General features: G+C 45.2%; 47 protein-coding genes and 1 pseudogene (2 of these 48 cut by a window edge). 16 read left to right on the forward strand and 32 right to left on the reverse strand.

Going from position 1 to position 57,671, the window contains the following annotated elements; translation table 11 throughout:
• The 7 genes from CA598_RS03770 to CA598_RS03800 all read right to left on the reverse strand — a co-directional run.
• Positions 1–387 carry the beginning of a GAP1-N2 domain-containing protein gene (locus CA598_RS03770; protein WP_094875450.1) on the reverse strand. 2,574 nt of this gene lie to the left of the window's left edge, so 387 of the gene's 2,961 nt are visible here — the first part of the coding sequence; it begins with the start codon at positions 385–387; the stop codon falls past the left edge of the window.
• Positions 384–1,646, reverse strand: coding sequence for a TRAFAC clade GTPase domain-containing protein (locus CA598_RS03775; RefSeq protein ID WP_094875451.1), 1,263 nt, complete (start codon positions 1,644–1,646; stop codon positions 384–386). The genes CA598_RS03770 and CA598_RS03775 overlap by 4 nt, the downstream gene beginning before the upstream one ends.
• Before the next feature lie 84 nt (positions 1,647–1,730).
• Entirely contained in the window at positions 1,731–2,372 is a 642-nt protein-coding gene (locus CA598_RS03780; protein WP_094871508.1) for a beta-mannanase, read from the reverse strand.
• Positions 2,373–2,394: 22 nt separating this feature from the next.
• The gene (locus tag CA598_RS03785) at positions 2,395–3,669 is read right to left on the reverse strand and encodes a vWA domain-containing protein (protein ID WP_256989881.1); all 1,275 of its coding nucleotides are present in this window, start codon (positions 3,667–3,669) and stop codon (positions 2,395–2,397) included.
• Between the two features lie 329 nt (positions 3,670–3,998).
• Positions 3,999–6,401: a transcription initiation factor TFIID gene (locus tag CA598_RS03790; RefSeq protein ID WP_094875453.1), complete on the reverse strand. Its 2,403-nt coding sequence runs from the start codon at positions 6,399–6,401 to the stop codon at positions 3,999–4,001.
• A 4-nt stretch (positions 6,402–6,405) separates the two neighbouring features.
• Positions 6,406–9,795: a tubulin-like doman-containing protein gene (locus CA598_RS03795; RefSeq protein ID WP_094871503.1), complete on the reverse strand. Its 3,390-nt coding sequence runs from the start codon at positions 9,793–9,795 to the stop codon at positions 6,406–6,408.
• Positions 9,796–9,856: 61 nt separating this feature from the next.
• The gene (locus CA598_RS03800; protein WP_094875454.1) at positions 9,857–11,674 is read right to left on the reverse strand and encodes a vWA domain-containing protein; all 1,818 of its coding nucleotides are present in this window, start codon (positions 11,672–11,674) and stop codon (positions 9,857–9,859) included.
• A gap of 205 nt (positions 11,675–11,879) precedes the next feature.
• Here CA598_RS03800 and CA598_RS32115 point away from each other — a divergent pair, with 205 nt between their 5' ends.
• From CA598_RS32115 to CA598_RS03810, 3 genes are all read left to right on the forward strand, one after another.
• Complete coding sequence (locus CA598_RS32115; protein ID WP_179086680.1) at positions 11,880–12,032, forward strand: hypothetical protein; 153 nt, start codon at positions 11,880–11,882, stop codon at positions 12,030–12,032.
• Positions 12,025–12,951, forward strand: a complete 927-nt coding sequence (locus tag CA598_RS03805) for a hypothetical protein (protein WP_082651207.1) — start codon at positions 12,025–12,027, stop codon at positions 12,949–12,951. The genes CA598_RS32115 and CA598_RS03805 overlap by 8 nt, the downstream gene beginning before the upstream one ends.
• 228 nt (positions 12,952–13,179) lie before the next feature.
• Entirely contained in the window at positions 13,180–14,958 is a 1,779-nt protein-coding gene (locus tag CA598_RS03810) for a hypothetical protein (RefSeq protein ID WP_094875456.1), read from the forward strand.
• Between the two features lie 96 nt (positions 14,959–15,054).
• On the opposite strand, the gene CA598_RS03815 is transcribed toward CA598_RS03810, so the two are convergent.
• Both CA598_RS03815 and CA598_RS03820 read right to left on the reverse strand, forming a co-directional pair.
• The gene (locus tag CA598_RS03815; protein WP_094870798.1) at positions 15,055–15,609 is read right to left on the reverse strand and encodes a pyridoxamine 5'-phosphate oxidase family protein; all 555 of its coding nucleotides are present in this window, start codon (positions 15,607–15,609) and stop codon (positions 15,055–15,057) included.
• A 300-nt stretch (positions 15,610–15,909) separates the two neighbouring features.
• Positions 15,910–16,392, reverse strand: a complete 483-nt coding sequence (locus CA598_RS03820; protein ID WP_042185091.1) for a GyrI-like domain-containing protein — start codon at positions 16,390–16,392, stop codon at positions 15,910–15,912.
• 152 nt (positions 16,393–16,544) lie between these two features.
• Between CA598_RS03820 and wrbA the strand changes: the two genes are divergently transcribed.
• Complete coding sequence (gene wrbA / locus CA598_RS03825) at positions 16,545–17,186, forward strand: NAD(P)H:quinone oxidoreductase type IV (RefSeq protein WP_094875457.1); 642 nt, start codon at positions 16,545–16,547, stop codon at positions 17,184–17,186.
• Positions 17,187–17,263: 77 nt separating this feature from the next.
• Here the strand turns inward: wrbA and CA598_RS03830 are convergent, their stop codons facing one another.
• The 5 genes from CA598_RS03830 to CA598_RS03850 all read right to left on the reverse strand — a co-directional run bounded on the left by CA598_RS03830 (position 17,264) and on the right by CA598_RS03850 (position 20,303).
• Complete coding sequence (locus CA598_RS03830) at positions 17,264–18,262, reverse strand: Gfo/Idh/MocA family protein (protein ID WP_373455807.1); 999 nt, start codon at positions 18,260–18,262, stop codon at positions 17,264–17,266.
• A gap of 44 nt (positions 18,263–18,306) precedes the next feature.
• Entirely contained in the window at positions 18,307–18,657 is a 351-nt protein-coding gene (locus CA598_RS03835; RefSeq protein WP_094870792.1) for a DUF1648 domain-containing protein, read from the reverse strand.
• Positions 18,658–18,694: 37 nt separating this feature from the next.
• Entirely contained in the window at positions 18,695–18,988 is a 294-nt protein-coding gene (locus tag CA598_RS03840; protein WP_094875458.1) for a nucleoside triphosphate pyrophosphohydrolase, read from the reverse strand.
• A 37-nt stretch (positions 18,989–19,025) separates the two neighbouring features.
• The gene (gene mutT, locus CA598_RS03845) at positions 19,026–19,421 is read right to left on the reverse strand and encodes an 8-oxo-dGTP diphosphatase MutT (protein WP_094870789.1); all 396 of its coding nucleotides are present in this window, start codon (positions 19,419–19,421) and stop codon (positions 19,026–19,028) included.
• A 168-nt stretch (positions 19,422–19,589) separates the two neighbouring features.
• The gene (locus tag CA598_RS03850) at positions 19,590–20,303 is read right to left on the reverse strand and encodes a YceI family protein (RefSeq protein ID WP_094875459.1); all 714 of its coding nucleotides are present in this window, start codon (positions 20,301–20,303) and stop codon (positions 19,590–19,592) included.
• 149 nt (positions 20,304–20,452) lie between these two features.
• Here CA598_RS03850 and CA598_RS03855 point away from each other — a divergent pair, with 149 nt between their 5' ends.
• From CA598_RS03855 to CA598_RS03870, 4 genes are all read left to right on the forward strand, one after another.
• Positions 20,453–21,133 (forward strand): response regulator transcription factor, encoded by a 681-nt coding sequence (locus tag CA598_RS03855; RefSeq protein WP_094870787.1) that lies wholly within the window; start codon positions 20,453–20,455, stop codon positions 21,131–21,133.
• Positions 21,121–22,536 carry a HAMP domain-containing sensor histidine kinase gene (locus tag CA598_RS03860; RefSeq protein ID WP_094875460.1) on the forward strand — a complete coding sequence of 472 codons (1,416 nt, stop codon included), beginning with the start codon at positions 21,121–21,123 and terminating at the stop codon, positions 22,534–22,536. The genes CA598_RS03855 and CA598_RS03860 overlap by 13 nt, the downstream gene beginning before the upstream one ends.
• A gap of 69 nt (positions 22,537–22,605) precedes the next feature.
• Positions 22,606–23,097 carry a hypothetical protein gene (locus CA598_RS03865; protein ID WP_094870784.1) on the forward strand — a complete coding sequence of 164 codons (492 nt, stop codon included), beginning with the start codon at positions 22,606–22,608 and terminating at the stop codon, positions 23,095–23,097.
• Positions 23,098–23,303: 206 nt separating this feature from the next.
• Positions 23,304–24,761, forward strand: coding sequence for an amidase family protein (locus tag CA598_RS03870; protein ID WP_094875461.1), 1,458 nt, complete (start codon positions 23,304–23,306; stop codon positions 24,759–24,761).
• Positions 24,762–24,845: 84 nt separating this feature from the next.
• Here CA598_RS03870 and CA598_RS03875 read toward each other — a convergent pair whose 3' ends face one another.
• Positions 24,846–25,403, reverse strand: a complete 558-nt coding sequence (locus tag CA598_RS03875; RefSeq protein WP_042185074.1) for an SLOG family protein — start codon at positions 25,401–25,403, stop codon at positions 24,846–24,848.
• A gap of 361 nt (positions 25,404–25,764) precedes the next feature.
• Between CA598_RS03875 and CA598_RS03880 the strand changes: the two genes are divergently transcribed.
• Complete coding sequence (locus CA598_RS03880; RefSeq protein ID WP_094875462.1) at positions 25,765–26,430, forward strand: hypothetical protein; 666 nt, start codon at positions 25,765–25,767, stop codon at positions 26,428–26,430.
• A 74-nt stretch (positions 26,431–26,504) separates the two neighbouring features.
• On the opposite strand, the gene CA598_RS03885 is transcribed toward CA598_RS03880, so the two are convergent.
• Positions 26,505–28,535 carry a beta-galactosidase gene (locus tag CA598_RS03885; RefSeq protein ID WP_094875463.1) on the reverse strand — a complete coding sequence of 677 codons (2,031 nt, stop codon included), beginning with the start codon at positions 28,533–28,535 and terminating at the stop codon, positions 26,505–26,507.
• Positions 28,536–28,654: 119 nt separating this feature from the next.
• Here CA598_RS03885 and CA598_RS03890 point away from each other — a divergent pair, with 119 nt between their 5' ends.
• Positions 28,655–29,488, forward strand: coding sequence for an AraC family transcriptional regulator (locus tag CA598_RS03890; RefSeq protein WP_256990341.1), 834 nt, complete (start codon positions 28,655–28,657; stop codon positions 29,486–29,488).
• Between the two features lie 271 nt (positions 29,489–29,759).
• On the opposite strand, the gene CA598_RS03895 is transcribed toward CA598_RS03890, so the two are convergent.
• The 5 genes from CA598_RS03895 to CA598_RS03915 form a co-directional block, all read right to left on the reverse strand.
• Positions 29,760–30,062, reverse strand: a complete 303-nt coding sequence (locus CA598_RS03895) for a hypothetical protein (protein WP_143812381.1) — start codon at positions 30,060–30,062, stop codon at positions 29,760–29,762.
• A gap of 124 nt (positions 30,063–30,186) precedes the next feature.
• Positions 30,187–32,178, reverse strand: a complete 1,992-nt coding sequence (locus tag CA598_RS03900) for a beta-galactosidase (RefSeq protein ID WP_094875467.1) — start codon at positions 32,176–32,178, stop codon at positions 30,187–30,189.
• Positions 32,179–32,297: 119 nt separating this feature from the next.
• Positions 32,298–33,599 carry an ABC transporter substrate-binding protein gene (locus CA598_RS03905; RefSeq protein WP_094875468.1) on the reverse strand — a complete coding sequence of 434 codons (1,302 nt, stop codon included), beginning with the start codon at positions 33,597–33,599 and terminating at the stop codon, positions 32,298–32,300.
• A 61-nt stretch (positions 33,600–33,660) separates the two neighbouring features.
• On the reverse strand, positions 33,661–34,494 hold the full coding sequence (locus CA598_RS03910) for a carbohydrate ABC transporter permease (RefSeq protein ID WP_094870770.1): 834 nt from the start codon (positions 34,492–34,494) through the stop codon (positions 33,661–33,663).
• A complete protein-coding gene (locus tag CA598_RS03915; protein ID WP_094870769.1) occupies positions 34,494–35,375 on the reverse strand; it encodes a carbohydrate ABC transporter permease in 882 nt (293 codons plus the stop codon). The genes CA598_RS03910 and CA598_RS03915 overlap by 1 nt, the downstream gene beginning before the upstream one ends.
• A 136-nt stretch (positions 35,376–35,511) precedes the next feature.
• Here CA598_RS03915 and CA598_RS03920 point away from each other — a divergent pair, with 136 nt between their 5' ends.
• On the forward strand, positions 35,512–37,332 hold the full coding sequence (locus tag CA598_RS03920) for a cache domain-containing sensor histidine kinase (RefSeq protein ID WP_094875470.1): 1,821 nt from the start codon (positions 35,512–35,514) through the stop codon (positions 37,330–37,332).
• Positions 37,329–38,990, forward strand: coding sequence for a helix-turn-helix domain-containing protein (locus CA598_RS03925; RefSeq protein ID WP_094875471.1), 1,662 nt, complete (start codon positions 37,329–37,331; stop codon positions 38,988–38,990). The genes CA598_RS03920 and CA598_RS03925 overlap by 4 nt, the downstream gene beginning before the upstream one ends.
• A gap of 98 nt (positions 38,991–39,088) precedes the next feature.
• Here CA598_RS03925 and CA598_RS03930 read toward each other — a convergent pair whose 3' ends face one another.
• Complete coding sequence (locus CA598_RS03930) at positions 39,089–40,255, reverse strand: SGNH/GDSL hydrolase family protein (protein WP_094875472.1); 1,167 nt, start codon at positions 40,253–40,255, stop codon at positions 39,089–39,091.
• Between the two features lie 125 nt (positions 40,256–40,380).
• The gene (gene yicI, locus CA598_RS03935; protein ID WP_094875473.1) at positions 40,381–42,702 is read right to left on the reverse strand and encodes an alpha-xylosidase; all 2,322 of its coding nucleotides are present in this window, start codon (positions 42,700–42,702) and stop codon (positions 40,381–40,383) included.
• A 127-nt stretch (positions 42,703–42,829) separates the two neighbouring features.
• Here yicI and CA598_RS03940 point away from each other — a divergent pair, with 127 nt between their 5' ends.
• Positions 42,830–43,720 carry an AraC family transcriptional regulator gene (locus CA598_RS03940; RefSeq protein WP_094875474.1) on the forward strand — a complete coding sequence of 297 codons (891 nt, stop codon included), beginning with the start codon at positions 42,830–42,832 and terminating at the stop codon, positions 43,718–43,720.
• A 104-nt stretch (positions 43,721–43,824) separates the two neighbouring features.
• The gene (locus tag CA598_RS03945; protein ID WP_094875475.1) at positions 43,825–44,583 is read left to right on the forward strand and encodes a hypothetical protein; all 759 of its coding nucleotides are present in this window, start codon (positions 43,825–43,827) and stop codon (positions 44,581–44,583) included.
• Positions 44,584–44,684: 101 nt separating this feature from the next.
• On the opposite strand, the gene CA598_RS03950 is transcribed toward CA598_RS03945, so the two are convergent.
• From CA598_RS03950 to CA598_RS03970, 5 genes are all read right to left on the reverse strand, one after another.
• Positions 44,685–46,754, reverse strand: a complete 2,070-nt coding sequence (locus tag CA598_RS03950; RefSeq protein WP_094875476.1) for a class I SAM-dependent methyltransferase — start codon at positions 46,752–46,754, stop codon at positions 44,685–44,687.
• Positions 46,755–46,880: 126 nt separating this feature from the next.
• A complete protein-coding gene (locus CA598_RS03955; RefSeq protein ID WP_094875477.1) occupies positions 46,881–47,756 on the reverse strand; it encodes a radical SAM/SPASM domain-containing protein in 876 nt (291 codons plus the stop codon).
• Between the two features lie 19 nt (positions 47,757–47,775).
• The gene (locus CA598_RS03960) at positions 47,776–48,762 is read right to left on the reverse strand and encodes a Gfo/Idh/MocA family protein (RefSeq protein WP_094870760.1); all 987 of its coding nucleotides are present in this window, start codon (positions 48,760–48,762) and stop codon (positions 47,776–47,778) included.
• A 261-nt stretch (positions 48,763–49,023) separates the two neighbouring features.
• Positions 49,024–50,412, reverse strand: coding sequence for a threonine synthase (gene thrC, locus CA598_RS03965; RefSeq protein ID WP_094870759.1), 1,389 nt, complete (start codon positions 50,410–50,412; stop codon positions 49,024–49,026).
• A 103-nt stretch (positions 50,413–50,515) separates the two neighbouring features.
• Positions 50,516–51,019, reverse strand: a complete 504-nt coding sequence (locus tag CA598_RS03970) for a CYTH domain-containing protein (protein ID WP_094875478.1) — start codon at positions 51,017–51,019, stop codon at positions 50,516–50,518.
• A gap of 299 nt (positions 51,020–51,318) precedes the next feature.
• Here CA598_RS03970 and CA598_RS03975 point away from each other — a divergent pair, with 299 nt between their 5' ends.
• Entirely contained in the window at positions 51,319–52,533 is a 1,215-nt protein-coding gene (locus tag CA598_RS03975) for a chromate transporter (RefSeq protein WP_094875479.1), read from the forward strand.
• Between the two features lie 134 nt (positions 52,534–52,667).
• On the opposite strand, the gene CA598_RS03980 is transcribed toward CA598_RS03975, so the two are convergent.
• From CA598_RS03980 to CA598_RS03990, 3 genes and pseudogenes are all read right to left on the reverse strand, one after another.
• Positions 52,668–53,654, reverse strand: a complete 987-nt coding sequence (locus tag CA598_RS03980; RefSeq protein WP_094875481.1) for a phosphotransferase — start codon at positions 53,652–53,654, stop codon at positions 52,668–52,670.
• Between the two features lie 103 nt (positions 53,655–53,757).
• Positions 53,758–54,166, reverse strand: a pseudogene (locus tag CA598_RS03985) (GNAT family N-acetyltransferase).
• A 142-nt stretch (positions 54,167–54,308) separates the two neighbouring features.
• Complete coding sequence (locus CA598_RS03990; protein ID WP_094875482.1) at positions 54,309–56,360, reverse strand: beta-galactosidase; 2,052 nt, start codon at positions 56,358–56,360, stop codon at positions 54,309–54,311.
• 170 nt (positions 56,361–56,530) lie between these two features.
• On the opposite strand from CA598_RS03990, the gene CA598_RS03995 reads away from it, so the two are divergent.
• The gene (locus CA598_RS03995; RefSeq protein ID WP_094875483.1) at positions 56,531–57,364 is read left to right on the forward strand and encodes a helix-turn-helix transcriptional regulator; all 834 of its coding nucleotides are present in this window, start codon (positions 56,531–56,533) and stop codon (positions 57,362–57,364) included.
• A 153-nt stretch (positions 57,365–57,517) separates the two neighbouring features.
• Here the strand turns inward: CA598_RS03995 and CA598_RS04000 are convergent, their stop codons facing one another.
• Positions 57,518–57,671 carry the end of an alpha-galactosidase gene (locus CA598_RS04000; protein WP_094875484.1) on the reverse strand. Its footprint extends 2,000 nt past the window's final position, so only the last 154 of its 2,154 coding nucleotides appear in the window; the start codon falls outside the window, past its right edge; the stop codon is at positions 57,518–57,520.

Genomic DNA, 57,671 nt, shown 5'->3' on the forward strand with positions numbered 1-57,671 from the left:
GAAATCCGCATGCAGAAAGTCTCCGTAGCTCTGAACAATCTCCTCTGAACGTGAGGCCGGAACTACAAAGTTATGTGCAAAAAAGGCGCTCCGCTGGCCCGTAAAATCCGTCGCTTGATAATGACTTTTTCCAATAACCGTGTCGCCATTTTCCGCATGGAACAAATGCAGCGCACTAGGATATGCAGATTCATCCTTCTCTCCACGTGCGGTAAGCTCTGCTGGTGCATCGTAGAGGCAGAAGGGATGTAATGTTTTTTTGATAAAATTATTGTCCAGGCTGTCCGATTTCGCTACTGTATCAAAACCTTCAGTGGAACGAAACAATCCGCGTCGTTCGCGGGTATACATTTGTTGGGCGATCTTAGACCCTGAGAAAACATTCACGGGCCGTCGCTCCCCTCAATATACTTCAGCTTATGCAGCAGCCAAATAAACGGCTCGTCTACGCGAATCGGGCTTACTACACCCTCAATCTTCTGATTCACAGGATTACTGCCCAACGCAGAAACCGCAAAATAGCCCGTATTCGAGAAGTACACATCCATCGTATCTTTAAAAGGTCTGTCCACCTTACCAATAAATCTGCGAATTTCTCCGTCGATGTTATGGAATTCATCCATATTCAATGTTTTGCGATGGACATAGTTATTGAACACATTACTGTTGGACTTGATGTAATCACCATCCTCATCCTTTAGCGAATGCAGCATATCACTTTTCGCAAGAACGACTGCTGTTGGAATGTCAGTTTTGCTCTTTTCCTGATAAGCGATAAAATCACCGAACATCGTCAGCACAACATCACGCGGCTCGTCATATTGCGAGACCCATTCGCCCGGACGATCACCGATGTTAATATGAATCTTCTCACGGATTGAACGGATTTGCAGCGGATCGACCATAAACAGAATACCGGCAGAGTTCTTAATATGCTGACCGTGTAGTCCGAGATAATCCTGATCCACCATGCCCTCACCCGCTACATCAAAGAACACAAGTGTCAGCGGCGGCTTTTCTTCATCCTTAAAAACAAATTGAAAGATAAACGGCTCCTGCATTTTCTCCTTCTGTGTGGAAGCTAGCAGATCCCCGCGTTCAAACAGCGGTTCTTCATAGAGCGTACGGAACTTACGGCTAATCTCCGCGTTGAGCGGCATACAAGCGGCATCGAAATGACCAGCTGTCGTATGCTGCAAGGTATGAATCAGCGCGGTCATGTATACCGACTTCCCGACTTGGGAAGCTCCGATAATCGAGATAATGTTACTCGGAACCTTACCTGCAGTCACAGGCAGCTCGTTATGACAGGTTGGACATAGCCGTCTGCGTGTGAGCACGCCATAACGATCCGTAAGCCCTGTTAACACATGATCGGTATAATGATGGTATTCTTCCGGAATATCCGCCGGATTAATGATTGCTTCTATGTCATCCACCGTATCAAGCCCAAAGCGCTCACGGTATTTATTCAAGGCATCATCTTCGCCCAGCGCGTAATTCTCATCGTCCTCTCGGCTATGCATAGCCCGGAAGACTACATCCTCCGGAGAGAACTTAGTGAAGCAATACGGACACACAATATCATAAAAAAGCGGCCTTGGCTCCGGCTGATTCTTTTTCATAAAACGGCTAAAAAAAGACATCTACTCATCCTCCCAAAAGTTGTATCTGCGTATCTTGCTATGGACAGGCAATGTCCAACTCTCGCTTGAACGCATAGACTGGTTTTACTCCGGCACCAAATCGTAATAAAGCCCATACTTAGGACCGTCGGTGAAAAAGATGCGTACAAAATCATCCTTACCGATCTCAATCGGCGGGAGTACATTGCGTCCAGGGGCGAAATCCTGTACAAAGGGAAAGAGAATACCATCCTCTTTCCCTGCCGGATGTCCTCCCCGTTTCTTAACATAACAGAGGACATCTCGAGCCACTGGAACTTCTGCCGTAATCGCCATATGTACGGTCTTTTGTTTGCCGAATAATCCTCTTTTTTGTTGAATGGAATAATAGATTCTGGCTTTGCCTGCACTGACCACCATACGGTTCGCACCATCACTTTGCCTCACCAGCAGCGTCTCTCCGTTATCAGCAAGGCGAGCGTATATGGTATAGGAGATTAGGCCGATCTCATCCAATCGATCACGATATCCATTATTTGATTTGTATTCCTCACGAGTATAGAGCTTCATTCCGGCCGGAGGAATATCCCCGGTGCCAATAGAAGCCTCTTCTGCGGAGGTCTTATGGATGTACACCGCCTGCACACCGTCCGGCCAGCGCCATCTCAGCGTACAGAACCGGTCATCCACTTGAGAGGTCACATCCGTTATAACCAGAGCGGAAGTATTATCCTCGGCGTACCTCATTACTGTAAGCCCCCTTCAACTACTAGAATCCTTTGCTGTTCCGATTTCTCCGTCGATCAGGAAAGCTTTCTGACGGTGGAGTAGGCGCTGCATTGTTTCTTCTATTACGGTAAATACGTCCTTCTCCTACCGGAATGACGCCTGTAAATAACGAGATGATTGCAGCCAATATAAGAACAGCTAGAAGGCGAATAAGTCCGTCCGTGAAATGATGTCCGCTAAGTCCAAATTCCAGAATAAGCCCTGCGAACAACCCTGAAATTACGCCGCCAATCCCGAAGCTTTTTGCTAGATGACGGTTATCAAACATAATACCAAGACCGAGTCCAAGTGCAGCACCGATTAGCATCAGCGACAAAATACGAACTGCAGCATAGTATGGACTATCTGCTGTAGCATCACTGCGCACCGTAAGCAATGTTCGATCTCCCAACCGATCATAGATTTGCTGGAATACATCACCCAAAAGAGCCGTATCTGTCACATCATAATAGTGACCGCCCGTTAGTTTCGCAATATCCTGCAGCAACTGGGTACCGGCAGGATCCTGCATCCCCAGGCCAATGGTATTTACGGCAATGCCACGATCTATATAGGTCTGTAATTCTCGTGAGGTGTCGAAATTACTGACTCCGTCCGACAGCAAAATGACCATAGCCCCTTGATTTTTTCTGCCGTCACTGTCTATCTCCTTAAGTGCTTCCGAGATCGCACCACTAATGTTCGTGCCGCCCTCAGTTGGCTTCAGATTATCAATGGACGTTAGCACCTTCTCACGATTCTGCGAATTCGAGAGTGGTGTTAACGGCTGGACGACTACTGCTTCGTGGTTAAAGGTCACCACCGCTACCTGATTATCATTGTCCATTCTCGCAATTAACGCCTTAGCGGCTGAATAACGGCTGTTATCAGGATCACTCTGCGCCATACTGCCAGAGTCATCAATAGCCATTACAACATTCTTAACCGGTTTAGCACCGCCAAAATTCAGTTCATAAACGAATTCTGTTAATGCTCCAACTCCAAGTGCAAGGACAATCATCAGTGGCAGGAGCTTCCAGGAAAGTCCTAGGTAGCGCTGCTTCCATGAGGCTCCGTTCAGCCGTGGCGAGATCATTTCTGCTAGCAGGCAGCCGATGCCGATACCGAGTGCTACTATGGCAAAATAAATGCCTACGAGTAAGATGGAAGGCAGATCGTTGTACCAGCTTAGCAGCCACTCGCCAAAAAGAAAGGCGACCCCGCCGCCGATCAGACTGAAGAAGAGCAGGAGCAGATTGATTTTTCTCTGCATCATTATACTTCCTTTCCGGGAGAAACCTGAATTGTACTCTTATGGTCTTAACATTGTTCGGGGGTTATGTAGCCCAAATTAACGGGCTGCCCGGATGTGTAATTATCCCCCAGATTGCACTTTGTGCAATAGAATGGAATAAAAGAAACATCTATTTCTATTCTATTGCATAATGTGCATTGGAAATAAGGAGAAATGTCCCTCTTCCAGAAATCCGCTTAAATCTAATGTATCAAATACAACAGAACCCTAGTTTAGGGTTATTTCCGTTGATTCTATTGCACAAAGTGCAATAAAGAGGCTCAAAGTGAGGGTACCCGCCTATTACGCCATCAGCGCATCTCGGGAAGCTGTTCTTCACTCACCCCATGAAGCTGATAGCCATTCTGAGCATAGGTTTCATAATAAACCTTCCCATTACGGTAATAGAGCAAGTCCTCTAAATGGAAACCACCCATCAGATTTAATTTTTCCACTCCGCTCCTGCGCTGTTCATGCACGAAGCCTAAGCGATAAATGCGAGTCGTCTCATCCACACCAAATGCATAGCGCAGGAATTCAGATGCGCTGTCTCCGAAGAAATATTTTTCCTCATGACGATGCTCTTGCGTGTATTCGAACAGACGAACATTGATCGTCGCGCTATCCTCCAGGTTATGGTACAGACGCTTGAACAGCTCTTCCTTGGATAGAACCTGACGGTTCTCATAAGCAGCCGCAACATTTGCACGTCGCAAAAGCTCTTCTTCGAAAGATAGAGCAAACGGATCTGCCGTTAATATTTCCCGCTGACAAATGGCAATCAAACGCTCCGTTACCGCTACTTTGCCTTGCTCTAACAGCTTAGAAATGCTACCCATGTACTTGTCACTAAAGAATATCCCTGGCCCACGCCGGGTCTCGATCTCTTTCATTACTTCTTCTGTGACAACTCGGTAGTATTCCATCACGTTCTGGCCAGTGGTTTCATTCGTTCGCCCAATGCTGTCCATCACAGTAATACGCAGGTCTTCTTGGAGCGTCTCCATAGCTTTCACACGAGCCACACATTCCACGTGAAGCTGCTCAAGCGCAGATTCCAAACGACTGCATAGCGCAAGCTCACTTTCCATACATAATAGCTCATATTTTTTGCCATATACCGCAGAGAATAAGTAAAGAATGAAGTTGCGTACCGTTCGTTTGTCAAAAAGCGGCACACGCTGGAACGGTTGGCGCTCCACACTTTCCGCATAAAGATCCTCAAGCTCATCCTGCGCGGAGACAAGTGCTGAACGCAATCCAGTCATATGCTGACGCAAAGCATGCAGCACACTGCCACCCTCATCGCGATCAGCTGTCCACTCCGCAAGCTGATAGAATGTTACTGCTGGTGTAGCTGTTTCCTGTGCCGCCAATAGGGTGCGCCATCCACGAAGTGGATGAATACCTTCTACTCTCCGGTTAGACTCTGCCACAAAATTATTACGGAAATAAGCTTCGCCCCCATCACCGAACAGCTGCTGTTCAGCTTCACGAAGTGACAGCTGCTTCAGCTCATTGTAGGACGGACGTCCATGGCTCATTAGCCCTGTCATTTCACTAAGGCCGTCTTTCTCCGGGACTAACTGCGCCCTATGCTCCCGTAAACGATCAGGATCCAGCCCTAATAGAGATTGACGCTCGCGCATAGTCCATGGACTACCCTCACGCATATCCGCTGCAAGACGCCGGAAGGCGTGATACAGCACGGCCAAGGCAATTTGGACATTAGGCCTTCTTACGCCAGAAAAGCCTGCAGAGGCGTAGCCTTGTCTTCCTGTGCTGCCTCTAATCCCGCTTTTGAAGGTCATATTGTTATACCCGCCGTGTCCGGTTGCCTGATCAGAAGTCGGGCGAACACGATTCTTGAGTAAACTGATATGGGAAATAATCTCGTAGTTATCATCCATGCCGTGAGCAGACATCATTCCGCGCTCATTCTTATCAGAGAGCAGGTACACAAGGTCAAATAATGCAGAAGGACCATGGCCAACTGGAATTGACAGTCCGTCTTCGGTTACAAGCAGCGGCGCATTAAAGGTATAGTCCGTAGCTTGCATTCTGTCCAATTCACGCAGAAAAGCCAGCCCTACCGAGCTGGAATATCCAAAATTATCCCCTTGCTCCCGCTCATTAATTAGAGCGTAGAGATCCGTCTGTACCGACTTAAAAGACTGACTGAGTATTGCACGAGCCAGCAGTGTAATTTCTGGCAACAACACATTAAGCGGGTCATCGACCCGCGTAATGATAGAGAGATGAATCACGTCAAATGATGAATATAGACGTCCATAATCCGCTATACTGTTGCTCAGCCGCCGGATAACTTTATTCATTTCAGCAAGATAACGTGTATCCTCATGAAACTTGCGGTAAAGCTCATGACGCACCGTGCGCGGATCTGACCCTGCCATATCCGGCAAGGCCATGGCCAGTACCCGGTCTTTTCCTCCTGCATCAGCGCCCCTCTTACTTCTGTCTGTGTCCTCACTCTTCGTGCCTGACACAGCATGTAATGCCATAACACCGCCGGCGTTATCCCATTTCCGTTCGCAGCTATCCAGCACCGGACCGATGGCCGGAGCAACCTTGTCGCCTACGAACAGAAACAGGGCTGGGTAATGGATGCTGCTGCGTCCATCCCCTTTACTGCGCTGTGCCTCTTCCTGTACCGCATATTGTTCACCATAGGATATTGCCAGTGTTTTGATCATAGGCCTATTTCAACTTTCTGCGGATGCTGCCGAGTTTGCTAGTCATACTCTTGTAGAAACTATACATCTCATCGCCGCTCTCATACTCTACCCGTTCATACTCCAAGCTGTCGCGTGCTTCAAGGAAGGATACATAAAGACCTTCCAGCTTATAGAGCAATGGGGTTACGTCTTCAGCGGCAGTCATTTCACTCGCACGGCGAGCTGCCTTACGCAGCAGAACGCTGCGGCTCTTCTCATCCAGCTCCCGGAAATGACGGTACACGGCATATTCCACGTAGCTACGTTCTTTCATCAAGTTGGCAAACGGCTCCCAAGCTTCCTCTTCTTCATCACGGTCATAAACGTAGAGTGCGCCTTTCTTGATAATGCTGTCCGTGTACAACGCTTCGATGAATTGGTCCATCCACTTGTCTTCGTCCAGATATTGATGGAGCAGCCCTTCAAGCTCCGTTGCTTTTGCAGTCAGCTCAGCATATTTAGCTAGCTCAATACGAACACGAGAAATCAGCTGTGGTGAACGAATTAGATTCTCCTGTGCCATTTCTTTATTGATGCTGCCAAAAATATCTTTAATGCCTTCGCGCTCCAAGCCCTTCTCGCGCAGATTCTTTAGTTCATCAGCCGCCTTCTTCACTTCTCCGAGATTCGGACGCGAAGAATTTAACTGCATATCAAATCCACTCAATAGAGCATCCATATCAAATGGTTTCGTAAACACAACAGAGTATCTGTTGCTTGTGTTCTCGTCTACACCTTTTTCGATGATCACTCCGCTTGCCAACGCCTTTGCAAAGTCTGCACGCACACGTGCGTTATAATCACGTACACGAGAATTGACGTAAGTGTCACCCCATGATTTTTCCGGAATCGGAGAAGGGAGATACGTCCAGTTGTTCTTATCCGTCATCACCAGATGGCGGCCGATCCCTTCCTTATCGAGAATGGTCCGCTCATAGTTCTCTTCAAACACCCGCAGCGGCGTGTAGACGAAGAGTGGCACACCGTTACGTGTGTTAAGCCAGAAAATACGGTTTTTCACTTGGCTTTCTTTGATTGTAAATTGTGATTTGCCAAGCGCATTATTCTGATAATTACGAATCCCTTTCAGGATGCCAGGCGCTTTAACAGGTACGGAAACGAAACCCCATGATGGGAAATGCAAGCTGCCCGAGCTGTTGCTAAGGTGGAAGGTAGGCACAGCCTCTTCGTCCAATTTACCGGCAATAATCCGCTCTACGAACTTATCCAGCGGCTCTTCATGGCCGAATTTCATCACTAGGAAATCTTCCATCGAACGGGTGATCAGATCCCCGAACTTATCGCTAAGGAAATCCGAAATCGAGCGAACGATATCAATCTCCTGTTCCTTAACCCAGCGTCCGGAATGTTTCAGCATTTCACGGGTGAAGTCGCGAATCAGGTCGTCGCCGTCCTTCTGATCCATGATTTTGGAGATCGTCGCCGAAATATCCGGCACGTTAACAATGTTCCAATAATAAGTTTTGTTGCCTTTATAATCTGCTTGCTCTTCACCATTGATAAGGATGTCCCCATTCTTGGCAAAAATCGAGCTAAGCGCACTAAGAATCTCCGTAAACACACCGTAAATCCGGCTATTCTCTTCATTTAAGAGTTCATATAAGTCCTCGTAAAATTGAATCATTTGTTCCGTGCGTTCTACATCGGCATGGAGCCAATATTCATTGATTTTAGCCTCAATATAGGCATTTTTCTTCTTCTCTTTGGATACAAAAGCACTGCGAGCATCGCTCAGCTTCTCATCCGCACTGTCCTGTGCCGTCTCAATATCCCGTGGCAGACGCAGCAAGCTTTCACGTAAAGCCTCAATATAAGACTGAATCAGCTTCAAAATACAGAAGCCCTTCTCGGTGTACAGCAGGCGGGAAACGTAGAACGGACCTTGCTCTGGGTGCAGGAAGATGCGCTCCAGCTCTTCACTGAAACGTCCGACAATTTCGCCAGGCAGCTGCTTTTTCGATTTGATATATTCTTCTCGGGCACGAGCCAGGAAGTTCTGCTCCAGCTCTGTATCCATGCTTACCACTTGATTCTTAACTACATTGGCATGATTCAGGCGTTCGCTATTTTCGAAACCTGGTAATGGCTCAGGTACACGGGATTCAAAGGTTTTAATCATGCTGTCGAGATCTATCCCCAGCTTGCGTGCGAATTTCTCAACATCCTCTTGGCCAGGCGCCTGCTGGAACATTTTTTCCATTTTATCAAACAAGCGGAAGGCCAGATAAGTCGTCATTTCCTCAATCGGAAGCACGGCAGACGAGGCACCGATAATGTTGTATTCATAGTTAGCTGGATAAGTCTTGTTCATCTGCGCAATATTAGTGCGGATATTACTGATATAGTCATGGATGGCGAATTCTTCACCCGATTGCTTTTCTTCACTTGCCATAAAGTTCGTGATGTTCTCAGCCGTTACGTTCATACAGTAATCATACGCATTCTCAAGCAGCTTACCTTCGGTATTCGTTGCAGAGATTAAATGGCATAGATTAAACGGAGGCAGCGGTGAATTCACCGTCAAAATATTACCGTATTGCTGCTGGAATCGCTCCCCGCGACTGTCCACATTCATCCAGTAATCCAGCTCTTTTAGCGCCGCATAACCGTTCTTGCGAATATATTCACGCGTATGCTCACTTAGACTTTTATTAGACAGGTTCACGTCCGGTGTAAAGAGATAACCCAGTGTGTTCACACGGTCAATACCGGCTGATCCATAATCACGTTCAATAATACCGCGTACGATATAGGCAATATCAAGGAACGCTCCACTACCTGTACCCCCTGACAAACCTGTCAAAAGGAAGACCATCAGCTTTTTGTTCGTGCCAACAGATAAGGTCTTGATCTTCTTATCAATCGCCCCTACCACCTGATTAATCTTGGTGAACAAGAGCAGGCGTCCAGCCTGCCGCACACCAGCGGCACCGTTCATACCATCTGTGATGCTCAGCTCCGGTGACAGCCAATCCGTGATGTACGAATCAAGGATACTGCGGTTCTGCAGCAATCCGCCGATTTCAGCATTCGCCAGCAATACAAATTCATTCTGTGGATCAAGTCCAATCCCTTTGTATTTCTTCCCGCGATCCTGTTCATTCGTCTCAAAGGCTAGAAACTCCACATTATCCGGCTTGTCCCGCTTCTTCTTGGATATCGGATCTTCCGGCAGCTTAAAGCGGCGGTTAATCTGATATTTAAGTCGCAGCAGGGCATCAATGCCCGTGCCGCCTAGTCCAATAATCAGGATCGGATTATCAATCGTATCCACCCTGATCTTATCACTGACAATCCCGCCGCCTAGTGATACATCCAATTGCTGTATATGCTCTCTTACTACTGGTTTCATATGCTTTATCCTCCTAAAAGTTTTGCGGAAGCTGTACTTCAGATTTCTTGCAAAACCACTTCTATACTAAATATTCGAGATAAATCGTCTTATCTACCGTGTGCAGGGACACTGAAACGCGGTCACCACTCTTCAGCTCAAGACCACGCGAGGCATCCGCAGCACGTCCGGATCTCTCTACAGTAACACCTTCTCCACTGCGTAACAGCAATCGGTCATTCTTAGCTGGTGTGAAAATAATGCTCTCGCTTTCCTTCAGCTCAGGCGCTAATTGCAGCAGCTGATGAAGGGTGAACTTGCCTCTGAAGCCAGCAAGTTTCTTATATTGTGGGTAGGTCTTCTCACCCGTGTTGCCGTCTTTAACCTCAATTACCAGCTGTCCAACAAAACCACGTGCCGATTTCTTATTCAGCACATACCATGCCGCAGCGGCTGCCAACACCAGAAGAATACCACCAATAATGTAATACAAGGTATTAGACGATGCTTCTTTCAGAGGTTCTTCTTTGCCAGTCCCTGTTGATGGACTAGTAGTAGCTGCGCCACCTGACTTCGCGCTGATCTTCACAGGAGCACTTTCACGATAGAAACTACTTTCCTCTGCACGAACCTTCAGCTCATAGTCATGGCTCTCTTTTACCTCAAATGTACCCTTAAAAACATCCCCGGAGTTATCCAGTTCGATTTCCTGTACATCACCTGTATCGATATCTGTAGCAAGCAGTACCGCCTTCATATCTTGATACAAATTACTGAGCGTTACCTGAGTACCATTGCTGAACAGGTGAGAGGTAATATCAATTTTATCACCTTTTTTATAGGTTGCTGATGGCAACGCATCGATCTTAAGCTCCAAATCGTAGTTAAAAACTAGATTAATATCAATTTTATCCTTTGGCACACCTTTGACCTGAAGCTTCCAATCTCCTTCTTGCGGTGACAACAGCTTGATCAAGCTATAAGTAGAAGACTTCGACAGCACAACATCCTTGGACGGGATCGCGACAGCATTTCCTGCAGGATCAGTTAGCTTCGCGGTCACAGGCTGTGACGACATAATTGAGATATTGGCTTCCAAAACACTGCCGTTAGGCACGTTGACGGTCACATCCTGATAATCCCCATTTGCAGTGATCGACTGCACAGGTACTACCTTTAGCTTCAGATGGCTAGCAAAAATTTCACTAAGTATTTGCGGAAGATCATCTGCGGAGTCCGTCGAAAATGCTTTACCACCTGTCTCAGTGGACAGATCAGCGAGTTTCTGTTTATTCAGCTTGCCGTCGGCATTAAGCCCAATCGTATAAATGGGATAGCCATTCTTCTTGGCGACCTCCACAGCGGCGTTCAGTTCTTTATCCGATTCGCTTTGCGTCCGGCCTGTTGTTTTGTTGAAATCATTATTGCCATCAGCTAGCATTACAATGATTGGCTCATGATTCGGATCGCTACCATTCTGGAGCACCTTCACAGCTTCTTCTACACCGACAGCAATGTCGGTATAAGCTCCACGGTCCAGTCCATCAATAAAATCCTTCAAATCCTGTTTATCTGCCTCTGAATTAATTTCCAGCAGGGCCTTCTCCCGCTGCACTTTGTCGGTATAGGCAACAATACCTACTTTATCACCTTTAGTAGATAGCATATCTATGAACATTTTCATCGCTTCGCTCGCGACTTTGTTCTTGTCACTAGTCTTCATGGAGTTACTTACATCGATAAGAAGCACTGCATCAATGTGAGATTGCGCCGATGTTGCCGCATAGGCCTGAACAGCTGCAAATGGTGAGGCAGCAAGACATAGCGCCAGCAGTAATGCCGGGAAGATACGTTGAATAAGTGTCTTAGTTGTTCTGTTACTTTGATATTTACGAAGCATAAATAGGGCTCCTCTTGTGTTATATTAGGCACATATGACAGGTTCAGCACTATCGCTAAAATCTGTAAATAGTATGCCATTATGATATAATTAAACCTTGTAAACTTCAACTTTAGGACCGCCGGACCAAAGTAGCAATGATGCATAGAGTGATCATTCTATGAGCCATCCAGACTGCGAGGCGTCTATGAGAAAGGACTGTTCCATGATTTCATACGTCATTCTTGGGATTACGTTCCTAATTGTCGTAATTCAAATTTCCATCTATGCTGCACGCCAACGTAAACCACTAACTCGAGATGATATTAACGACCGCCTACTGGCCGCATTGAACGGAGGCGATAAAGGCCGTGAATAAGAAAAGACCTGTTACCTTTCGCCCTTTCAAGGCTCCTCGTTACGCTTATGACAAGCTTCGTATTTGTCGCCACTGCGGACAATACACCGCTCTCGGTGAAGATCGATGCACCAAATGCGGTAAAGATTCACTTATTACGGTAGAGAAGCAAGCCGCATCCATTGCAGGAAGAAAAATGCATACGCGCCTCCTATTCATCTTACTGCTTACACTAGCCTCCGTCTATTTTGGAAATAGCATAGAGCAGATGATGTTATGTGGTGCCGGAGGAATTCTCCTCGCTGGACTATTGTACTATACGCAGCGAAAAGTACGGCAGAACGAGAATCTTCGTTCTCTTAACGAGCTGCTCGGCCGAGGAATTGGCATCATCAAAGAGGGACTGGAGATCAACCGCCAGGAGGCTGTCTCCGTACTCCGTGAGGACGATGTTCTTGCCTACGAGAAGCTGCGCGAACTCTCCATCCTGCTTCGTGGTGACCGGATCGCACGGCAACGTATCGCCTTGCTGCATGGTTTTTTGCTTCGCAAGGATATGGATTTAGAACTGGAGCAGCTTCTTCTTAAGGATTTCGAGCCGCTACTAGCCGAATATATCGGCGAGATCGCTAAAGTCCGTCCTGATCTGATCAAAGATCGTACACTACGATACGTAAAGAACTATGAAGTAGAAATTCGTCATATGAATAATGGTATGACCATCCTTACGGGAGTTGCCGGAGCTGCAGTAAGAATGAAGCGTTATGCCCTGCTCTACTCCAGTATGATCGGCCGATACGTGCAAGATCTGCCTAAAGACCGCTTTATGCGGTTATCCAAACTCATCGCTGCGAATCCCCATGAACCGTGGAATGGCTTGGACCAAAGAGTAGCGGACATTCGTGAAGCCAAATACCGCTGGGACCCGGAAGTTCAATAGGGCTTTCTTATATTTCAAGAAGAAACGGGATTGGCATCCGTTATAGTTGGTAATTGTTTCTCGGTGAAATATAAGGATAAAGAATGATGTGAAACTATGCTTTCTTATATTTCAAGAAGAAACGGGATTGGCATCTTATTGATGGCAATCGTTTCTCGTAGAAATATAAGGATAAAGAATAATGTGAAACTATGCTTTCTTATATTTTGAAAAAAGAGGCTACTCTATATGACGTTCAAACCATTAATAACCCTGCGAAACTTTATGATCATTTTGTGTATAAGCATGTTTGTGATGCTTGGACAGAAGGTTTTTCTCATCGCCGACAAAATACAAATAACCAAGGAAGCAGACCGTCTCTATGCTGCTGGCGATCTGATAAGTGCAGAGAATCAGTATCGCCTAGCGGCGGCAAACCATTCCATATTTTATATGGAAGAAAAGGTTGCGAAGCGACTTGATGAGCTGTCACCAATCACGGCCATCCGCCAAGGTTTGAATGCCTTGGTATCATCCGCTAAAGCACAAGCTGCGACGAAAGATTTCACCGGATTTATGAAAAGTTATGATACCCTCCTCAGCTTAAAAGCTACATATATGAAGCCCGGTGGTCCTTATGAATCCTATTATCGCCAGTTATCGACCGATTCAGGCATTTCTGACCAGTTCACAACCTACTTCCGAGAATTTAAGGAGCAGTTTCTTACTGAACTTGCTCAGAGCCAAGATGGAAACAAGAGTGAAGAAGACACTTTTAAATGGAATCTGTTGCAGATTCCCGATGCTTATTACGGAAGCGCTGCTTCCAAGGAGGAGTTGCTAGCCTCCAAGTTCAAAAGTCATGATACAGCTAAACTAAAAGCCTTAGCAGGCACAGGAAACTTTACAGGCATGCTGGAGAGCACCCTCTCCATGAGGAATGCTTACAGCCAGCATAGTTACGAAGCGCCATGGGTACTTGGGCAGGCAGAAAGTAGCGGAAAAATCATCCTGAACAAAGACCTAGAGAGCGATAACATCACCGCTTTTGCTGGGCATGCTGTTGCCTATCGTCATTTTGCAGGATCAGCAGGGATCACCTCATCCAAAGTACTAACCTTAGTAGATACTAGTAAAGCTAAACTACTTAAAAATGCCAAGCGCATGGCCAGCAAAGGCCAATATGCTGAAGCTATTCAGCTATACAGTGATCTTGCTCCGCTAGAGGATACTTCTTCAATCCTTGCCGCTACAAGATTGGCTTGGAATATTGCTGAACCTGTGCGCCTTCTCCCGGGCGGTGAGGAACAAGGCAGATATGGGAACGTCATCTCCAGCAAGGGACTACACGATAAGAAGGTCATTGTGGCTGGAACGGATAGCAATGGTGTCCTCTATTATGCAGCAATGAATAGCGACGAAAGTGTCATTACTTTAACTGGAAATAGTTTACCAAAATTCGAGAGTCTGCGCAGTCTAACTTTTAATGACCAGCTTGCTGCCTCTTCAGGTTCTAGTGCACCCGTGATTCTGGCTGAATCTGAGATCGAAGGTGGACGTACCCTTTTTACAGCATATGAAATGAAAAAAGATGGTATTTCACAGTTGTTTTCTATGTCTGGAGATAGCTACGAACTGCAGTCCGATGATTCCATACTCGTATCTAACGCGGATCTCGGAGACGGTGTCATTGGACAGACAGCGCGTTATCGCAAAGTAGATGCCAGCTATCAATTTGCTGAGATTGTTCAGGAGTATGCGGTAATTTCAGCTTCCGATGTAGCGCTTCATCCTTTTGAAAAGGTCTCTTTTCACTGTGAAATCGTCGCTGATAACTTCGGCAATATGCTTGCATACTCCAATGGAATTTATATTTTTCTTCAAGGAGACTTGGGTTCCGTTACAGGTAACGCGTTAGTTAGTGGTCAATATCAGAACGGTTATCAGCTTGTTGGAACGGACATGGGAGAGCAGTATGTGCCTGTGTTTGTGGTGGAATCCGTGGGTAGTATGAGTTTTGCACAGTAGAATATATGGGTTAACTGCTTAGTTGAATTGTGGGAACGCTCGTCGTGACGAATGAGAAATTTTATATATACATGAATCTAGGATCACCATATCCGCTCAGTTTTTTTGTCCAAGGGGTGTCGGTAGCCCGTCTATACTTGTAGTATTCTTCTCTTGTCTATATTCTTTCAGACCTGCTTCGCCCTTTTGGATAGACCAACGTTGTAACGTGTCCCGCTCACCATCATAACTCATAAATGGGACCGAAAATCCGCAGGAAGTCTGTACTTTATGAACATCAATTAAAATGATCTGTCTAGCTCCAGGCAGAGATGTAAACATAGGGTACAGCGTTTCCCATTCTGATGAACCAGGCAGGATTACTGCCCCTGTTCCATACAGTCTCAGAATGTTCGGCGGTCCTTCAAAGGCACAAAACATAACCGTCACTCTTCCGTTTTCCAGCAGATGAGCGCTTGTCTCATTGCCACTACCGGTCATATCGAGATAAGCCACCTGATTAGGAGACAAAATCCGCAAGCAATCATGACCCTTAGGTGAAAGGTTAACATGCCCCTCTTCAGAAAGTGGCGCTGACCCTACGAAAAAAAGATGCTGCTGCTGAATAAACTCCTGATGTGCAGGTAATATAGCCGTGAATTGTTTTCCCATTTGATGTTCTCCGTTTCTTTTGGTTTGTGTGTGATTCGTTTGATGGGACTGTCACGCTCCATCGAACCTATTAACTCAACCAGCTACTTCGTTCGAAACCAGCCAATGTACGGGATTTTTACCGTTCTTTTTCTCATTCGTTACGCATTCCTTCTATTGATATATATTCGTTTCTACCGTTGAGTAACCCTTCACCCTCACCCAAGGTATTAAACTCATCACCGAAAAAAGGAACTGCCTCTCGGCAGCCCCCAAATCCCCACGAAACATTTCTTTTAGCTAAAGTATCTTTCACCCGATCTACTCAATCGCAATATAAATCTCAACCTGCGTGTTGGCAGGATCAAAATTCCGCGAATCGTAAATTTCAAAATCACCCGTATAGGTTCTTACCTCTGTAGACGCCTTAAAATACGCCCAAATCTCCCCCCATGCTTGCGAGACTACTTCAAATACCGGACCTTTTTTCGTCGTAAAAACCATATACTTGCTCTCCGGAACAGCCGCACTCACGATCCCGCTATCCGCTAAATGTCTCTCCCCAGCGACTTCATGCCCGATCACAACGGTATATGCACCCGACGCATCACTCTCATAATCTGTATACAAGGCATAGATGTACTCAGGCTTAACCGTATCCATCTGCCCCGCAATATTACTCTGAAAATACGTTTCCCAGAGCCGCGATAAGCCCCCGTCGGGACCCATTTCCACTTCATTTGTCGTACGTATGCTAACCCCAGCCAATGTCATTTTCGGTTTTTGTACAAAATAAGTATTCATTATTCTCCCTCATTTCCTGTAATTGAGTTCAGTATACACAAGGGAAGTGGACATCTGTCTGTCCAGTTAGAGCAGAATTATCGATTTGGGTTATAAAAGTATCAATGGGGTAATTAATAGTATGGAACTACACTCGAAGGGAATGACCTAGCATGTCAAAAATTAAATTAGCTGTCATCTATTACAGTGCCACAGGAACTAACTACCAGCTAGCACAATGGGCCGCGGAAAGCGCCGAGAAAGCGGGAGCTGAGGTAAAACTGCTGAAGGTGCAGGAGCTGGTTCCCGAGGATAAAATTGCGGCCAATCCGGCCATGAAGGCCTTGGCTGAGAAGACAAAAGATATCCCCGTTGCAACACCTGATGATATTGTGGAGGCCGATGCGATTATTTTCAGTTCTCCAACCCGTTACGGTAACATCGCTTCTCAAATGAAGCAGTTCATTGATACAACCGGAGGGATTTGGGGCAAAGGACTCACGGTAAACAAAGTCGTCAGCGCCATGAGCTCAGCACAGAATCCGCACGGCGGACAGGAAGCTACGATCTTGGCACTCTACACATCGATGTATCACTGGGGAGCGATTGTCGCTGCACCTGGTTACACAGATCCTGTCACATTCGGTGCAGGAGGCAACCCATACGGAACAAGCGTCAGTGTAGATGGGGACGGTAAAATGATCGAAGAGCAGGATCGGATCCGTGATGCTGTTTTTCATCAAGCCAAGCGCACGGTTGAAGTGGCCGGCTGGGTCCAAGCAGGCAAAAATAAAAACGACAATAGTCAGAATTAGACTTCCACCTATCGTTCGATATAGCAAACCCCCCTCGGAGCTACCTTAGTAGCTCCGAGGGGTGTTGTTTATTTTATTTACTCCCCAGGATACTTAAGACCCCACTGCGCACGTATTTGATCCAGCAGTTTCAGAATCGCTAACGATTCATCCAATGACATGACTGGACTTTCAGTTAGCCCTGCTTGTAAACAACGTCCTACTTCCTCTGCTTCAAAACAATATCCAATAGAAGCTCGATCATCCACAAAGCTCTCTACCTTCTCATCCCCTATATAGAGCGAAGCCGATTTCGGGTTCACTAACGTCCCTTCAACAATTATACGGCCCTCTGTTCCAAACACATGTGCTTCCTCCAGCGTATTAAGACGAATACCACCGTTCAACGAAGCGGTTTTTCCATTGCCATAATTCAGTAGCATGGAGAAATGCTCGTCCACTCCAGTCTCGCCAATATGCACCGTACTGGACATAGATTCAGGATGAGGTCCAAACACCATCGAGGCAAAAGAAACCGGATAAATCCCAACATCCAGCAGCGCGCCTCCCCCCAGCTTCGGATTCAGCAATCTGCTTTCCGGATTCCAGTCGGTGCGAAATCCTAAGTCTGCCTTCACCAAACGAACATCACCGATTCTGCCCTCGGCGATCCATTCTCTAACCTTCACCATCGCCGGGATGTAACGACTCCACATGGCCTCCATCAGGAACAGCTTATGATCTCTAGCATAGGCCACCACTTCTTCCAATTCTCCGCTATTCACGGTAAAAGGCTTCTCACATAGAACAGCTTTACCTGCACGTAGCGCCAATAATGCATTTTCTTTATGAAAAGGATGTGGCGTTCCAATATATACAGCGTCTACATTCGGGTCATTTACCAATTCCTCATAGGTAGCATAAGCATGTGGTACTCCATGATCCCTCGCGAATTTATCTGCACTTTCCTGTGAACGCGAACCCACGGCATATGCCACGCCATTGCTGGCATGAGATAAATCAGTAACAAACTGATGGGCAATCCAGCCTGTACTGAGAATTCCCCATCTTATCTTGTAAGCGTTATCCATTTTCATTTGCATGTTCCTCCTAATCCTTCTGCTAAGTCTCTTTAATTCTATCAGACCATTCTAATAAATGTATAGGAACTGATGCCGGCGAACACCACCGTCACTACCAAAATAGCAATATTCCAGCTCCTGCTCAGAGCCGCTGAATGCTCGTTAGAGCTCTGAATAAACGCTTTTTGCAAAAGGAACTGCAGGAGTTTCATGATTATAAACCCCAAACATCCAAGCCCGCTTTGCAAAATAACCTCCAGACTAGACTTGCTTACAAATCTATCAGCCATATTCCCATCGTAATGGATCGGAACCCTATCAGGCATTTTGGAATATAGGAATAAATAAATAGCAATAGGAATCAAGGCTACCACACCGCTTAAGATCATCATCAGTTTGGTTTTGGACAACTTTAATAACCTCCTTATACGGAACAATAATCTCTAGTTATTCTCTTTCCACATCAATCAAAAATATCTGCTCCTTAAATCCGCCACGACGTTCAGCTTTCTCAGCACGAAGCTCCGCCAGCGCTTGAATTACTTCCAGCATGTCAGCAAGCTCCTCTAGCGCTTCTTCATTACTCACTGCCCGAAAATACTCCTCCGACTCTTCTTTCAATTTCTTACGTAGTTCAGTTATGTATTCTTTGGAATCTAATATCCTTGTTTTAAAGTCTTTACCTTGAGAAGCTATCAGGTTGGGGATTCCGTCACGCACTAGCTTTTCATATACGGGCACTTATGTTCTTCCTTTCTACTTGATGTTCAGACTGACTTCACACTTGATCTGACCCCACCATTAGCCGTTCTACAAAAGGAATATCTGCAGGAGCAAACGTGAACGGACCGAGTGCAGTTGGAAACACCCACCTATATTCATCGTGATCGACAAGTTCAATTACACCTCCCAGATATCGGGCTTTCCAAGCAAACAGTCTGATCTCGACACTTCCATAGTTGTGCTCGTTCACGCCAAAGCTTTCATAGGGAAGGATTATTATCCCCATCTCCTCCTGAAGCTCTCTTTGCAGACAATCTGCGATGCTTTCATCCTGCTCTATTTTGCCGCCAGGAAATTCCCAAAGACCTGCCTGAGATTTACCTTGCCTGCGCCGAGCAATAAGAATCTGTCCTTCTTCATTATGTATAATCGCTGCCGCCACCTGGATCACAAGGAACACCTCCTTTATTGCTATTTATTAGACAGATACTTCTATTAAAACATACATTTCATTCCAAACCAAAGAGACTCTCCCAAAAGCTATTAGGCCCGGGAAAGTCTCTTCCGTACAGTTGCTCTATAAATTCACTGCAACATCTTCCTTAAGGAAAGACTGCTGCTATTTCTTCAGCACAAGCTCTAGTCGAACCTCAAGATTGTTCTCCGTATCCAGCACAACGGTGTGCGGATTGCTTAAGCCAAAATCAGAAAAGGCCACTGTCGCTGTACCCGACAGCATCAGCTGTCCACCACTGTACGCTGCTTGAGACTGGAAAGTAACGTCCTTATCCACACCCTTCACTGTAAGCGTTCCTTGCATTTCAACCGGTACAGTTGCTCCTTCGGTCCATTCCGTTGGCAGCTCCGAGAATGATTTCACGACAAACGTAGATTGTGGAAATTCCGTAACGGCTAGAAAGTCTTCCCCTTTTACATGCTCATCTCTTTGACCATTGCCAGAGTCCAGAGCGCTCATATCTACTGTCCCTTCTCCAACCATCGAAGTAGTATCTTCTATATTAACTTTCCAGGTACCTTGAACTTTGTTATCCACGAAGTTTACTGTTTCTTTAGAGGTGGTTACTGACCAATATACCTTAGAAGCATCCGTAACCGTCCAATCACCGTTTAATTGATCGGCTGTGACTGCCATACCTACTGGTGCTCCAGTGTTAGCCGTGCTTTCTCCATTACCGGCTGTTGTGGCTTGCCCTGGAATCACGGACTCGATCTGTACATTATTGCCCAGCGATTTATCCAGCAATGTATAGCCTGTGACTACTCCTACGATGATGACTCCGGCCGCGATCAAGGCTATTCTTTTTCTCTTCATCCTGTTCCCTCCAATATTCAAAATATTCTGTATATTTTCAAGCTCGTCCCTCATTCTAACAAAGCAATATGTCGGGAAGAAGTCAGAGCAGAGCGAGCAATGATGTGTTAAACTTGTCGTAATTTTATAGATTGGAGGACCACCACAGGATGAGATCCATTCTAATTGTTGAAGATGAGGAAGCTATCTCCAGGGTCCTCAGTGCCTATCTGAAAAAAGCAGGCTTCCATGTCACCCGTGTAGCCGACGGACACGCTGCACTGGAGTCTTTTGCTATAACACCTCCCTCATTAGTATTACTCGACATCATGCTGCCAAACATGGACGGCTTTGAACTGCTAAAGCTGATTCGTGAAAAAAGCAGCTGTCCCGTAATCATGCTCACCGCAAGGGACGGGATCCATGACCGACTAGCCGGACTCGACGGTGGTGCGGATGATTATATGTCTAAGCCCTTTATTCCTGAGGAAGTGGTGGCACGCGTGAATGCTGTGTTACGCCGTCCTTCGCAGTGGTCCGATGGCAGCCGCAAACGGCATTATGGCAGTTTGTTTATCGACTTTACTGCACGAGCTGTATTTTTAAACGGAGTTGAGCTGAGTCTTAGTCCACGTGATATGTCGGTCATGTTATTTCTGGCTGAAAGACCTAATCAAATCTGTACCCGCGAGCAATTAATAGAACATGTCTGGGAGATGGATTACGAAGGAAGTGACAGAGCCGTGGACTTGTCTATCAAAAGACTTCGCCAAGCGCTGTCGCATTGGCCAGTAGATGAGGGGGAAATCCGTACCCTGAGAGGGACAGGATATCAATTATGGACAACCTAAAGAAGAGCAGCCCCAAACGTACTTCGATTCTCTCCTATTGGACGATTCGTTACCTGCTCATCATTAGTGTTGGTCTCCTGCTAACTGCACTAACGACGTTCTGGTGGATCCAACAAGAAGCTATGAGTAACCGGATGCAGACTACTGGATTATTAGCACAGGAGATTGCCGACCGGAGCGTAAATCGTGAGGGTTCAATAGAGATCAGCCAAAATCTTGGAAGGCTCATTGAAGACCGAAAACGATTCTTCAAGTTAACCGTAGAAATGTGTGTAATCATTACAGATCAGCAAGATCAGATGCTGTTCTCAATGCCGCCTCTAACTGAAGATGAGATGAGGCATAAACTTAATGATAGCCTTGACGACTCTCGCAGTCCGGAGTTCAAAGCTGCAGTAGCGCCCATAAAATCGGATGGGGAAACGCTGGGACAGGTGATTGTGCTTCAATCCAAGAAATCGCTGAGGCATATTCCGCAGGAGGAGATCATTTTTTTCTCCATTCTGTTGCTATTTCTAATTATATTAAGTTGGCTAACCATTTACCTCTTGTCTCGTAAACTGGCAAAACCGATCCAGAAGGTAGCCAAAGCAGCCGCTCAAATCAGCCATGGCCGTTATGATATCGTTCTGGATAAGGACGCCAAAGAACGGGAAATCCATGAACTGATGTTGTCTTTTGAAGAGATGGCAGGCAAGTTACAACAATTTGAGCAGTCCCGTGCGGTTATGTTAGCCGGTGTATCCCATGAACTAAAGACACCAGTAACCTCTATTAAAGGCCTAATCCATGCCGTTCGTGAAGGGGTTGTCGAAGACGATGAAGCTGTGGAATTTCTAGATATTGCTTTGCAGGAAGCTGGACGATTGCAACGGATGGTTGCCGATCTTCTGGATTACAACGCACTGACTGCAGGAATCGTTTCAGTCCGTCACGATCGACTGGATGCCGTACCACTGTTATCCGAAATCGTGTATCAATGGAAGCTGACACAAGCGTATGAAGTTGCGGAGCCTGTGCTCCATATGCCAAGAACTCCCTTATTTTTGTGTGGGGACCCGCTACGTATCCAACAAATCATCGTCAATTTACTTAATAACAGTGTACAAGCCAAGGCCCCAGACCGAATGGTACAGCTTACAGTAGAGGTGCTTGAACAGCAAGGTCATGACATGGCGGAGATTCGTATTCAGGATAACGGGCTGGGCATCTCATCAAATCATAGTGAGTATGTCTTCGAGGCTTTTTTCCGAGGTAGCGACAAACAAAGCACACTACGTGGTCTGGGACTCGGCTTAACCTTCAGCCGTCTGCTGGCAGAAGCCATGAACGGGAGCCTTGTGCTTGAGGAGCACTCCGAGGAAGGCTGTACCTTCGTGCTGACTCTGCCGCTTGATCACTAAAAAATAGTCTGCGGGCCATCGTCATGGTATAATCATGTGCACAATCACACCGAAAACCGGAGGCTGTATATGCTTACTTTTGAACAAAAATTAGCGATTCTCGACTCTTACCCCCAATTGGAACGTAAAAACGTATCCCTTGGGCGCGTGAACTATCACTACGAGGAAAGCCAGCATGATAAGAAAACCGTTGCTTACCATCTGCATCCTAATGGGAATGGTTATGTGTTCGCAGGCTTATTGCGGGGCTATGAGGCAGATGATAAGGGCCTTGTGAACATTCGCGACTACTCGGAATCCGAGCTGCGGAGTCTGCTGGATGCCACCATCACCTCACTGTCTATTTACATTCCGGATGCCCCTGTAGCCAGCAAAAGAAAGAAAAAGGCTGCGGCAGCAGCCGACTCATTCTGGACTAATGATGAGGGCCATACGCTGACTCTAAAACTTGAGGATGATTTATGGTATGTCTATGCCGACCTTAATCTAGAAATGGCCTTTGAGACCCTTGAGGAAGCTAAAGAATATTTAGCGGAAGAGGGATTTACAGCACAGGGGTAATAATGACTCTTATCAAAAAATAAAAAGAGGTGTCCAAAGGCCATTTTATCTGGCGATTCGGGCACCTCTTTTCAATTGGGAGCATGAAAGCTCTTTGAATAAAAATCTATTTATCTCACGCCTCAATATAACACTACCCATCAAACCCAAATTATGGTTAGATGAAGGAGAAGCTATATCCTATAGGGAAAGAAGCGTGAACGCACATGAGTTTCGAACTCGTAGAAGCCACTGTACCCGAGATCCAAGCTGCATTAGAATCCGGAGAAATCACGTCAAAACAACTAGTTCTCATGTATTATGAACGCATAGCTGATCATGACAAAAATGGCTTAACGATTAACTCTGTGCTAGAGATCAATCCGGATGCATTGTTTATCGCAGAATCTCTGGATGTGGAACGTGCGATCAAAGGCTCCCGAGGTCCTCTGCATGGCATCCCTGTGTTATTGAAGGATAACATCAATACTGGGGACAAAATGCATACTAGTGCGGGTTCGCTGGCTTTGGCGAATTCTTTTGCCGGGAAAGATGCGTTCATCGTTACCAAACTGCGTGAAGCCGGAGCGATTATTATGGGTAAAGCCAATATGACCGAATTCGCCAATTTTATGACCACCGGCATGCCCTCCGGTTACAGCTCCCGTGGCGGGCAAGTCCTTAACCCCTACAATATATCTACACCAACTGGCGGCTCCAGTAGTGGATCAGCGGTTGCTGTAGCCTGTAACTTCTGTACAGTCTCTGTCGGTACAGAAACCTCCGGATCGATCCTTAACCCCGGCAATTTGGGCTCTATTATTGGCATTAAGCCAACCGTTGGACTGCTCAGTCGTTCGGGAATTCTTCCGCTCTCCAACACGCAGGACACTGCTGGCCCTATGGCCAGAACGGTTCGTGATGCGGTCCTGCTGCTAAATGCCATGCTGGGCAACGATAATCATGATGCCGCCATGGGAACGAATATAGGTAAAATCCATGAGGATTACACTGTATTCCTCGACGAGAACGGCTTGCAAGGTGCCCGAATAGGTATCCCGCGTGATTATTATTTCGAGGAGCTAACAGAAGAACAACTTGCACTATTCAACGCTTCCGTAGACAGGATGAGAGAGCTCGGAGCGACCATCATTGATCCTGCGGATATAAAGACCGCTCGGGAAATTAGTTATTCTTCGGTAGTCTTGAACGAATTCAAAACAGCACTGAACGCTTATTTATCTCAATTGGGACCTGGCGCACCAATGCGAACCTTAAAGGATATTATCGATTTTAACCATGCGCATCCTGTGGAGACTTTGAGATATGGTCAAGCTACATTAATAGATGCGGAATATACCTCTTCCGGCACACAAACCGAATCCAAGTATTTACGACACCGCGTGACTGACCTGAAGCTGTGCAAGGAAGATGGAATCGACGCTACTATGAAGGAATACAATCTGGATGCCCTGCTGTTCCCCGCCGATTTCGGCGCCAGAATTACCTCCAGAGCGGGATATCCGTCTATCGTTGTGCCTTCCGGTTATACATCAGCCGGCGCCCCTTTCGGTGTGACTTTCTCTGCGAAAGCTTATCAAGAGCCCACACTCATCAAGCTCGCCTATGCTTATGAACAAAATTACAAGGTGCGAAAAGCACCCTCGCTAAAGAGTTTTATCTAATCTCTTCTTATATTAAAAGGCCCATAAACGGTGATGTTGCATTCACTGTTTACGGGCCTTTACTTTTCCAAAATCTACATATACTTACTCGTAGTCACGTTGATTCTCTTCATCGGCAATATTCTGAATTTCATCGGAGTGAATTAGAAACAACTCATATTCCCCTTCAGCATGCAGCTTCAACGCCCGCTCTTTAAAAAACTTCGGACTCCCCTCCGCCGCATCCTCATCATAAAAGAGCAGTATTCCGTCACTTTTGCGGAACAGCAGATCATCTCTGGCCCGAAACTGCCAACTACCGTCATAAGGGGCATTACTGACCGCCCCGAAGAAATCCGCACCCGCAATAATACGCCGATACTCGTTCTGCTTCTCTTCTTTCCACTTCTCTTCCTGTCCGGTATGCGCTGTAATGATCCCAAGCTTTAAGTCCGGATATTGCAGCTTAAGTTCGCTTACCACTTCGCATGCCCACAGATCCACACCATACTGGCCGGGCGTAATCACCCATTCCACGCCTTCTTCGATCAAAGGTTTTAATCGGTTAGCTAGTGCCTTTTTGATATAAGGAATCCCTAGATGCTTATTGTCAAAAATACCGAGCTCGTGCGCACGATACCCCGTTACTAGTAAAGTCTTCATGTGCTGCCTCTTTCCTGGTCGTCTCATTGCAGATTGTGCAACAGAATGCTACCTTTGGCTCCTATAAAATCATTCCATTGTACTTCGTGCAATAGATTTCGGAGAAATCCGTTAAAATAGGTGCTTTTCTCTTCTTTAAGTGTACAAAGTGCAATAGAATTCTTATCCCCCCTCATTTCAGGAGAATCTATTGTACAAAGTGCAACCTAGTGGGCTATAAAGCTCCACATATTTGTTCATTATATAACATTTGCATATTTCATTTCTTTAGGCAAACTCTCACCGGAAATTAAGCAAACTTTCAGAACTGTTTGTTATATTTCTCCTAATCTATCTTTAACCTACTAAGGAGGAATAAAAAATGAGAAAGTTCGTCCCTATTCTAATATCTGGAGGCCTACTCGCTTCTCTATTATTGGCTGGCTGCAGCGCGAATTCGGAGGCCGAAGGAACAGCTGCTGCAAATAACCAAGCAGACAGGGGTTCAGCAGCCAAACAACCACAAGCAAACGGCAATCAACAAAATGGCAGACCCAATATGTCCATGAATTTCGGTAAGATTAAGAGTGTAAGCGATACTACCCTTACCCTCTATAAATCGGACATGTCTATGCCCCGACAAGGTGCTGGAGAAGGGGACGGGCAGAACAGTCAAGGCGGTACCCCACCGGAAAAACCTGATGGCGATCAAAATACAGGAAACGGCGCTGCGCCCGAGGGTGGGAAGCCACAAGGGGAAATGCCGGAAGGTGGCGGACAAGGCGGCGGGCCACAGGGAGGTAGAATGCAGCAAAGCTTCTCCGATGAAACCACAGACATTACGATTGATGCGGATACTAAAATCGTAGCGGTTACCTTCGACAATGGCACGCGTCAAGAAAATGCGATCACCTTAGCAGAACTGAAGGCGGATGATATTATCCAATACACATTTAAATCAGATTCCACCGTGGCGGAGAGCATTACATTAAGTAATGGCAATCCGGGTGGAGCTACTCCAGATGACAGCACGAGCAGCAGCAGCTAATGAAATGCTGCATAACAAAAAAAGATCTCCGGGGACAAGCTGGTTCCCCGAGATCTTTTTATATATACTACGAATTAGTTCTTATCCGACAAAATCAATACTCCACGGGCTGGCACAACAGCAGAACCGCTAACCTTATTGCCAGTCAGAAGATCCGTACGCTCAGTAGCACCAATATCCGCACTCAAATCACCAGTGGTGTGGTTCAGCAAGAATAGGTAGGATGCGCCTTCCTTCACACGTTGCACAGATTCGATACCTTCCGGTGCAGTTACTAGCGGCTGAATGTTCTTGTCAGCACATAGATTGGCTAAGAATCCTTTCAAGAATCCCGCTTCTGGGCTGGTAGCCACGTAATACGCTTTACCTTCACCAAAGTTATTCACCGTCAAGGCTGGCATTCCTTTATAGAAATCAGATCCGTACTCTGCCAAAACCTCAGCACCTTCGGCATGAATCAGATCGCAGAGCAGATCACATTTGTAAGAACCACTCAAATTGCCCCATGCCTTGTCCATCACAATCTCATTGCTCATCCCTGGCAGCAGTGCATCAATTTCCTCAGCCCAGATCCCTAGTACGTTGCGCAGTTCCCCAGGGTAGCCACCAACGGTTACGAGGTCGTTCTCATTAACAATCCCGCTGAAATAAGTCGTAATGAATGTTCCGCCTGCTTTTACAAAAGCTTCAACCTTCTCAGCAAAACCCGGCTTAACCATATACATCACAGGTGCGATAACAATCTCATATTTGAACAGATTCTCTTCTACACCGATCATATCGGCTTCGATATTTTGTTGGTAGAGTGCATCATAATATTTATGAATCTCATTCACATAATCCAAAGCTACGGACGGTCCGCTTGAAAGGTTGATAGCCCAGCGGTTTTCCCAGTCATAGATAATCCCTACTTTAGCTGCACTACGCGCATCCAATAGCTGATCTCCAAGTTGGCCAAGCTCTTTTCCTAGCTCAGCACATTCACGGAATACACGCGTGTGTTCATGTCCTACATGCTCAATAACAGCTCCATGATACTTCTCACATGCACCAATTGAACGACGCAGTTGGAAGAACAGAACAGTGTCTGCACCACGCGCAACAGCCTGATAACTCCATAAGCGCATAACCCCTGGACGTTTCAGAGAGTTATAGGGTTGCCAGTTCTGCTGGCTTGGCGTTTGCTCCATCAGCATGAAAGGTTGTCCATTCTTCAATCCACGCATGAGATCATGCGCCATGGCCGTGAAGCTGACTGGTGTATCGAGTGAAGGATAGTTGTCCCAAGAAATGACGTCCATATGTTTAGCCCACTCAAAATAGTCCAGTTCATCATAAAAGCCCATCAAGTTAGTGGTAACAGGTACGTTAGGACTGTGCTCCTTAATCGCATCACTCTCAATTTTGTAGCATTCCAGCAAGCTATGCGACATAAATCTACGGAAGTCTAAGGAAATGCCTTGGAAGTTGGTACGGTTACCATCCCATTCTTCACTTAGCTCACTAGGCAGTACAATTTCTTCCCAATCATAAAACGTATGTCCCCAAAAACGTGTATTCCACGCTTTGTTTAATGCATCCAGAGAGCCGTAACGATCCTTTAACCAGACACGGAACGCCGCTTCAGATAAATCAGAATAATCGTAGTTACTGAACTCATTCGAAACGTGCCAAGCTACCAGCGCCGGATGATCCTTATAACGTTCAGCCAGCTTTCCTGCCAGCTTCGCTGCAAACTTGCGGTAAACCGGACTGTTTGGATTCGAGTTATGACGTCCACCGAACTTGCGTTTTCTACCCTTCACATCAACACGAGTAACTTCAGGATAACGATGAGCCATCCAAGCTGGGTGCGCTCCTGTACCTGTTGCCAGACATACGTAAGTACCATTTTTATATAGTCTATCCATTAATTCATCTAGTGATGAGAAATCATAAGTGTCTTCGGAAGGTTGAATCAGCGCCCAGGAAAATACATTAATTGTGGCAACATCAATTCCTGCCAGCTTAAACATACGCTCATCCTCTGCCCATACAGGCGCATCCCATTGCTCTGGATTGTAATCTCCACCGTACCAAATCTTAGGTAATTTATCGTTAATCACACTTCGCACATCCTTTATTGTATAATTATATATATATTGTAATCGGTTAATTTGACGCTATAAATATAAAATAATCTTCCCGTCATATAAGAATATGGAACTAAGAGGAGATGGATTCATTGAAGGGAATCGTGCATCGTAGAATTGTGTTCCCCCATGAGGGTGGACAGCATCTACCTATCACATTAGACAGCATCGGTCACAATCATCAACAGGAAAAAGTATCTCGCTTAGATGGCTACGAAACCTATCATTGGCTCCAAACGGCGTCTGGTGAAGGGGTGATTCATTTGGAGAATGAAAGCTTCTCCCTCCCCGCAGGCAGTGGTGTATTACTTCTCCCCTATACTCCACATCGCTATGAAGCTTCTGCTGCTAACTGGAGCACCTCTTATCTAACGTTCGGAGGCAGCTCTGCAGGTTCTATTTTGGAGACGCTGGGGATGAATATGAATTCTTTTTACCGCTGGGAAAAAGAGGCGCCTCTCTCCAAGCTGCTAAGAGAAATACTTGATCAGTATGATGCCTCACAGGACATGTTTGGTCTGACTGCCTCCACAGATGCTTATCGCTTTCTGCTTACTTTAAGCAAATATGGGCAACTACATAACAACACAACAATATCCCGCAATGTAGATAAGCTGCAGCCGCTACTGAAATGGATGGACAGCCATTATGGTGATCCTGATCTCGGACTTAACGATCTAGCCGATCAGCTCGGCGTCTCAGGGCGATATCTCAACAATCTATTCATACAGACCTTTGGGCTATCTCCTTATGCCTATTTCGTACGGCTACGTATCCGTAAAAGCAAAGAAATGCTCGTAAGCCAGCCGGATCTTACTGTAAAAATCATCTCGCAGAGAGTAGGCTTCCGTGATGTTAGCCATTATGTTGCCACCTTTCGCAAACAGTCAGGGACTACACCGGAGCAGTTTAGACGACTTCACTAATACTCTAAGGTGTACAGCTTAATCGCCTCCTGCGTAGTGAAATGCTACATAAGGTTGCTTATGACAGAGCTCATCGCTGTGTGGATCTCATTAGTATGGCATGTGTGTCTCAGTAACTGCATTTTGTACACTTAAATCAGCCTGTTCAGCACAAAATATCCATATAAGTGTATTCTGTGCAGTTATATTCTCAGCATTTGGCTGAGAACCGCGATACTTCGCATTATAGCTGCACTAAATACAACTAAATCCATTTCATAGCCCGAGAACTTTAAATAAGTGTAGAAAGTGCAGCTATTCCGCACCGCACCAACTCGCCATTTGCCCCAGCGTAACATTCTGCACCATTCCACTCGCCTACCACTCCAGCGTAACATGCTGCACCGCACCAACTAACTTGCCTCGACAGCTCCTCCGACCCAAGGAGCACATTCAATTGCACTTCATACATTAGAATGCACTTTTCCATCTCATTTCGAGCGTTCTGTTGTACTTCGTGCATTAGAATCTTGTGAAATCCATTAAAATGGAGGCTTTCCACCAATCTGATTGCACAATGTGCAACAGATCTCAAATTCCCCCACCCAAAAAGGAATTCTATTGCACAGAGTGCAATAGAATTCACAATCCCAAAGGATTCAATCATAGGTCGAAGGAGATAAGAACGCCCTCCCCATCAACGGTTACTAAGAATCCTTTCACATCTCCAGAATTTCTACACCATATGGCTCAAGCTGCAGCTCTCCTGAACAAATCGAGTGATCGAGCAGACTGCTATACTCTTGTGGCAAGGTGACTGTCACAGACTCCCGGCTCAAGTTAAGCAAGAATAAGAAGCTGCCTTGATCTCCCGAACGCACAGAGGCCTGTACTCCATCCGGCAGTCCCTCAAATCTAAACAGCCCCTGCTGTTTAGAAAGGCGCTCCAACAACACTGACCAGAAGCGCTCTTCCATATGCGTTCCAAAATAATAAACCTGACCCTTCCCAAAAGCATTAACGGTTACAGCCGGTGTTCCACTATAGAAATCATCGCTATACCAAGCAATCGGCCACGCCACAACTGGTCTCAGGATGTCGCACCACTGCGTGCATTCATATTGGTTCCCCTCAGCATCAACAACCTTATGGGTTTCAGCACCAATCGGATCATACTCCAGTACTTCAATCCCTGTGCAATAGCTCAGTAGTCCCGGCAGTGGCTGCATGACTGCGATGTTATTTGTAGTTTTCACGCCACTTCGGTTGGTAATGAGCAAGGTGCCGCCAGCTAGTGCAAAATCCTCCAAACTACGTACGATCTCCTCATCCAGCAAGTATAAATTTGGTGCGATCACTACTTTATATCCATCCAGTGGTTGTCTGAGGTCAATCACATCGCAGCCCAAGCCAAGCTTTGTCACTGCACGATGGATCTGCTTAATATTCTCATAATAATCAAATCCCTCAGCTTGAGGCTGAATATCCAGTGCGGCTTTCTCTTCATGAGAATGTAGAATCGCCACTTCATGCTTTAATGTCGTTCCAGTCAGCCTTTCCCCAAGTGTATTCACTTCATGGCATAGCTGAGTGAACTCTGCAAATCTGCGTCCTGGGACATTACTGTGATCAATCAGTCCATGCCAGAATTGCTCTGCACCTGCGGCTGCACTACGCCAACGGAAATGAACGACAGTATCCGCACCTCTGGCTATCGTCTGCCACGCATAAGCACGAAGCATCCCAGGATACGGCGTTCTCCACATCGGCATCCAACAACCTGGTGAGCCGCTTAGCTGCTCCATGATCCAGAAGTTTTGACGTTTAATCCCTCGGGTTACGTCTAACGAAAGTGCTCCGCTATATGGTGTTGTCGCTTGCTTGGCCCGAGAAGTATTCGGATAATAGTCAAATGCAGCGATATCCAGATCAGCACCGACTGCGTACATATCCAGACGCTGCGGATAGCTGTGAAAGTTATGAGTGATAAAATGATGCGGACAAACAGACCGCAAAATATCAATCTGCGTCTTCTGGAATGCTACCACCGAATCCCACTGAAACCGCTGATAATCTAGCAGAAACGATGGATTCTGATGTGGCGATCCGCCCAGTGGAACCGTAAGCTCATTCCAATCGCTGTATTCTCCACTCCACACAACCGTTCCCCACTCTACATTCACCCGATCAAGGCTGCCATATTTGGCTTTTACCCAAGTGCGAAACGCTATATTGCAAGCGTCACAATGACAATCTAACATACCAAATTCATTGTCAGTCTGCCAGCCTATAACGGCCGGGTGTTCACTATAGTGCTCAGCAAGACGCTGGGTAATACGGCTTCCGTATTCACGTAAAGATGCACTGTTATAACAGCGATGTCCGCGTACCCCTGGGTGGAATATATCTCCGTTCGCAAACACTGGCAGCACGTCCGGAAATTTCGTAGTTAACCATCTAGGAGGTGTAGCAGTCGGCGTACCGATCACAACTTGCAGTTCATATTTATGAAAAAGATCCAGCGCGCGATCCAGCCACCCGAACTGGTAATTCCCCTCCGTAGGCTCTAACCGGCTCCATGCAAACTCGGCGACTCGAACTACCTTAACACCTGTTTCCTTCATTAAACTGATATCCGGTTCCCACATGGATTCTTCCCAATGTTCCGGGTAATAGTCCACACCCATCTGAATAGGATCAAATCGTTTCATCGGCGCCCTCTCCCCTAGCTAAGATAAAAGGCGCTCCCCGTCTCATATTGATGAGGTATACGGAGAACGCCTTTGTGAACTACTTGTCCATTTTAATCTTTTTTATGAACGAGCTTTCCTTATTTCTTAAGCTTGTCCCAAGCTGCTTGCATGCCAGTCATCCAGCCGTTCACATCCACTTTGCCAGCAATCATCTGTTGAATAACACTAGCAAATTCTTGGGTTACACCATCAGGGAATTTAGAAGATTGCAAACCATACACCTTGTCTTCTTTTACATAATTCCATACGTCAGATCCAAGCTTACCGATATCTTCAGGAGTAGCTTCGATTGTGGATAAAGCAGGAATGAATTTCCATTTTTTAACGATATACTCTTTACCCATATCAGAAGTTACCAACCAGTTCAAGAAGGTTTTAGCTTCTTCTTTAGATCCGGAATCTTTGTTTACAACAAGGTTAGCAGGAATACCTACAGTCATTTTATCGTTTTTCTCAGCATCTTCATTGATTGGCATTGGGAACATCCCGATGTTCATATCAGGTGTGATGTTATCTACAAGTGTTTGTGCCCAGTTCCCTTCTTGCATCATTGCGATTTCACCTTTAGCAAACATAGCCAAGTGAGTGTTAGCATCTGTGGTCAAAGGATTTTTTTGTCCGTATTTCAAAGTCAGGTTGAGCAAGTTGCTCCAATCTTCAAACACTTTGTTACCTACGATTGTACCCGTACCCTCATTCAAGCTCTTAATGAAGCCATTTACATCGTCTTGTTGTGCAAATGCTACGCTAATGCCTTGGTTACCAAGGAGCCACCATTCTTGATATGCATTACCAAAAGGAGTTACGTCAATGGCTTGTAGTTTCTTAGCCGCTTCTTCTAGTTGTGACAATGTTTTTGGAGTTTCAGTGATGCCTGCTTTTTCAAACAGGTCTTTGTTATATACAAATCCAATACCTTCAAGGTTCATTGGCATACCGTATACTTTACCGTCTTTAGTCATTGGCTCTGCAGCCATAGGAATCAGATCTTTCACCCAAGGTTGGTCGGACATATCCTCCATCTTATCTCCCCAAAGCTCCATTTCAGCATATCCACCATTGGAGAAAATGTCAGGTGCGTCGCCGGAAGCAAACTTCGTCTTCAGTGCTGCTGCGTAATCGGCACCACCACCAACGGTTTGGATATCCAGCTTGATGTTAGGGTATTCTTTTTCAAATTCAACCTTGAGCTCATTCAGACCTTCAACGATTTCAGTTTTGAACTGAAAGATTTTAACCGTTTTTACTTGGCCTTTATCCGTGCCAGCGCTTCCATTTTGTGAGTTACTAGATGCGTTATTGCCTCCACCACATGCTGTTAATGCTAAACTCATAGCCATTACTGCCGAAAGTGCAACTGCCGAGCGTTTCTTATTCATTATGTTTTCCCCCTTAAGATAGTGGATCAAGTCTACAATATTTGGAACGGAGGGCTCGGTGTTAACCTTTCACCGAGCCAGCCGCTATTCCCTCAACAATGTAACGCTGCATAAACAGATAGAAGATGATAATTGGAGCAATCCCGATTACGAGAGCCGGAAGCGCCATATCCCATTGCTTGGTGTATTGACCAAAGAAGGAGAAGGTCGCCAGCGGAATGGTACGAAGTTCTGGTGCCTGAAGAATCAAGGAAGGCAGCAGATAATCATTCCATATTCCAAGTGCATTCAGCACGATCGTTGTCATTACCATTGGCTTCAGCAAGGGAAGTACTATGCGGAAGAATACGGTAATTGGATTACATCCGTCAACTGTTGCCGCCTCTTCGATTTCAAGCGGAACGGACTTGATAAAACCGTGGAACAGGAAGATTGCCATTGGAACACTGATCCCTAGATTCGTAATGATCAATCCTAGGAAGGAGTTGTTTACTCCAATTACATTTACGACTTTCAAGATTGGAATCATGATCGTTTGAAACGGAACAACCATTGCAGCTACGAACAACAGCAGCAAAAATTGATTGAATTTCGTATTCGCCCGAACCATACGATAAGAAGCCATCGCACTAAACAGAGAGATCAGAATAACACTGATAACCGTTATGATAACCGAATTTCGGAAAGCTTCACCAAACCGTGCCAATTTCCAAGCATTTGTATAGTTCGACCACATAAATGTCTGTGGCCAGCTTGCGGCATCACTCAGAATTTCACCGAAGGATTTCACTGAGTTCGCAAGTAAGAAATAAAATGGAGAGAGGAAGAGAAGGGCAAGAAGAATCATCAACACCTCTACGCCGATATTCCATCTGCCTTTTGACTTAGCGTTCATTAAGCTTCTACCTCCTTGCTCTTCGTAATACGGACCTGAATCAGAGTGATAATCGCTACGATAACAAAGAACAGCAGCGCTTTAGCAGTACCCAGACCGTAACGATTGTTCAGGAAGGCTTCATTGTAAATATTCATGGCAACCGACTCTGTAGATTTGAACGGTCCACCTTTCGTCAAGGAAAGGTTAAGGTCGAACATTTTGAAGGACCAAGAAATCGCTAGGAACAAACCGATAGTTACAGCAGGCATGATCAATGGAACTACAATGCTGCGCAGGACCTGCCAACGGGAGGCACCATCAATATCAGCCGCTTCCAATACTTCTTTCGATACGTTACTTAGAGAAGCGATGTAGATAACCATCAGATAACCAGATGACTGCCAAACAAAAACCATCACAATCGCCCAGAAGCCGGTTGTTGCATCACCCAGCCAAGGAAGATTAAAGAACGACCAGCCGGTGAGTTCTCCCATCGTTGCGAACCCTTTGATGAAGATAAATTGCCAGATGAACCCAAGCAACAATCCCCCAATAACGTTCGGCATAAAGAAAATAGTCCGAAGCATGTTCCGTGTCTTTAAAGGTTTCGTTAACAGATAAGCTAGGAAGAATCCTACCACGTTAGTCAAAACAACACCTAACACAGTAAATCTTACTGTAAACCAAAAGGAAGACCAGAAGTCGGGGTCATTCGTAAATATAGTGGAGAAGTTTTGAAATCCGACCCAACTTACATGACCAGATACACCGTTCCAGTCTGTGAAAGAGTAATACATCCCCATGATGAATGGGATAATCGTTATTAAGGTAAAAAACAAGACTGCAGGACCAACGAAAAATGCTTGTTGACCTAACTGGGACAACTTAGTGCCGCGCATTTATTGTCCCCCCCTTTCTTTTGCTCACTTACTTGTTTATGCTTTATACACATATTATCTGTTTTTTTGAGGCTACCTCACACCTACGGAAGTGATCTTTCAGGTGTAAAATATTGATCGGATGTGACAAATTTCGATGAAATGGAACACGATTCGCACAAAAATGATCGTTTTCATCCTACTCCCAACTTTAATCTGCATTATGGCCACAATGTTTATAAGTTACCACTTTAGTACTCAATCCTTAAGAACAAGAGCAGTAGATGAGAATACGAATCTTCTCTTTCAAGGCACTAAAAATATCCAAAGTCTGATTCAGGAGCTGAATCGACTCTCCCTTATCGTTTATTCAGATTCAGAATTCTACAGGTCACTGGAAGCCGGATACGAGGATATGCTAGCCAATGCACGAATCTACTCTTCTCTGAATTATATTTCATCCTCTATGCCTGACATCTCTCAGGTCTATTTATACGGTGTCAAAGAAAACACAGCTACTCTGCTTACCCAGAGTACACCGAAACGTTGGCAGGGTATCCCACCTTATCCTGACTCCAAAATCACTACCGAGTCTACGGTATCCATACAGAGCACACATATAAGTCATAGCTACGGCCTAACGGCACCGATCCCGCAGTTCGTACCGGAACCAGTGTTTACCTTGCATAGAAGAATTGAAAAGGTCCCTACCACAAAGGCACTTGGCTACCTGTCGATTGATGTCAAGCTAACAGCGCTAACCGACATCATCAGTCAGTTATATGACCAGAAGCAAGAGAACATCTGGCTGCTGGATGGCAGCGGAAACATTGTCTATGGGGACAATAGCGAAGAATACGGTAAGAAACTGAAAGGTAATTGGTACAATGCACACATCGCGGGAAATCCTAGCCCACAGGGCTACTTTGAAGAGGATAAAGCCATGTTTATTTACCAGAATATCGAAGGTCCAGGATTGAAATGGACACTGGTAAAGCAGATTCCTGTTTCCTATCTTTTCCGAGAAGCCAATGAAGCGGCAAAGATTAATATAGCACTGATGGTCCTGCTGTTGATTACCATTACTACACTAACAATCCTAATCTCTTTTCGAATCACAGCCCCGATTAAGCAGTTGACCCGCTATATGAATCAGGTCCAGACCGGGAAGCTTGATATCGATATCCGCCCCATGGGCAAAGACGAGATCGGTGTCGTTACAGAGCGGTTCCGCAGTATGATGGATACGATCAACAATCTGATCCTGAGAGAGTATAAGCTTGAATTAACGAATAAAACGAATGAGCTGCGGGCTTTGCAAGCGCAGATCAATCCGCATTTTCTCAACAACACCTTGCAAATCATCGGTACGCTTGCCTTGGAGCTTAAGGTACCCCAAATCTATTCTCTTCTTTCGGCGCTTGCGAAAATGATGCGTTACAGCATGTACAATGAGGAGAAGATTGTCACCGTTAAAGACGAGCTGGATCATGTCAAAGCTTATATTGAATTGCAAAAGGAACGTTTTGAAAATAAATTCAGTTTCCGTTACGATATGGAGGAATCTCTTTTAGAGACATTTATGCCTAAAATGATTCTGCAGCCTATTGTAGAAAATTATTTCAAACATGGGTTTAATCATTCCCGTACGGATGGATTCATTGAGATCACCTCAGCAAGAGCAGGTGACAAGCGGATGGAAATTCGTATCCAAAACAACGGAAATGCCATTCCTTCTGCGAAACTGGATCTTCTACGGCAGAAACTTCAACATTCCACTAGAACAGATATTGATTTATTAAGAAATTCTGAGCAAGACAAGGAAGCTGCTGGATCTGGTATTGGTCTGCCGAACGTTCTGGCACGGCTCAAGCTAGTATGCGGAGACAGTGCCCTCTTGACTGTGGACAACCTCAGAGCGGGTGGAGTGGTTGTAAGACTGGAAATAGACATTATAGCGGAGCGTGAGACGATATGAAGGCGTTAATTGTTGATGACGAAGCCAGAGTTAGAAAAGCAGTTAGACTTCTTGTTGACTGGGACGCGCATCAAATCGATGGGATTCTGGAAGCCGGAAACGGAAATGAGGCCATAGAGATTATTCGGCAAGCAAAACCCGCCTTAGTCATTATGGACATGATGATGGATTCCGGCAATGGCATAGAGTTAATGACATGGGTTAACGAATTTGCCGGCAACACCAAGTTTATTGTGGTCAGCGGACATAATGACTTCGAGTTCGTCCGCCAGACCGTACGCCATGGAGGGATTGATTACATCCTTAAACCCATTGAAGCAGAGGCCATCAATGTTGCAGTCGCTAAGGCAGTGACTGCCTGGCGTTCAGAGGAAGCTGATCGGAGCGAGCGACAGAAGCAGAGTATTCAGCTCAATGAGTTCAAGCCCATCTACGGAGAAAAGCTTCTATCCGCGTTAATCGATGATCCGATCAACTCGGAATTATCCTTCCGAAGATTATGTAACGATGACATTATCCCGGACAATGTCCTCACTTCGCGCTTAATCCTGGTGCAGACAGACACAGGAAATAATCTCCTGCTCAAACGTTTTGGAGGAGACACTGGGCTCATGAATTACGCAATCGTCAATATATGCAATGAATTTCTACAAGGTCAGCATAAGGGTGTGGCCTTTCGTTACTGGGGAGGTCCTTCGGAGATTGCCATTATTCTATGGGATATTCAAACGTCAGTTGTCGAGCTTATAGGTAAAATTAATCAGGGTATCTACGCTACCCTACAGGTCCGAATGCATTTCGGAATTAGCTGTATCGGTAGCCTGCCTAAGCAATTACCTTCTCAGCGTGCAGAAGTGGCCGAGGCCCTGCAGCGTCGAAATTTATTAGTTCATGAGGATTACTGCCATTTCTCCAGTTCTTCTGAAGAGTTTAAAGAGCGAAATGAAATCTCAAAGCCAAAAATTCAAGGAAATGCATCTCCGACGATCTTTGCTCGTGTGAAGGAGGATTGGAAAATGGCAGTCATCAGCGGAAGCCCTGAAGTTATATCCTCAGCAGCGCAGCACTGGGTAGACGAGCTTGGCCGAGGTGGTATTGTTACACCAGAGATCCTAAACTCATGGAAGAATGATGCTCTTTTATTCCGTTCCCAGTTAGTACGTGAAATGTTAGGCCCTGATGCCGATAGCGCACTAGCCGAGCTAGAACAGGCCGACCATCTTCATCCGGCCCCTTATACGAACGGATACTCGTTCTCCTTATTTGCCTGGCGTGACTGGTCATTTGACCTGATGGAGCGACTGTCAGAAGTATTCTCGGCTAAACAAGCTAAAGAACGTAATCCTATGCATGACATCGTGAAATATATTGAACTCAATTACGCCTCCGATCTTTCCCTACAGGAGGTTGCCAGTAAGTTCTATGTTAGCCGCGAATATATATCACGCCGATTTAAACAGGAATACGGCATTAATTTCTCTGATTATATCGTTAACATCCGGATAGATAAAGCTAAGCTGCTTATGCAGAACCCTCGGCTTAGGCTGTCGCAAATTTCTGAAATGGTCGGGTTTCATGATGTGAAATACTTTAGCAAGGTCTTCAAGAAACAGATTGGGGCATCACCTAAGGACTACCGAAACCAGACTAAAATTTAATTCATACCTCGCTACGAGAAAACGATTGTCTCCTTATATGGAAGACAACCGTTTCTCGCAGAAATATAAGGATAATGTATAGCGTGAAACTTAAATTCTTATATTTTTAAAAAGGCGTCCGCAACCGTCTTGCCGGCTTCGCCATTCGGATGCGGGTCGTCTGTTCCACTCATATACTCCGGTCTGATAAGATGATCATCTGGTGCAGGTAATGATAATAGGCTTGCTATATCAAACACCCGGCTCACACCTATAGGCGGATTGGACAAAATCTCACGATTCACCTTGCGCCAAGTCTCTTCTCTCTCGCCCTGGAAATTGAATGGCGGTACCGTACCTAGAATAATACTAGCTTCAGCATTTGCCCCCTTGATCTTAGAAATAAGGGTCTGCAAATCATCAAGAAGCTCGTCCGCCGAACGGCAGCCAATATCAATGTCATTTACTCCGAGTACGATCATCACTTCATCACTCTGCTTAGCTTTGTTTAGCCATGGGCCATCCGCGGCCACATCATAAGCTCTAGCCCAGCCAGAGCCGAGATTCCATACCCCAATATCCGTGCTAAGGCCATCCGCAATTCTCGCAACCCAATATTCGTACGCATCCTTTAAGGTCCGCACACCTTGAGTAATCGAATCCCCCAGAAATACTAGTCTCTTGGTAACAGATTTCTTATACCCAATAAAGCTTGGCAGTACCAAAAGATTATCAGACACAGTAAAACCATCCGCTGATTGCTGTGCAGCAAGATTTCCAGGCCCGTCATAAGCTGTAGCCAGCATCCCTTCTACATTGAAAGGAATCGATTTGCCTGCAGTGAGCGTCTTAATCGTCCACGTAAACGCCAAGTAATGACCCTCCGGTAGAACAATGCTTGTCTCATCACTCCAGAAACATTCACCAGCCGCAACGGTTTTTGAGGCTTTGCCCTCAAAGGTAAGCGCATGCTGTGTATTTTCAGTTATCGTTCCGTCTGGTTCTGTTCCTCCGTCAGCGATATAAGCTGTCTCGATAACCCAGTCGCCTCCAGGTTCACTGCCTACAGCTTCTTGCCCTTGATCCCATGTAGAATCCACCGCATTGCTATGCCAGAACTTTAACTTTAACGTACCATTTTCCCTTAAACGAATATAAGTCCGGAACGTATGCGTAAACGGTTCTTGCCTATTCATTATAAAATTCGCTGCAGTTGAAAGAACCGTTGCTGAGGTATAATCCGTCTGGTTCAATACTCCACTTCCCTTGGTTAAATTAGTATCCATAACGTTTCCCCCGTTATTCAGTAAGATTGTAACACTAAAACCTCTCCAATAAACTAAGGGAACAGATCGTCCACCCTGTTTACAAGAGAGGTTATGGCTATATCAATATGCTTTAAGAAACAATCTTATTTCAATGTGATCGTAAACGATACGGTTTTTGCACCTGCGTTTACTTTTACTGTATTTTCATCTACTTGCTCTGCACCTTCTACAGAAGCGATAGCTCCCAGATCTTTAAGGGAAAGCGAGAATTCTTTACCGCTGCCTTCCGCAGTAACTGTTAACGTACCGCCTTTACGGTCAGCCTTCACAGTCAATTCAGGAGCACCTTTAAGATCACGAACGGTTGCAGAAGTCGTGGTGCCATCTTCAAGTGAATACAAGCCAAATTTCACGCCATTCGCATAGTCGTAATCTGGTTTGTTATCCACACTGCCAATTGCCAGCAAGGAATTCTGGCGAACGAATAGTGGCAGGCTAAAGAAATCATATTTCTCTTTGCGCCATGATCCGCCCTGTACGGTTTCACCAGTAAGCAGGTGAGTCCAGCGACCAGCCGGCAAGTAGTACTTCGCTTCACCGTTTTCTTGGAAGATAGGGGCTACAAGCAAGGATTCACCTAGCATGTATTGACGATCCAACACCTCGCAGGTAGGATCTTCCGGAAATTCCATAACCATAGCCCGCATAGAAGCCCAGCCATGTTCATGAGCCTGTCCTGCTACATCATACAGATATGGCATCAAGCTACATTTAAGTTTGGTGAAGAAACGGGTAACATCACAAGCTTCATCATCATAAGCCCAAGGCACACGGTACGAAGTGCTACCATGCAGACGGCTGTGACTGGACAATAGTCCAAACGCCAACCAGCGTTTGAATACATGTGCCGGAGCCGTGTTCTCGAATCCGCCGATATCATGACTCCAGAAACCGAAACCTGACAAGCCCAGAGACAATCCACCACGAAGGCTCTCCGCCATGGATTCATAATCTGCGTAGCAGTCACCGCCCCAGTGAACCGGGAACTGTTGGCCACCGGCAGTTGCAGAACGTGCGAACAATGCTGCTTCATTCTTACCAAGCTTCTCTTCAAGCACTTCAAATACAACCTTGTTGTACAGTTGCGTGTAATAGTTGTGCATTTTCATCGGATCAGATCCATCGAAGTAAACTACATCTGTAGGAATACGCTCGCCGAAGTCTGTCTTGAAGCTATCTACACCCATATCTACCAAATCACGCAGGTAGCCGGCATACCATTCACAAGCCGCAGGGTTGGTGAAGTCCACCAGCGCCATTCCCGCTTGCCAAAGATCACATTGATAAACGTCACCGTTAGGTTTTTTGAGCAGGTAACCATTTTTCTTGCCTTCTTCAAACAAGCGGGAACGTTGCCCGATATAAGAGTTGATCCATACGCAGATCTTCAGCCCTTTTTCTTTCAGGCGTTTCAGCATGCCTACTGGATCAGGGAATACGCGCTCATCCCACTGGAAATCGGTCCATTGATATTCACGCATCCAGAAACAATCGAAGTGGAATACACTCAGTGGCAAATCGCGCTCTGCCATACCATCTACGAAAGAGTTTACGGTTGCTTCATCGTAGTCGGTAGTGAAAGAAGTCGTCAGCCACAGGCCGAATGTCCAAGCTGGCGGAAGTGCAGGTTTGCCAGTAAGTGAGGTATAGTTACTGATCACTTCCTTAATGGTAGGACCATCAATCACGAAGTATTCCAGGCTTTCTCCAGCTACACTGAATTGCGCTTTTTTCACTTTTTCCGAAGCGATCTCATAAGAAACCAACTCAGGATGGTTAACAAATACACCATAGCCTTTGCTGCTTACATAGAAAGGAACGTTCTTATAAGCTTGCTCGGAGCTAGTACCACCGTCTTTGTTCCAAAGATCTACGGTCTGTCCATTCTTTACAAAAGCGGTAAAACGCTCGCCCAAACCATATACGAATTCACCTACACCGAGATCCAGCTCTTCACGCATATACGTGTTGCCGTCTTGATCTGTGATATAAGCCATGGACTTGAAACCGCTGCCTGTAATTCTCTCGTCTCCACGATAGAAATCCACAGCCCATTGTTGGCCTTTGCGAATCACTAGACGAAGTCCGCCGCTGATCAGTACAGTCTCGGAATCGGTTTCTTCAATCTTAACATGATCTCCAGTACCTTTTGTGAGTTCGAAGACTGGACCGCGTTCTTGTACGCCATCATGATGAATAATCTTAACCCCTACCACACCTGGAAGCGGGGAATGAAATTTTACAGTAAGCAGGGTTGAGTTCAGCGTCGCTGAACGCCCTGTGATTGGAGTGGTTTGAGTAATTGCTGTTAATCCTTCTGGAGTCTTTTCTACAACATAATTTTGAACTGCACCGTTAATCGTGATACCATCACGCACCAGCCAGAGACCATCAGTGAATTTCATTGTGTACTTGCCACCTTTCAATTTGGTGTTTATAGTTGCATTATACCGATAAAAAATAAACAAAACTAATACTATATAGCTCATTTATAACACTATTTTGATGTTTTTTCCGAAAGAGGTGGCATTTATGGACCGTACAACCCAGAGTTTGCTAAAAGAAGACAGAGTGCATGGCGATAGCATGTTTCCGCTTGCAGCTTATTGGATAGAATTACCGGCTGGAACACATGTCCTCGATACCCATTGGCATGAAGAAGCGGAGTTTTTTATGCTGCTCGAAGGTGAGATTCTGTTTCAGGTGGATACCGAATATTTCCCACTTAAAGCCGGTGAGGCTGTATTTATCGAGTCCGGTGATATTCACGCTGCCTATGTACTTAACGAAGACACACCCTGCAAATTTTGTGCGCTCGTGTTTCTTCCTGATCTTCTGGCTAGTGCCCAATATGATACGATCCAGCAGAACACCATCTTACCCCTTCAGGAGAAAAGACAAAGCTTTCCTCGCCACCTAACACCAGCTGTGAAATGGCAACATGAACTTCTCGGGCACTTAGAACGCATGATGGACGCCTACGCTGCGCAATCTCCCGGGTTTGAAGCTTTTATTAAAGGCACGTTGCTCATCATGCTCTCGCTGATTGCCCCAGAGGATCGTTTTGTAAACCGCAGCCAGCTGGATGACGCTGATACTACTAAAATCAATCGACTTAAGAAGATTATTCTCTATATTCAGGATAACTATCAGGAGCCGATTCGAACTCGTGATCTCTCTGAGCTGATTCCCATGAGCGAGGGACAGTTCTGCCGTTTTTTCAAAGAAATGACCCGAAAGACTCCTGTGGATTACATTAACTCTTACCGGATTCGCCAAGCCGCCGATCTACTGCAACAAAGCGACAGAAAAATATCCGACATCGCATTCGAAGTCGGATTTGATAATGTAAGCTATTTTATTAAAGTATTTCGCAGAGCGATGAAATGCTCGCCTTCGGAGTTTAGGAAGGAGTCCCGTTGACATCTTGCTGTTCGACTTAGCTAACGGCTCTCTTTATTAATTCTTCTTGTTCATCTACCGATATATTATAAATAGATCTTACCGTCGTAGGAGGAGAATGAGCCATGCATATAACGAATATGACCACTGCTATGGGAACGAGACTAAATGTAGCTGGTAGTCATCAAACTAACGATAAAACCATAAATTCAAACAGTAAGACAAGCGGTAGCGGAGACCACTTATCGATAAGCAAATCTGCAAAAGCAGCTTTTCAAAATCAATCTAAAATGAGCGGAATGGTTGATTCTCTACTTAAACAAAAACAGAGTATCATCGATAGCAAGAACAGCCTAATTGAAAGAACCACCAAAAACTCACATAACCTTGATTCTATTCAAGATCAACTTAAGGAATTCGATAAACAGCTCCAAACGATTGACCAACAAATTGCAAAACACGCCTTCGAAGAGCAACAAAAGAGCTTAGAAAATGCTCAGAAAGCAGATCCATCGGATGAACCTAAAACCGAGCAAGAGGTACAAAACGAAAGATTGAATACGATTGTTGCTATAAGCCAAAATGTTTCTCAAATGGAGGTTGTTTCTTCTACCCACACTAAGATGCATGGCGAGGCAAGAGTTCTGACCAAGGAAATCGAATTGGATGAAGCTCGTTCTACTCATTCCGCAACAGCCAAACGTGAGCAGTTATCCAAAATCGAAGATAGAATATCGGAAATGAATGAAACGTTAGGCGATACCATACAAGAAACCGGAGATAAAATTAAAGATCAGGAACGGTCTGAGAAATTAGCCACCTATCAAGAAATTCAGCGTTTAGCCGAAGATTCTGATAAATCGCAGCTAGAAATACTAATCTAACAAAAACAAAATTCTATATATAGAAAAAGCAATCGGACCTCTACCACATCAAAGGGTTTGCCGATTGCTTTTTTATATGCAGATGACTTTATATTGTTCAACTATTCCTTCCGAATCACAATAAAGCAGGTGCTGTCCGGTAGCGCCACTTCCTGTCCGCTCTCATCCATGAACCTTACTCTGTCATGCAGCGCTTCGGTATAACCTTCTTGCAAGTAATGCCGGAAGACTTCAATCTTTGCCTGCTTTCCTAAAGTCTGATCAATAAATGAGGCGAATTTCGCAGGCGTAAAATAACCAAACTGTTCTTGTACCTCATGAATATAAGCCTCCTCGCCCCAAGTATACGTATATAAAAATTCCATAGCATCATTAACAGGCATGAGTACTTCTTGCTCTCCTAATCTTTGATACTGAATCTGACGTCCGGCAAAATCCTTCGCATAACGCTCCAGCCACGCCATACCGTCCTCCTCCAGAAAGCGAACTCTCCGCAGCAATGCTGTGGGCTCGGTCATTATCCCATCGCGGATAATGATAACCCCGCCCACTGACAATACATCAAAAGCACTTCGCAGAGCGGCCGAAACGGTATCATGATTGAACTTTTTACCGTTAAGCGGCACATAAGAATATAGTTCATGCAAAATCGAAGAAAAAATCACCGTGTCCACCGTTCCAGCCTCCACGAAATCTTTAAGCTTCAACGCATCTCCCTGCTGGACCTCCCAATGCCGCCCTTCCCGTTGCTTGCGCTGCCGCAGAGCTTCCACTACATTGCTCGATATATCAATACCGATAGGAGTAACCTCTGGCATACGCTCTTCCAGTAAATCCAGCAGCACACCGCCGCCCGGACCGATATCCAGCACTTTTTGTCCAGTGACATGCTCCAGAATCACAGCCTTATAATCTCCTGAATGATTCATTTGGCTTAAGTAGGTATCTTCATTATGAAAACGGTCGAAGGCATCCCTCCGCAGCTCGAACAGATCGAATAACAGCAGTACTGCACGTTCATATAAAGGTGATTTTTCAGCTTCCATACAGAATTCGATCAGCTTCTCTGCCGCTGCCGAAAATTGGAACTGAAAAAATACCGTGTCTGGCAGATACTCCTTAGCATAAGGACGAAGCATTAGATGAGGGTTCTCATCACGTAAGGTCCCTTTTTCAATATCTTCCCATGTAAGCTCCGCTAAATATTTTTCTATAATCCGCTTCTTATAAACATTGATCTTCTTAACACCCTTGTAGTCATAGTAAATGCTGTTCATTACCTGCTCGAAACTGATATGGCGTAGGGGTTCATGCTGAGCCCTTTGGGCTGCAAGCAACATCACCTTCAGAAATTGCTCCAACGAGAAGGTCTGCATTGCAGATTCCACATACCAGAAGATAGTTTTACTTAAAGACTCTAACCGTTCCGCATGGAAGCCTTCCTGTGTCAGCTTTGCCCATTCCGTAGTGAAATCCTCTCCTCTAGAGATCGGACCTAACCGCATTCTGCGCAGTCTTTCTTTCATCGGCATTGGACTAGCAAGTTCACCGGATGAAATCAGAGCGATAAGCTGCTTCACTTCATGCTCTACATTCAGCCAGAGCTCGGGGGATACAGCACCGATGATGCAATGATTGAGTGCGGTTAGCAAGCGTTCAAGTTCCTCGGCAGTCAGTAACTGTTCTTCCACAAGATCACGGAGCGGCTTATTTACTTCTGGAGGCACCTCCCCACGGATTTGCTGACCTATCAGTCCATGGGTTTCAATAAGCCGATGAACCAGTGCACTTGTTTCAGAGACCTTACCGCTCAAATGTTTCCCGTATAACTGTGCGGAACCCATATTATGTACAAAACAATTAATGCCTTCCTCCTGCCAAAGTAACCTTTCCTTCAATGTGCCACCCTTAGCCGTTTCTGACCAAATTAACGTTTCTTCCACAAGCTCTTTGATCCAAATAGAGCGGGGAAGTTGGTCCAGAATCAGCAGACTGCGTTCCACATAATCCAGTACAGGATTCCTGCGATCTAGCTCCTCCAGAGATTCCACACGCTCCAAATTGACAATTTGCTCCTCCGCTTGAACGATAAGCTTCAGCCAGAGGTTATCCTCCAAATGATCTTGTATTCCTTCACGGTATAAGGTGATGGCTTCCAGCGATTTCAGCATATACTCCTCCTTCGCTCCAAGTGGAGACTATATAGACTTATTATTATATATACACTCCCATTCATTAAAAAACAGAACCAGGACTCATGAAATAGCCATGTCCCAGTTCTGTTTACATTCAAATCTTTAATTTCCGAACCGTTGCCGGTATCCGCATTTACGGCACAGCTCTTCCACTGCCTCTCTACGAGAGAATCCATAGAATAGATTATTCGCTCGCTCGCCCTCTACGATTTCTGAGAATGGAGTCTCATGAATGTTGCCGAGGTTGATTACCCCTTCACCATCTAGACAGCACGGCACAACGGTACCATCCACGAGGATTGCCGCTTGGCTGCGCAGCGCATGACAGAACCCTTTTCCGTCGTCCTCCGGTTCGTTCAGCGCAGGCCAACGGAACTCATGGTCCTGATTGAGATACACCCGAGGAGCAATCTTGACGCCGCTGCCAGGTACAACCTTTTCTTCAATTTTAAAATCAAGATTAAAGGCTTCCTCTAGCATAGCAAGAGTCTCACGATTACGATTCTTCTCTAGATTAGTCAGGTTATCCTCCGTCAAATTCCACAACCGGAAGGAAATAATCACGCCTTGCGCAGAGGCTTCCCGTACAAAAGAAATAATCTCCGCCAAATACCCTTCGCGGTTCTCAGATCCCTCATGCCCATCAAAGCTATGCAGAGAGAAGTTCATCTGTCGTAGTGCAGGTTTGCCGAGAATCTTAGGGCCTGCCTTATGAATTAACGTACCGTTGGTAGTAATATTGACCTTAAACCCTTTGGCATGTGCGGCATCCAGCAGTTCACCAATCTTTGGATGCAGCAATGGCTCACCTTTTACGTGAAGGTAAATATGATTACTATGCGGTTTAATTTCATCTAATATCGTATTAAAAGTATCGAGCTTCATAAAGTTCTTCGTTCGGGCGGTTGGTGGACAAAAGCTGCAGGCTAGGTTGCAGACGCTTGTTATCTCAATGTATACCTTTTTAAAAGTCTTCAAGTGCTGCTCCCCATTCTATTTATAGATCTGCGGCATAGCGGAGGCCGATCTGTGCTCTGGCTTCCTCCATAACTTCTGCTACTGCCAAGGAATTCGCATGTGTATTAACCCTGCTTTCCCGTTCACCATTCTTAATTAAGTTGATAAATTCCTCAACCTCATAATACATAGACTCGAACACCTGAGGCTGTGTAAGCTCCTCGACGGTCCCGTCACGATAATGAATCTTCACTTGATAGGGTTGGTTGATCTTATCGATCACCATTGTACCACTTTCCCCTTGAATCTCGGCTGGCAAATAGGAATCAGCGATCTTGGAATGCATCACAACTGCATCCATATCATCATATTGCATGACAAGACTTCCTTCACCATCCACTCCGGAAGACAGCATAAGACCCACGGCCTTTACAGACTTCGGTTTCCCAAACAACACTACCATAGGATATAAGCAGTAAACGCCAAGATCCATCAACGAGCCATTAGAGAATGCCGGATTAAAAGCATTTAACACCGTTCCCTGCCGATAAGCATCATATCTCGATGAGTATTGACAATAGCTCGCAAAATAACGACGTACTTGGCCAATCTTATACAAATTGTCTCTGATCACTCCGAAATTCGGCATAAATGTCGATTTCATTGCTTCTACCAACAACACATCATTGTTCTGAGCGGCTTCAATCATGGCTCTAAGCTCCGCACTGTTTGAGGCAGCCGGTTTCTCACAGAGCACATGTTTGCCATGGTTTAAGCACATAATCGCCTGCTCAGCATGCATGGAGTTCGGGCTTGCAATGTAAATAGCATCGACATCTTTACTGGAAACCATATCTTCCAAATTCGTATAAATTGTAGCTCCAGCATATTTTGCAGCAAAGGCCTGACCTTTCTCCATTGTGCGGGAGTACACGGCTGTCAGGATAAACTCCTCATTCTCCAAGCCGGCTTGCACGAAGCGGTCTGTAATAAAGTTTGTTCCAATGACCCCGAAACGAATTGTCATGATAATCCCGTCCTTTTTAGTTCTTACTAAAACTCTATATGCTATTTTCTCACTCTCTGGGTAGTCATGTCTACTTTTCAGGACAAATTTCCGACAAATTCCGATAGATCCACCTTGTGAAAAAAAGCACCGCTGCATCATCTTTTGTCGATATCAAACTATTCATAGTAAACAGCGACATTATTTGTCGAAGGATGCAGTAAAAAGGCTCCCATTCTTAACTTAAGAACAGGAGCCTGCTGAGCCATACGGATTTACAACTTATTTATAAAAAGCCTGCAATTGACGCACAATTTCATCCTTGTCATGATCCACTACGGTTTGGTGTTGTGGCATCTCGAACAACGCTTTAATTTGTGCCGGGAATTCCTGCTTAATGTCGATCAGAGTAATCGCCTCATCAAACTTAGCTGGATGTGCGGTCGCAAAGGTAATCCCAATCTCATCCGAACCATTAAAAGCTTCGTAAGCTGCGATTCCACATGCAGTATGCGGATCAAGCAGGTAACTATATTCTTTTTGATACTTAGCAATTGTATTCAAGCATTGGTCATTCTTCACGCCAAGCGCTGCAAAATCCTGCTGCACCTGCTGAAGCGCCTCGCCTTCAACCGTAATCTTGCCCTCGGTTTGCAGCTTGGACATATACGCAGACAGCTTCTCGGAATCTTCGCCAACCAAATAATACAGATACCGCTCAAAATTGCTCGCTACTTGGATATCCATCGAAGGGCTGTACGTACTTGTGAAGCCGCCTGGTTTGTATTCCCCAGTGTTCACAAAACGCTCCAAGATGTTATTTTCATTCGTAGCAATAATGAGTTTGTTAATCGGTAAGCCCATTTGCTTAGCCAAATATCCTGAGAAAATATTACCGAAGTTGCCGGAAGGCACGCTGATGTTAATCTTCTTCTCGTTGCTGCCATCAACATGCAAATACGCATAGAAATAATAGACGGTCTGCGCCAGAATACGCACAAAATTAATGGAGTTGATCGCACGCAGATGATAGCGACTCTTAAAGTCGAGATCCGCGAACAGATCCTTAATCACCTTTTGGCAATCATCAAAGTTACCATGAACAGACAGGTTCAGTACATTACTGTCATCAACCGTAGTCATCTGCAGCTCCTGCACTTTACTAACCTTACCATGGGGATGAAGAATACAGATCTTGATTCCTTCTTTTCCGCGAACGCCCTGAATGGCAGCCGCCCCAGTATCCCCCGAGGTTGCTCCGAGGATGTGGATGATCTTGTTCTGCTTTTTAGAAATATACGAGTACAGCTCACCCATAAACTGCAGTGCTACATCTTTGAAGGCAAAAGTAGGGCCATGGAACAATTCCAAGACATATAAAGAATCGTTCAATTGTTGAATAGGCGTTACTTCTGGCGTGCGGAAATTACCATAACTAGTATTGACCATTTCCTGCAAATCTTCTAAAGGAATCTCATCATTAGTGTAATAGGCGAAAATCTTCAGAAACAATTCCTGGTAACTAAGACTTCTCCACTCTTCTAAAGTAGCTGCTGAAACTACAGGAATCTCGGAAGGAACCATCAAACCGCCGTCATCGGCAAGTCCCATCAACACCGTATCGATAAAGCCTTTAGGTTCCACATTGCCTCTTGTGCTTATATACTTCATGCTCATCCTCCTGAACCCCTCTATATACTATATATAAATATAAGCTTCACTTAATAGTTGCCTGTTTTCCCTATATACTACCACGTTTACGCGCTAAAGTCCGTTAATTCTTTGTCTTATTTTGTAGCTCTTTCCAAACGGTTTTGTTGCTGTAATGCCGTTCTGTGCTGACATCCTTGCCGAACCATTGCGGCGCCTTGAAGCTTTCCGCTTCCTCCAAAGATTCAAATTCAACCTCCAGAACGGACAATTTAAGCTGAGAATAGACGTCGATCTCAACCGTTGTGTCATTCCACACTGCCGTAATCCGCTCTTTGACCAAGGCTACCGCATTTACTGCCTCAATCATCTGATTATATAAACCCTCCGAGATAAAATATTCGATCTCTTCACGTTTGATCCCTTTGCCGTCCTTAAACGTATGTGTGTATGTTACCTCACCTGAGTCCAGATCCGTAATTTTACGCACCCGCAGCTCTTGTCCGCCGTCTATCGCCAGATACGTCTGATCGATATTATGCCGGGTCACAATCTTCAATTCGCCTGCTTGAATAAGCTGCTCCGGAAATTCCGGCAGCAGAAACTTGCGTTCGATCTCCAAAGCCATGATGTTTCGCTCCTCAATGTGCCATTTATTTTATATTAATAATCATCATAGGGGTGAGACAAACCCAAGTCAATGTAGATTATGGGGAAATAGGTCATGTTCTTAAATATTCATATTTGAATCGTATTCAACATTGTTGGTAAAATCCCAAAGCTAGTATTTGTAAAGTTTTTGTAAAATGATTGTATCCAATTCAGCTGTAGGCTTAAAATGTAATCAGTAATTCATGTCATTCTTCGAAGTTATTGAATTTTATTTCAATACGAGTGAAAAAAAGATAAAAGGAGCAAGCAATCGGTATGGAAGCGAATCAAGAAATGGTGATACAGACCGAGAAGAAAGGAAAGATTGCTGCTCTAATTGAGGTTTATAGTGTATCCACAAAACTCGGATTCACCTCTTTTGGAGGACCAATCGCACATTTGGGCTATTTCCATAATGAGTACATCCGTCGTCGAAAATGGATGGATGAACGAAGTTATGCTGACCTAGTTGCGCTTTGTCAGTTTCTTCCCGGGCCAGCTAGCAGTCAAGTCGGTATTGGTGTAGGAATTATACGAGCTGGATTACTAGGCGGTTTAGTGGCTTGGTTAGGCTTCACCCTACCATCAATCATTGCACTGGTGGCCTTCGCCTATTTGCTACAGGGCTACGGCATAGAAAGTACCGGTTGGATTCATGGATTGAAGATTGTCGCTGTAGCGATCGTTGCACATGCTATCCTAGGGATGGGTCAAAAGCTTACACCTGACCGTGACAGAGTTACGATAGCGGTAATAGCTACAGTTATTACACTTTATTGGCAAACGACATATAGTCAAGTTCTCATCATTGTTGCAGCTGGACTTCTCGGGTTATGGTTATACCGTAAGAAAGAAGAGACAACTGCTCCTCATTTACATATTACAGTAAGCCGGCCCCTTGGAATCCTCTGCCTCTCTTTATTTTTCATTCTCCTTATTTCACTCCCTTTTTTAAGACAATGGGGTGAAATAGAAGGGTTAACGATGTTTGATAGCTTTTACCGTACGGGTTCTTTGGTGTTTGGCGGAGGTCACGTTGTACTGCCTCTTCTAGAACGAGAAGTTGTCTCTACTGGCTTGGTAAGTGAAGCTGATTTTCTTGCAGGGTATGGTGCCGTGCAGGCGGTACCAGGGCCACTGTTTACATTTGCTAGTTACCTTGGTGCCATGGCAGGAGGCTTATCTGGAGCAATCATTGCTACATCTGCAATATTTTTACCGGCATTTCTTCTCGTTGCTGGCGCACTACCGTTTTGGAACAGTCTACGGAATAGTCCGAAAATCAAGGGAGCTTTGGTAGGGATTAATGCAGCTGTAGTTGGTATATTACTGGCCGCACTATATGATCCCTTATGGACTACGGCTATCTTGGAACCGGGTGATTTTGCTCTAGCCGTCATTTTGTTTATTATGCTTGTATATTGGAAGCTTCCCCCATGGATTATTGTTCTTATAGGAGCTGCAGGAGGAATGGTACTTGGTCTAATATAACAAATCAGAATTTTTTTAATCAATTAAGGTTCAAAAACAAAATCAGTGGTTGCCTATGTGAAAAAGAACCCTACGGGCTCCGTAGGGTTCTTCCGATTCATGAATGCTCCAGCGTCTCCGAGCCATGTATAGTTCTAAAGATTTCCTAACAAAGCGGACATATTTTTTTGATTTTCTGCAAGCCAAATCATTTCCTTCGCAAAGCGGGCTGGCGGTACACTATGTTGATCCATGTTAGCATTAATCCACCAGGTGCTTTCCATATACCACAACAACTGTAATGAATGTGTTAAATAGCCCTCTACCACGTCGCGTTCCTCACTGTACCCTTCCATAAACGCCGAAGCCAGGGAGACATCTAAATTTTCATCTAAGGCACATGACATCACAGCACGAGCTACATCAAGCTGCGGATAGTCATATTTTAGTCGATCAAAATCTAGAATTGCAGATAATCCGTTATCATTAAATAAAAGATTATCTACCCAAAGGTCACGATGTGCCCATCCTAGTTGGAGTAATTCGAGTAGTTCTAAATTCATTTCTTCAGTAGCTTTAAATTGAGTTTCTATATTAGCAAGCAGCTGAGGTTTACCAAGTCCCTTAATCTTTTCCCAAACGGAATTCCAATGTGCTAAACGCTCCTCACGGCTTGGAGGAATAAATTGCGGACTATTTTTAATGCCAAGTGTCCCGTCATTTAACAATCGATGCATTTTTCCTGTTGCTCGACCTAAATCGTATATTTGATGGACGTTGATTTCACCCGGTGAAAGTAGTTTTCCTTGGCAATATTCCATTACCAGAAAGCGTTCTCCTTGATCAGATTCAATCAAAATACTTTCATTTTGTGATAGCACTTTGGGGCACGCTATTCCTTGGTCATACAATCTAATCTGCTGAGAGAGTGCTAACAATATCTCCTCTGATTTATATAATTTATATCTTTCTTTGTTGTATTGTTTAAGTAACAATTCCCCTGCATCCGTCGTAACTTTCCACTTTAAGTTTAACCAGCCCCGTTTTATCGGAGTAGTTTCAATAACATTCAAACCGAATAAACGATGAAATGCTTTTAGCAGGTCATCCAAGATCAATTCCTCTGTTAATATGGCCTCCATCTGGTCAACTCCCATATTTATAGTGTATAAGTTCTTATTCCTTATGGAGACCTAGATAACCTCTGGGATAAATCTAAGTTTTTGCGTTAAACTGCCTTATTAATCAATCTGTTATTAATTTTGAATACATATTGATATTTATAAACTTTCCGTTTACTCTTTCATACCTTCTTAAGGTTCCCTCAAACATAAAGTTCAGCTTTTGTAAGACTTTTACTGAATGCGTAATCTAACAAAGCACTTATAGCTTCTGAAGCGTATCCTCTTCCCCAAAATTCGCTTTTTCATTTTCAAAGCCTAGGGGATTAAAGCTACAAGAACCTATGATTTCATTGGATTCCTTTTCAATTTATAGAGAAACGAATTGCTTTGTTATCAAGGGAAAATTCATCAAGAAATCTTATCATATCTTTTGTCTGGCTTTCATCAGTAAAAAAATCAATATTCATGAATTCGGTAGCCTCTAAATCAGACCAAATTTTAAACAAACTTGGCGAATCTGATACCTTCATTTTCCATTTCCCATTAGAGTATCACATCATCGTTAAAACGAATAATATACCTCTTTCGACTCAAGAAAAACCAGACATAACGTGCTACATATTTTGGAGGCCTACTCTTTTATCCAGCCGTTTTGCCTTTTTTATTCATAGATTAATGTAATACCCATACCCCAAAGCCTTCCAAGGTAACCTCACCCGATAATGTTGTTCCGCTCAGTAAATCTGTTTTGGTCTCATGCAAATGTATGGAGGCAGGCACTTCACTATAATTAAGTAAAAAAGTGTAACTGGAAGAAGTCCCGTTTCGAACTTGCAGCTCTACATCTTCAGGTAGCACCAGCCAATCTGCTGGCGACTTCAGGCCGACTTGATCTATGATTATGGACGCTGCTTGTTCATTAAAGACTGCTCCGTAATACCAAACCTCGCCTTTGCCGCGACGATTTCTTGTAACCGCCGGCTTTCCCGCATAATAGTCCGAGGCATAGACCGCCATGACTTCGACCGAATCATCCTCAATCCGGAGAATATCATTAAAATCATCTGCCCCGGTAACCCCTTCGGTCGCACCCGACCAGCTAATCGCCGTTGGCTGACGACTACCTTTAACCATGGTGAATTCTTCGACTGTGATCCCGCATAGATCCCTAGCAGCACCTGGGAATGGTCGCATGTAACATTGACCACGTTCATCCTTATAACCGGTTCTACATCCGAAGATCAGTTTTCCACCTTGCTGAACATATTCATCCAGAAGCGACGCTGTCTCATCTGTCATGATCGCTGGGTGAGGATAGATAAGCACATCGTACCGTGCGAGCTCTTCCAGCGTCGTCTTTTGGCGTAAATAGAGTACGTCATTCGGGATATGCTTCCGCTGGAGTGCCTTGTACCACTCCTTATTGCTCTTCCACATAAATGGACCATGCCATACATCGTACTCTCCATCCCACTCATTAGCATAATCACGAACAATAGCAACGTTAGCCTGATTACGGGTGCCGATAAGTACTTGCCCTGCCGCCGCCAGCTCTTGTCCGATCTGTCCCGCTTCCCGTACTCTTCGGTTCGGCTGGTTATGGTAGTCGTTAATGCCATGCCAATAAATTTCATTGCCCATCGTAGCTGTCCGCCAGCGGAAATACAGTACCATATCTGCGCCATGAGCGATCGATTGATAGGTCCATAAACGCATCTGTCCCGGCTTCGGAGAAGGCATATCCATCCGGTTCACCCAGCCACCTGGTCCCGACTGCTGCTCCATAATACAGAAGTTAGGGGAAATAGAACGGACAACAGATAATGAAAGTCCCCAGCCTCTGTCATTCAGCGGATTCCGTTCATTCGGATCATAAAAAATAGTCGAGAACTGCGGATAGGAATCATAGCTGAAGAAATCCAGTAATTCATCCGTCAATTCATGGCTGTCGAGATGCCCGAACAGACCGTTCGTTGTTACCCACTGCTTAGGGGCAAGTTTACGGATGATGTCCGCTTGGTTTTTGGCAAAAGAAATCGTATTGTCCGATATAAACCGCTTTTCATCCAAAGCCTGATGGGGATTGGGCTGCTTGGGTGACGGGGTAGGACGCGGAAGATACACTTGAGACCAATCACTATAACTCTGATTCCAAAAAACAGCCCCCCAAGCCTCGTTTAGCCGCTCAAGCGTGACATATTTCTGCTGCAGCCATTTCCGGAAAGCCTTATGGTCACTCTCTGAATAAAATTCACTGATCTCGCAGTTGAGCTCATTATCAATTTGCCAGCCGACCACACCTGGATGATTGCCATAATGTTCAGCCATCTGTTCTGTAATCCGAGCACATAGCTCACGGTATTTGGGACTACTGTAATTATAATGACGGCGCATGCCATGCTGAAGGGTAACACCTTCATACGTCACGTTTAATACTTCTGGATACTTATGGGTCAGCCAAGCTGGAGGTGTTGCCGTCGGCGTACCGAGCACAACCTGAAGCCCATGTTTATGAGCTAAATCAATCGCCCGATCAAATAGCCCGAACTGAAATTCACCCTGGGCAGGTTCAAAAATTGACCAAGCAAATTCCCCCATCCGAATGATCGTGAAGCCCAGTTCTCGCATCCGGCGATAATCGTCCTCCCACATGCTTTCCGGCCAGTGTTCCGGATAATAACAGACGCCAAGCTCGAATTTTTCTGTTGCGACAGGTTTCTTCATGATTACCTCCAAAGTATTAAAAATATGCTTTCATTATTTTATAATTCTATTGTAGTATCAGTGTTAATAAGGCTTATATAACAAAATATTGCGATCGTATAACGATCTTGCGTTAATTACCTTAATCCAACTAGCGCCCTGATGCGCGACAGAAATGAGTGCCATATAACATGAAGAAACAATGGTATTTGCCAACCCCAGCTTTTTCAAAATATGTCTGCTATCCTGAATTTTTAGGACATTACAGTCACTTTCCACAGCATACCGAGAGAAGAAGTGAAGGATTCCTGGAAAGCTATAACCTGCATTTAATCTTTGGTGGGGAGGGTTATGTATTCCATGAGGGCGAACGTATTCCGATGAGCAGAGGACGAGGGTTTCTTTACCCTAAAGGCGCCTATCAGCAGTACGGCTCAGATCCTGGGGAGCCTTGGGATGTTCGTTGGGTTCATTTTAGCACTCAAATTGTACTCCCCTTATTAGAAGAAGTGGACCAGTCTAGTGCATACCTGTTCACTTTTGATTTGGACGCTAAGCTGGATGAGCTATTCGAGGAAATGTATTTACTGAGCGCTTCCTATGTAACACGTAATGAGCCAAGACTATCCGCGCTTCTGTACGAGCTTCTAGTGAAATTGCTGCAGAACTCCGAACCGCTTCACGGCTCAGTACCACACGAGGTCAGGCAGTCTATCCGCAGTGCCGCAGATATCATTCATGTCGAATGTGCCCGCCCTTGGTCACTGGAGTCGATGGCAAGACTAACCGGGTACAGCAGCTATTATTTTCTACGGCTGTTCCGAATGGTTATGGGCAAAACACCAAACCGTTATTTAACGGATTGCCGACTGGCCAGAGCCAAGCTTCTACTGGTTTCTACTGGACTCTCCATTGCTCAGGTTGCAACTCAGTCCGGTTTTGCCCAGTCCAGCTATTTCATTAAAGTGTTCAGAACGTTCGAGGGGATGTCCCCCGTAAAGTACCGTCAGGCTTTTGGATCATAATTCCTTAAACGTTAAACGAGAAAAAACCGAACAACAATCAGAGAAAACCCTGAAGTTCGTTCGGCTCAAACAGAGGAAAAACATCATTTATACCAGCACAAAAAACAAGCCAAGAGCCGGGCTCATGGCTTGTTTCCTTTTGAAATAAATTATCTATTCCTGCACCTTCAATTTAAAGCATCCGCTAACATAATCCTGCTGAATATCCGGCAGTGCCAGTCCGACCTGCATTAGACGGTCGCCGCCGTAGACCTCACCGCTTGCCTCCAGAGTATAATTCAGCTCCGGATTCAAGCCATTCAGCTTC

The organism is Paenibacillus sp. VTT E-133291, from assembly GCF_002264395.1.
GTDB classification, from domain to species: Bacteria; Bacillota; Bacilli; order Paenibacillales; family Paenibacillaceae; genus Paenibacillus_AQ; species Paenibacillus_AQ nitricinens.

What these genes read in the sequence shown, in the direction of transcription:
- CA598_RS03830 (WP_373455807.1), bottom strand. Translation starts at nt 18,262, where the DNA reads ATGAAAATGGATAACGCTTACAAGATAAGATGGGGAATTCTCAGTACA.
- CA598_RS03915 (WP_094870769.1), bottom strand. Translation starts at nt 35,375, where the DNA reads ATGCGCGGCACTAAGTTGTCCCAGTTAGGTCAACAAGCATTTTTCGTT.
- CA598_RS03940 (WP_094875474.1), top strand. Translation starts at nt 42,830, where the DNA reads ATGGACCGTACAACCCAGAGTTTGCTAAAAGAAGACAGAGTGCATGGC.
- CA598_RS03850 (WP_094875459.1), bottom strand. Translation starts at nt 20,303, where the DNA reads ATGAAGAGAAAAAGAATAGCCTTGATCGCGGCCGGAGTCATCATCGTA.
- CA598_RS03775 (WP_094875451.1), bottom strand. Translation starts at nt 1,646, where the DNA reads ATGTCTTTTTTTAGCCGTTTTATGAAAAAGAATCAGCCGGAGCCAAGG.
- CA598_RS03795 (WP_094871503.1), bottom strand. Translation starts at nt 9,795, where the DNA reads ATGAAACCAGTAGTAAGAGAGCATATACAGCAATTGGATGTATCACTA.
- CA598_RS03815 (WP_094870798.1), bottom strand. Translation starts at nt 15,609, where the DNA reads ATGGGAAAACAATTCACGGCTATATTACCTGCACATCAGGAGTTTATT.
- CA598_RS03980 (WP_094875481.1), bottom strand. Translation starts at nt 53,654, where the DNA reads ATGGAGGCCATATTAACAGAGGAATTGATCTTGGATGACCTGCTAAAA.
- CA598_RS03875 (WP_042185074.1), bottom strand. Translation starts at nt 25,403, where the DNA reads ATGAAGACTTTACTAGTAACGGGGTATCGTGCGCACGAGCTCGGTATT.
- CA598_RS03950 (WP_094875476.1), bottom strand. Translation starts at nt 46,754, where the DNA reads ATGCTGAAATCGCTGGAAGCCATCACCTTATACCGTGAAGGAATACAA.
- CA598_RS03790 (WP_094875453.1), bottom strand. Translation starts at nt 6,401, where the DNA reads ATGATCAAAACACTGGCAATATCCTATGGTGAACAATATGCGGTACAG.
- CA598_RS03880 (WP_094875462.1), top strand. Translation starts at nt 25,765, where the DNA reads ATGAGAAAGTTCGTCCCTATTCTAATATCTGGAGGCCTACTCGCTTCT.
- CA598_RS03860 (WP_094875460.1), top strand. Translation starts at nt 21,121, where the DNA reads ATGGACAACCTAAAGAAGAGCAGCCCCAAACGTACTTCGATTCTCTCC.
- CA598_RS03995 (WP_094875483.1), top strand. Translation starts at nt 56,531, where the DNA reads ATGAAGAAACAATGGTATTTGCCAACCCCAGCTTTTTCAAAATATGTC.
- CA598_RS03960 (WP_094870760.1), bottom strand. Translation starts at nt 48,762, where the DNA reads ATGACAATTCGTTTCGGGGTCATTGGAACAAACTTTATTACAGACCGC.
- CA598_RS03905 (WP_094875468.1), bottom strand. Translation starts at nt 33,599, where the DNA reads ATGAATAAGAAACGCTCGGCAGTTGCACTTTCGGCAGTAATGGCTATG.
- CA598_RS03990 (WP_094875482.1), bottom strand. Translation starts at nt 56,360, where the DNA reads ATGAAGAAACCTGTCGCAACAGAAAAATTCGAGCTTGGCGTCTGTTAT.
- CA598_RS03800 (WP_094875454.1), bottom strand. Translation starts at nt 11,674, where the DNA reads ATGCTTCGTAAATATCAAAGTAACAGAACAACTAAGACACTTATTCAA.
- CA598_RS03975 (WP_094875479.1), top strand. Translation starts at nt 51,319, where the DNA reads ATGGAAGCGAATCAAGAAATGGTGATACAGACCGAGAAGAAAGGAAAG.
- yicI (WP_094875473.1), bottom strand. Translation starts at nt 42,702, where the DNA reads ATGAAATTCACTGATGGTCTCTGGCTGGTGCGTGATGGTATCACGATT.
- CA598_RS03920 (WP_094875470.1), top strand. Translation starts at nt 35,512, where the DNA reads ATGAAATGGAACACGATTCGCACAAAAATGATCGTTTTCATCCTACTC.
- wrbA (WP_094875457.1), top strand. Translation starts at nt 16,545, where the DNA reads ATGTCAAAAATTAAATTAGCTGTCATCTATTACAGTGCCACAGGAACT.
- CA598_RS03910 (WP_094870770.1), bottom strand. Translation starts at nt 34,494, where the DNA reads ATGAACGCTAAGTCAAAAGGCAGATGGAATATCGGCGTAGAGGTGTTG.
- CA598_RS03855 (WP_094870787.1), top strand. Translation starts at nt 20,453, where the DNA reads ATGAGATCCATTCTAATTGTTGAAGATGAGGAAGCTATCTCCAGGGTC.
- CA598_RS03865 (WP_094870784.1), top strand. Translation starts at nt 22,606, where the DNA reads ATGCTTACTTTTGAACAAAAATTAGCGATTCTCGACTCTTACCCCCAA.
- CA598_RS03930 (WP_094875472.1), bottom strand. Translation starts at nt 40,255, where the DNA reads ATGGATACTAATTTAACCAAGGGAAGTGGAGTATTGAACCAGACGGAT.
- CA598_RS03925 (WP_094875471.1), top strand. Translation starts at nt 37,329, where the DNA reads ATGAAGGCGTTAATTGTTGATGACGAAGCCAGAGTTAGAAAAGCAGTT.
- CA598_RS03970 (WP_094875478.1), bottom strand. Translation starts at nt 51,019, where the DNA reads ATGGCTTTGGAGATCGAACGCAAGTTTCTGCTGCCGGAATTTCCGGAG.
- CA598_RS03780 (WP_094871508.1), bottom strand. Translation starts at nt 2,372, where the DNA reads ATGAGGTACGCCGAGGATAATACTTCCGCTCTGGTTATAACGGATGTG.
- CA598_RS03810 (WP_094875456.1), top strand. Translation starts at nt 13,180, where the DNA reads ATGACGTTCAAACCATTAATAACCCTGCGAAACTTTATGATCATTTTG.
- CA598_RS03900 (WP_094875467.1), bottom strand. Translation starts at nt 32,178, where the DNA reads ATGAAACGATTTGATCCTATTCAGATGGGTGTGGACTATTACCCGGAA.
- CA598_RS32115 (WP_179086680.1), top strand. Translation starts at nt 11,880, where the DNA reads ATGATTTCATACGTCATTCTTGGGATTACGTTCCTAATTGTCGTAATT.
- CA598_RS03945 (WP_094875475.1), top strand. Translation starts at nt 43,825, where the DNA reads ATGCATATAACGAATATGACCACTGCTATGGGAACGAGACTAAATGTA.
- CA598_RS03785 (WP_256989881.1), bottom strand. Translation starts at nt 3,669, where the DNA reads ATGATGCAGAGAAAAATCAATCTGCTCCTGCTCTTCTTCAGTCTGATC.
- CA598_RS03820 (WP_042185091.1), bottom strand. Translation starts at nt 16,392, where the DNA reads ATGAATACTTATTTTGTACAAAAACCGAAAATGACATTGGCTGGGGTT.
- thrC (WP_094870759.1), bottom strand. Translation starts at nt 50,412, where the DNA reads ATGAAGTATATAAGCACAAGAGGCAATGTGGAACCTAAAGGCTTTATC.
- CA598_RS03870 (WP_094875461.1), top strand. Translation starts at nt 23,304, where the DNA reads ATGAGTTTCGAACTCGTAGAAGCCACTGTACCCGAGATCCAAGCTGCA.